This is a genomic window from Rhizobium aethiopicum (assembly GCF_900094625.1).
Classification (GTDB): Bacteria; Pseudomonadota; Alphaproteobacteria; order Rhizobiales; family Rhizobiaceae; genus Rhizobium; species Rhizobium aethiopicum.
The window spans coordinates 57,023-114,382 of sequence record NZ_FMAJ01000015.1 but is presented as its reverse complement, the minus strand read 5'-3'; the positions used below and the strand labels follow the sequence as shown (position 1 = coordinate 114,382).

Sequence of the window (57,360 nt, the reverse complement as noted above, 5' to 3'; positions counted from 1 at the left end):
GGCTTGCGCCGCCCTCGGCCGAGCATTGGCTCGGCACCGACAATTTCGGCCGCGACGTCTTTGCCCGCGTCATCTACGGCGCGCGCACGACGCTCTACATCATCATGCTGGTTACGATCATCGTCGCGCCCCTCGGCCTGCTGATCGGCACCTTCTCCGGCTATTTCGGCGGCATCGTCGACGAAATCCTGATGCGCATCACCGATATCTTCCTCTCCTTCCCCGGGCTGGTGCTGGCGCTCGGTTTTGCCGCCGCCCTCGGTCCCGGCATCACCAACGCGATCATCGCCATTTCGCTGACCGCCTGGCCGCCGATCGCGCGGCTGGCGCGCGCCGAGACGCTCAGCCTGCGCAAGGCGGATTATATCGCCGCCGTGCGCCTGCAGGGCGCGACCTCAATCGCGATCATCACCCGCCACATCCTGCCGATGTGCATTCCCTCGGTCATCGTCCGCGTCACCCTCAACATGGCCGGCATCATCATCACCGCCGCTGGTCTCGGCTTCCTCGGCCTCGGCGCGCAGCCGCCATGGCCCGAATGGGGCTCGATGGCCGCAAGCGGGCGCGAATTCATGCTCGACAGCCCGTGGGTGATCGCCGCGCCCGGCATCGCCATCGCGCTGGTCAGCCTCGCCTTCAACCTTGTCGGCGATGCCCTCCGGGACGTCCTCGATCCCAGGGGGGCGGAATGACCGAGCTGATCGATATCCGCAACCTCGAAATCGCCTATGGCGGCGGCCACATGCGCGCGGTGCGCAGCGTGAGTTTTACGCTCGGGCAGGAAAAACTCGGGATCGTCGGCGAGTCCGGGTCGGGCAAGTCCACCGTCGGCCGCGCCATCATGAAGCTCCTGCCGCCAACGGCACATGTCAGCGCCGAGCGGATGCGCTTTGGCGACCTCGACCTCCTCAAGGCGGATGAGAAAACGATGATGACGATCCGCGGGAGACGCATCGGGCTCATCCTGCAGGATCCGAAATACTCGCTCAACCCCGTCATGCGGATCGGCGAACAGATCGCCGAAACCTATAGTCTTCACCATCCAAAGGAGAGCGCCAGGAAAGCCTACAGTCAGGCGCTCGAAATGCTCGAGGCCGTCAAGATCCGCGATCCCGAACGTGTCGCCCGCCTCTATCCGCACGAGATATCGGGCGGGATGGGCCAGCGCGTGATGATCGCCATGATGCTGATAGCCGAGCCCGAAGTGCTGATCGCCGACGAACCGACCTCGGCGCTCGACGTGACGGTGAGGCTCGAAATCCTGGCTCTGCTCGACGAGCTGGTCTTGCGCCGCAATCTCGGCCTGATTTTCATCAGCCACGACCTCAACCTCATCCGCAATTTCTGCGATCGCGTCCTCATCATGTATGCCGGCCGCGTCGTGGAAGTGCTCGAGGCGTGTGATCTCGACAAGGCGAAACACCCCTATACGCAGGGGCTTCTGGCATCTCTGCCGAAGATCGAGAAACCGCCCGTCCGGCTGCCGATCCTGAAGCGCGATCCGGCCTGGCTTGACGATTTTGCAGTGGAGCCGCCGCGATGATCACGATCGACAATCTCACCATCCGCTTCGCACACGGCCAGCGGCCGGTCGTCAGAGGTGTCAATCTCGCCATCGAGAGCGGCACGGCTTTCGGCCTGGTCGGCGAATCCGGCTGCGGCAAATCCACAGTGCTTCGGGCGCTCTCAGGCCTCAATGGCAATTATGACGGGCAGATCGCGCTCAACGGCGAAACGCTGGACCGAGAGCGCAGCCGACCGTTCTTCCGCCGGGTGCAGATGGTGTTCCAGGACCCTTATGGATCGCTGCATCCGCGCAAGACCATCCGCTCGCAGCTGCAGGAGCCGCTGCGCAACCAGGGTCTGGACAGCAATTCCGTCGATGTGAATGCCGTGCTTCGATCAGTCGGCCTCGATCCGGCGCTGAGCTACCGGTTTCCGCATCAGCTCTCCGGCGGCCAGCGGCAGCGCGTGGCCATCGCCCGCGCCTTGATGCTCAATCCCGACGTCTTGCTTCTCGACGAACCGACATCGGCGCTCGATGTGTCGGTCCAGGCCGAAATCCTCAATCTGCTGCAGGACCTGCGCAAGGAGCGCGGCCTCACCTATCTCCTCGTCAGCCACGACCTCGCCGTCGTCTCCCACATGTGCAGCCGTGTGGCGATCATGGAGGCGGGCGAAATCGTCGAACAGGTCGATATCGAGGCGCTGCGAAGAGGCGCGGTCGAACATCCCTATTCGCAACGCCTGCTGCGGGCGAGCCGGATGTATGGGAGGGCTTAGCCGGAGATCGGTGCGGCCGGCACGACCAGTTTCACATCGGTCTTTACCTCTTCCATCATGCGCCTGGTGCGATCAGCCATTTACGTCCTCGACAAAATGTGCTCGGCGCCCTTCTCGGCAATCATGATCACCGGCGAGTTGGTGTTCCCCGACACGATGGTCGGCATGATAGAGGCATCGACCACCCGCAGGTTCGCCAACCCGTGAACCCGCAATTGCGGATCGACAACCGCCATCGTGTCGTTGCCCATCTTGCAGGTACCGACCGGATGAAAGATCGTCGTGGCGATGTCGCCGACGCGACGGATCAGTTCCTCGTCACTCTGGTAGTCCGTGCCCGGCAGCATCTCCTGCGGCCGGTATTTGCGAATGGCGGCGGCCTGCATCAGCCGGCGGGCATGCCTGACCGATTTCGCCGCGACCATCCGATCGCCGACGGTCGAAAGATATTTCGGGCGGATTTGCGCTGCCAGGGAAGGGTCGGGGCCGCCAACATGCACGGTTCCCCGGCTTTCCGGCCGCAGATTGCAGACGGAAACGGTGACGGCCGGATATTTGTGCAGCGGTTCGCCGAGCCGGTCGGTGCTCAACGGCTGCACGTGATATTCGAGATCGGCCGTAGCAACAGCCGGATCGCTCCTGGCAAAGATCCCGAGCTGGCTCGGCGCCATCGACAGTGGCCCGGACCGGCGCAGCATATACTCGAGCCCCATGCCCGCCCGGGCGAACAAGTTATGATAGAGCTGGTTCAGCGTCTTGGCGCCCTCGATGCGGAAGACCGTACGGATCTGCAGATGGTCCTGCAGATTTTCGCCGACACCCGGAAGTTCATGGGTGACCTCCAGTCCGGCAGCGGTCAACACCTCCGGACGGCCGACCCCGGAAAGCTCCAGGATTTTCGGGGAATTGATCGCGCCGGCGGACAGAATGACCTCGCGACCGGCGTGAGCCAGATGACTCCGCCCATTCAGCCGGAACCGCACGCCCGTCACGCTCCTGCCGTCGAATTCCAGCCGCTCGGTTTCGGCACCGGTCAGCACGCGCAGATTGGCGCGCTTCATCGCCGGGCGCAAAAACGCCTTGGTCGTATTCCAGCGCAGGCCGCCGCGCTGGTTGACCTCGAAATAGCCTGACCCCTCGTTGTCGCCGGCATTGAAATCGTCGATTTTTGGGATTCCGAGTTCCTCAGCCGCATCCCGAAAGGCATCAAGGATCGGCCAAGAGAGCCTCTGCTTTTCCACCCGCCATTCGCCGCCGGCCCCGTGCATCGGCGCCTTGCCACGATAATGATCCTCGGATTTCAGGAAATAGGGCAGCACGTCGTCCCAGCCCCAGCCGGTATTACCCGCCTGCCGCCAGCCGTCGTAATCGGCTGCCTGGCCGCGCATGTAGATCATGCCATTGATCGACGAGCAGCCGCCCAGAACTTTTCCGCGCGGATAAGGCAGCGACCTTCCGTTCAGTCCGTCTTCCACCGCCGTCTTCATCATCCAGTCGGTCCGCGGGTTGCCCATGCAGTAGAGATAGCCGATCGGCACATGCACCCAATGATATCGGTCGCTGCCGCCGGCCTCGAGCAGAAGGACGCGATTTTTCGGATCGAGCGACAGCCGGTTGGCCAGAACGCATCCCGCCGATCCCGCCCCGACGATGATGAAGTCGTAGCCTCCAGCATCGTTTACCGCATCATTCATATGCATGTTCATGCCGCCACTCCCGCAACAGCTGGCTCGGACGCCGTCAGACGCCGCCAGAACGGCGTCATCGCTTCAGCTATGTCCCGATAGAGGGCATAACGGCGCGCATAATGCGCCTCGAGCGAGACGTTCGGCCGATAATGCCGCTCGGTGGCGACCATCGCCGCAGCGCCGGCGCCAAAGTCCGCGAAGAGCCCGACGCCGGTTCCGGCCGCAATCGCAGCCCCCAGCGCACCGGTTTCATGCGAGCGGGCGACGGTGACGGGAACGCCGAGCACGTCGGCAAAGATCTGTGGCCAGATCACGCTGCGTGATCCGCCGCCGGACAGAACCGCCTCTTTGAAGACGGCGCCCGCCTTTCGTATCGTCTCGATGTGCTGGCGATGACCGAAGGCGACACCTTCGAGAAGCGCGCGAACGAGATGCCCCTTGGTGTGCCAGCCGGCGATACCGTAGAAGCCGGCGCGGGCGTGGCCGTCCTGCTGAGCGCCGTAAAGATATGGATGGTAGATCGGGTCGTTTGCCGCGGGCTCGATCGCCGCAGCCAGCGCGCAGCAGGCATCGAAGGGTGACGTGCCTTTCACAGGCTCGCCTTCGAAGAACTCCCGCACCAGCCATTCGAGATTGGTGGCCGAGGTCGCACTGTTCTCCATCGCCATATAGCGGGTGCGGTCGAAAGTCGAAGACATGAAGACCGGCCCGTCGAGGTCAGGGCCGTCGACAATGACCTGGTTGATGCTCCAGGTCCCGGCAATGATCGAGGCGCTGCCGGTTCGCGAAACGCCCGATCCGAGCGCCGAGGCAACGACGTCGAACAGGCCGCCAACCACGGGAGTCCCGGCGGCGAGACCGGTCTTCAATGCCGCCTCGTCCGTCACCGTACCGGCAATGTCCGCGCTTTCGATGAGCGGCGGCAGGAGGTCCATGCAATCGGCCAGTCCGTAGGCTTCCATCAACGCCTTGTCGTAACGGCGCGTGGCAAGATTGAGGAGCCCGGCCCCCGACATGTCAGACACCTCGCTGACGCGGCAGCCGGTCAGGCGGTTAACGACAAAATCCTTGGAGAAGAATACCGTACCGATGCAGTTGAACAGTTCCGGCCGGTGACGCTTGAGCCAGCCAAGCAGCGTCGGCGTCTGGGACGGCCACGGACGCTGTCGGGCGATAGCATAGGTCCGGTCACCAATACCGGCCTCTCGCCATTCGTCGGCCAGCCCGGCCGCCCGCGTGTCGAGCGATTGGATGCCGAGCAGCGGAGCGCCGTCGCGATCAAGTGCATAGAGACCGTTGCCATGTCCGGCGCAGCCGATCGCAACGATTTCCTCCGGCAGAATCTCTGCCTTTCCGATGCAGGCGCGGATGACTTGCCGTGTATTCGTCCAGAGTTCATCCAGCCCCCGCTCGACATGCCCTGGGTGCGGCATGCGGGTATGCCCCTCCTCGCACGCAGCCGCGATCTCGTTGCCCTGCCGGTCGAAAATCACCGCCTTGATGACGGTGTTGCCGGCATCGAGCCCCAAAAGATAGTCTTTCATGCAGAACCCCTCCCAAGGTTCGAAACGCGAAGTTCAGCCTTGGTGGTAGAGTGCTGAGGCCTGTTCACCGCTCGCGTCATCATGCACGATGGCCATCAGACCGCGCACCACCGCGCTCGGATTGGCATGCTGATAGATGTTGCGCCCGTAAACCATGCCCATTGCGCCCTGCCGCATCAAGGCCGCAGATTTGTCGAAGACTGCGCTCAGATCTTCCTTGCCGCCGCCGCGCACCAGAACCGGGCAGCGCGCTGCTTCCACCACCCTGTGAAAGTCTTCGGCGTTATCGGTAGGATCCGCCTTGACGATATCGGCGCCCATTTCGCGGGCAAGCCGCGTCAGTGTGACGATCTTGTCGGCATCGCCATCGACCATGTAGCCGCCCTTTTCGCTTACCGGCTGCATCACCAGCGGCTCGATCATCAGCGGCATGCCATATTTGTCGCAATCGGCGCGAACACGGGAAATATTCTGTACGCACTGGCGGAACAGGTCGGGCTCGTCCGGCAGCATGAACAGGTTGACGACGACACACGCCGCGTCCATCTCAATGGCGCCGATGAGCGGCTCAGTCTCGTTCTGCAGCACGGCCCACATGTCGCGGTGGCGGATCCGGTTATAGGGATTGCCCATGTCGATGCGCATCACCAGTGCCGGCTTGTCCTTGCCTTGCACGTCCTGCAGCAGGTCCGCCTGGCCGTAATTCATCTGGATGGCGTCCGGCCTGGCGCAGACCAGCGCCTTGACGACGGCCTCGATGTCCTCGAGCCCGTTGAGGAAAGACGGCTCGTTGCAGACGCCGTGATCGATCGCCACGTCGAGGCAGCGGCCGCCGCCGAACAGCCTATTCATCCGGACCTTGCTGTTGTATCGCATTTTGTGCTCCTTGGTTCGTTCCTTGCGGAAAGCATGTCTTCGTCGACGCCATGGCGTTCGCTGAGAAGGGTGAGAAAACGGTCGCGCTCGCTGGCGCGCTGCTCCATGGTCCAGCGCTTTTCCTGAGCCAGCACGTCGAGCACGGCATCCATCATGTCGAGCGAAAGCTCGCCGGAGACGGCCAACGTCGTGCGCCGCAACAGCAGATCGTCAAGATGCTCGGCTGCTTCATTCCGGATCAGGAACTGGAGCTCCCGCACGGAATAGCCGGGCTTCGGCATCGCCACGTCTGGCCCGGCCGCAATCAACACCGCGATTTTCTCGGCCTCCGTACCATAGCGGTCAAAAAGCTCGGCGGCCCGTTCGCTGGAAATTCCGGTTCTTTGGGCCAGCGTCACCGACCACCGGGCCTTGTCGGATGGATATTTCCGGCCGCCGCCGATCGGGCGCTCTGAGGTTTCGATCCGGCGCTTTCTGCCGAGCCGCCCCAGTGTCATCTCTGCGGCAAGCGCACCGAATGACCGGAATGTCGTCCACTTGCCGCCGATCATGCAGAGCACCGGCGGATCACCCTCGGCCTGCTCCAGCACCGTGCAGAAATGATCGCGCGGGATGCGTCCCGTAAAACTGTCGGTACTGGCCGGCAGCGGTCGTACGCCGGAAAACTGGAAAACGATTTGCTCCCGCTGGATGGCAATGCCAGGCAGTACGAAGGCAAGCGATTGCAGGATATAATCACGTTCATCCGCCTCACAGCGTACTGTTGCCGGATCATCGACGCGGATATCGGTGGAGCCGACGAGAACCTTGCCCAGATAAGGAAAGAGGATGCAGATCCGCCCGTCCTCGTTCTCGTAATAGATCATGTGACCGGCAAGCGCGTCGCGCAGGTCCGCATTGTCGATGATCAGATGCGAGCCTTTGGTGCCGCCGATCAGCGGTTCCGGCCGCGCTTCCGGCGAAAGCAGGGTCTGATTGGCGATGTCGATCCAGCCGCCGGTGGCATTGACGATCAGCGCCGGTTCGAGGGCAAGGGATGCGCCGCCGATCCGGTCCGCGAGGCGATACCCGCCGCCCTCCGCCCGTCGCAGTTCGGCGTAGTTCAGCGCCACCGACCCGGACTCTGTCGCAAGACCGTCCTGCAGAAGCTCGATGCCCAATCGCTCCGGATGGCTGACCCAGGCGTCGAAATAGGTGGCGGAACTTTTGATATCGGGGTTGAGCGCCGGCCACTTGCTAAGCGTCGTTCGCCGGCCGCGAAACTGGTGGCGCGGCATCAGTGCCCGCTTGCGCGTCAGGAAATCATAGATGCTGAGTCCGGCTTTGACGGCGACAGCGCCGCGGCGGCTCGGACGACGGCTAAGACCCAGGAAGCGGACGACACCGTTGGCGAGGCCGGAAAAAATATCGAACACCGGCACTGTCGTCGGCAGCGGCGCTATATAGTGGGGTGCGTTGCGCAACAGCCGATCCCGCTCGACCAGCGATTCCTGCACCAGCTTGAATTCGCCGTTTTCAAGATAGCGCAGCCCACCATGGACCATGCGCGACAGCGCCGAACTGGCACCGGAGCAATAGTCGTGCTTCTCGACGAGCAGTACTTTCAGCCCCTGCAGCGCCAGCTCCCGAAAGACGCTGATGCCGTTTATGCCGCCGCCGATAACGCACACGTCCACGTTCGGGCTCTGGCGAAGCCCGTCCAATATCTCTTCACGCTTCATGATGGCGTCCGCTACCTATCCATATCAGTCAGTCTCGCCGCTATGCCCGCCTCGATAGCGGCAAGATCGACGGCGTCCAGCCGGATGGTGCCGGCCCGGGCATTGTCGAGCGCCTGTGCCGGGTTGCGCGCCCCGCAGAGTGCAAAGGTGATGCCGGGTTGCGCCAGTGTCCAGGCAATCACGATCTGCGCGATGCTGGCGCTGTGTTTTTCGGCAACCGGCCGGATGGCGTCGGCAAAGGCCGTCGCCTTCTGGCGGTTGCCGACCGAAAATCGTGGGCTGTCCTTGCGCTGATCATCACCGGAAAACACGCGGTCCGGACCGATAGTGCCGGCCAGCAATCCCAGCGCCAGCGACGAATAGCTCAGAGTCGCGATAGAGTTGGCCTTGGTCAGCGGCAAAAGCTCCGCCTCGATCTCGCGGTCGATCATGCTGAACCGCTCCTGGATCGCATCGAGGCCACCGGCCGCGATATAGGCAGCGAGCTCGTGGCGGCTGACATTGCTCGCCCCGATCGCCCGGATCTTGCCTGATGTGCGCAGATCCTCCAGCGCCCGCATCGTTTCATCGACCGGCGTCGTCGGATCCTGCCAATGGGTGATGTAGAGATCGATATAGTCGGTTCCAAGCCGCGTCAGGCTTTCCTCGACCTCGTGCAGGATGGCATCGCGGCCGAGATAACGGTGGACCGGCTTGCCGTCCTGGTCGAAGAAATGACGGCCCTTCTGCGTATGCCAGACAAGGCCGCATTTGGTCGCGACCACAGCCTTTTCGCGGCGTCCAGCGAGTGCCTTGCCGACAATCTCCTCGGCACGTCCAAGCCCGTAGGCCGGCGCCGTGTCGATCAGCGTCACCCCGGCGTCGAGCGACGCCCGGATCGCGGCGATGGATTGCTGTTCATCGGTCCCACCCCACATCCAGCCGCCGATCGCCCAGGTGCCGAGGCCGACTGCCGAGGCGGAAACGCCGGATTTGCCGATCTCCCGTGTCAATTGCTGTCCACTCATGCCCATTTTCCTTCGCCACTTGCCAGCGCCAACACCCGCGCACCCGTCGCTTCGTCGGTCACCAGCGTATCCAGATGATTGCCGCGCAGGACGCTGAGGATCGGGCCGGCCTTGTTCGGTCCGCTCGCCACACCGATCTTGGTAGGGATCGAAGCGAATTCCGGCAGCGTCAGCGACACCAGCGAGCGGTTGAGGCTGTAGTCGCAGACTTGACCATGATCATCGAGCAGATGCGCCAGCAATTCGCAGGAAGCGCCGGACCGCTCGATCGCGGCGCGGTCGGTGCTGGAGGACGGATGCAGGTCGTAGTAGCTCGAATCGTCCGACAGGATCGAGCCTATGCCGACCATTGCCACCTTCGCCTCGCGCGCCCGTTTGAATACGTCTGCGACGGAACGCATGTTGATCAGCATCGCCCGCTGCTCGGCATCGTCGGCAAAGAGAGGCGCATGGATCTGATAGGAATGACCTCCGAGCCGGTCCGCCATCAGGGTCGAGACATGATTGACGTCGGTATAGTGCTTCCCCTGCACGCAGCCCGTCGCCGGAATGACCTGGACATCAAAACGACGCGGCGGCTGCAGCCCGGCAACAACGGCACTCACGCCCTTACCACCGGTAATGCAGATCGTATCGCCGTCAGTGATCTCTTCCAGCAGCAATCGTGCTGCGGCTTCGCCGACGGCTTGAAGCGCCGTTTGCGGATTGTCCGATACTGTCGGCACCACCACGGCGCGGCCGATGCCGCCAAGCGCCTGCAGCTGTTCTTCCATATCGACCAGCGGCTCGACCGGCGATTTGATCTTGATCTCGACCAGACCGAGCTGGCGGCCGCGCTTGATCAGGCGGTTGACGGTGGCGTGCGAGATGCCGAGCTGATCGGCAATCTGGGCCTGTGTCAGTCCCTCGAGAAAATGCAGGACCAGAGCCTGGTGCATTTGCCGGGCGACGACGATTTCCTCGCGCGGCGCGTTTGCGGGTTTGAGCTTGGCTATCGGCATATCAGGCAGCCTTCCGCTTGTGCAGGAAATGGTCGATCGAAACGGCGGTCAGCAGAATGCAGCCTTTGATCATGTCTTGCCAATAGACGGACACGTTGAGCAAGATCAACGAGCTTGTGACGACCGACAGCAGGGCGATGCCGAGGATTGCTCCGAAAATCGTTCCGGAGCCGCCGTTCAGCGACGCACCGCCAATCACCGCGGCTGCGATGATGTTGAGCTCCATGCCGACACCGAAGGTCGGCGTCGCGGCACCGAAGCGTGACATGTAGATCGTCCCGGCGACACCGGACAGCGTGGCACAGAGCACCGTCACCCAGAACTTCACCTGCCTGGTCTTTATACCGGAATAGAGCGCGGCCTTCTCGTTGCTGCCGGTGTAGAACACCTTGCGGAAGGCGGTTGCCCGGCGCAGCAGGAAATCGAACAGCATGACGACCGCAACAAAAATCAGGATCACATAGGGGACACCGTAGAACGTGCCCTGCCCGACCGCTTTGAACGAGGGCGGCAAGGTGAACAGCGACAGCGGCGTGCCCTTGGTAATGATCAGGCAGATGCCACGCACGATCACCATCGCCGCAAGCGAAGTAATGAAGTGATTGAGCCCCACGACCGTGACGAAGAAGCCCATGGCGCAGCCGATCAGGCCACTGGCGATGATCCCGATCAAAGATGCGCTCCACGGATCGAGGCCCATCAGGAACAGGGAACCCGACAGCACCATTGAGAAACAGACGACGGAACCGACCGACAGGTCGATGCCGCCGACGATCAACAGGATAGTCATGCCGACGACGACGATCCCCTCCACCGAGAACGACATCAGCATGGCCCGGAAGTTGCCGAGCGTCAGGAAATGCGGCGAGGCAAAGCTCATCGCGACGCAGAGCGCCAGGATGATAGCGATCAGTCCCGCCTCGCGCATCGTCCCCAGCCGCTTCCAGCCGGGTATGCGTGAATGAAGTGCCGTTGCCAACGTAGCGTCCGCCATGACCTTGTCTCCTGCCCCTGCTTTTTCTCTACGCGGCATGCTCTGATGCCCCTGACTTACCGTGGCGGCCGACACCCGACGCGAGCCGCATGATCGCTTCTTCCGTCATCGTCTCGCCCTCCACCTCGCCGGCAACCGTGCCTTCGTGGATGACCAGCACCCGGTCGCACAGACCGAGAAGTTCCGGCAGTTCTGACGAGATGACGACGATGCCGATGCCGGAGCGCGCCAGATCGCGCAGCAGCCGGTGGATTTCTGACTTCGCGCCGACATCGATGCCGCGGGTCGGCTCGTCCATCAGAATGACCCTGGGATTGACCGCCAACTGCTTGGCAATCGCCACCTTTTGCTGGTTTCCGCCCGACAGCGACGAAACCCGCATATCGATGCCGCCCATCCGCACGCCGAGCTGCCGGGCCAGGGTGCGGGCACGATCCGCTTCGGCCGCGGAATTTAACAGTCCAAGCGGTCCGGTCAGCGATTTCAGATCGAGAACCGCAATGTTGCGAGCAATGGAGAGATCCAGGAAAATGCCGGAGCCTTTCCGGTCTTCCGACAGGTAGACGATGCCCGCCTGTGCGGCCTGCGCATAGGAACGTGCTCGCAGCCGCTCTCCGTGCAGCTCCACCTCGCCGGCGATCACCGGCCGCAACCCGCAAATGCCTTCGGCTATCTCGGTGCGACCCGAGCCGATCAGCCCGCCGACACCAAGAATTTCACCCTTGCGCAGTTCGAAATTTACATCCTCGAAGCGGCTGCCGTCGCCGAGACCGCGGACGCTCAAAATGAGCTCGCCGGTCCGCTCCGCCGGCGCCTGCTTTTCCGGATAGAGCTGGGTAATCTCGCGTCCGACCATGCGGCGCACCACATCGTCCGGGGTCAGGCCCGCCACCTTCTCCGTCGAGACATAGCGGCCATCACGAAATACCGTGACGCGGTCGCACAGGCTGAAGATTTCGGCCATGCGGTGGCTGATATAGATGATCGAAATGCCCTGCGCCTTGAGGTCACGAACGATTCCGAAGAGGATCTGGGCTTCTGCTTCGGTCAATGCCGCCGTCGGTTCGTCGAAGATCAGAACGCGACAATCGAGCGTCAGTGCCTTGGCAATCTCGACAAGCTGCTGGCTGGATATCGGCAAGTCGCCGACTCTACGTCGCACGTCGATCGGGGCGAGACGATTCATCACTAGCTGCGCATTGCGCTCCAGCCTGCGGTAATTCATGAGAGGCGAGCGGCGGCGGTTGGTGGCGGCCATGAACATGTTCTCGGCCACAGTCGCATCAGGGCAGAGCGCGATTTCCTGGTGCACCAGCCCGATCCCAAGCGCCTGCGCCGCGGCAGGCGACGTCACCTTGACCGGCACGCCATCGACGAGAATGGCTCCCCCGCTCGGCTGCAGCACGCCGGCAATGATGTTCATCAGCGTCGATTTGCCCGCGCCGTTTTCGCCGCAAAGCGCATGAATCTCGCCTTTTTCCAGGCTGAAGCTCACATCCGTCAACGCCTTCACCGCACCGAAGTGCTTGCTGACATTGCGGATTTCCAGAACCGGCACCGACGCCATCATCCTCTCCTCCTCACGCTCACGGTAGCTGTCCGGAGTTTCCTGCCCCGGACAGCCGGCACAAAGACCTACTCCTCGATGCCTTTGGTGCCCCGCCGCTTCAGATACTTGTCCCAATAGAAGTCATCGGCATTGCTGGCCGTGACGATCGACAGTCCGTTGTCGACGAAGGGAATACTCATTGGGTTGAAGCCGACGCGCTTGGCGTCATTCATCGGATCGATCAGCTCCGGATGTTTGGCAAGCCACAGGAGCATGAAGCCCATGTAACCCTGCATGCCCTGGTTCGGATTGATCGAGCCGAACACCTCGCCTGCCTTAATCATGTCGAGAATATTGGCGTTGACGTCGGCGCACATGACGAGGATCTTGCCGCCGCTTTCCTTATTGGCCTGGGCAGCGCCGATTGCCGAATTCGCCTCCGGCATGAAGACGGCGCCAAGGTTCGGATGGGCCTGCACCAGGCTCATCAGGCCCTGATAGGCCTTGTTCGGGTCCTGGTTGGACGCCGCGCGGCCGACCAGCTTCATGTCCGGATATTTTTCCTCCATGCGGGCGATGAAGGCGGCGATACGCTTGTCGTGATTGTCCTGGCCGGGATTTTCAAGAACCGCATATTCACCCTTGCCGCCCATCTTTTCGGCAATCGCGTCGGCGGCATAGGTCCCTTCGCGGGTATTGTCCGACGTGACGAATGAGATGCGCTTGGAAAGCGGTGCGTCGGCCGCAAAGGTGACGACCGCCGTGCCCTGGTCGATAGCCCGATTGATCGGTTCGATGAACGGGTCGGAGTTCATCGGATGAACGAGGATGCCAGCCGGGTTCTGGGCCAGCGCCTGATCGAAGGTGGCGATCTGCTTGTTGACGTCATATTCCGGCGTGCCGGTATAGGCGGTCTCGCAACCGAGCTGCTGACCGGCCTGTTTGAACATTTCATAGACCGGGAACCAATATTCGACACCCGAAACCATGACATTCATGACGTATTTCTCACCCGGCTTGCAGCGGAACGGGTTTTCCGTCCCCGCGCTGGCTCCGCCGGCGAAAAGTGTCGATGCAAGGACTGCCAATGCGGTCGTGGTTAGAAATTTGCGCAAGTTTCCTCCTCGAGGCCGAAGCCCCTCCCAAATATCCGGCGGCGGCCGAGCGGCTGCCGATGATCCATTGAAGACCGGAGTTCCTCCTCGAAGTCCGGTATGGAGAGCTAATCGCAACAGCAAACATATGTCAATATAATTCATACAATGAAATATATTTCAGATCTCAAGGCGTCGCCTGGTGCGCTTGACATCGGCGGCGTTAAGACCGAAGCCGCACTTGGCCGCGCATGCGCGGCCGTTTTTTTTAAGGATGCGAGAGATGAAGACCACCACGGCCGCTGCCAATGCCGGAAACCTGATCGTGACGGGCGTTGTGCTGATGCTGCTTGGCGATCTCCTGTTTGCGCTCAACGATGCTATGGGCAAGTGGTTGATGGCGAGCTTCGCCGTCGGTCAGGTATTGGTGATCCGTTCGGTGGGCGCCTTCATCGTGCTCGGGCCGATGATCCTACGGCAAGGGCCGCTGGCCCTCTTCCGCGTCGAGCAGAAAGGCTTGCACTGCATGCGGGTCGTCATGGCGACGGCCGATGTCGCGCTTTTCTACGCCGCCGTCGCCTATCTGCCGCTCGCCGACGTCATGACCTTCTACATGGCCGGGCCGATCTACATTGCGGCGCTCTCGCATTTCTTTCTCGGGGAAAAGATCGGCTGGCGCCGTTGGCTCGCCGTTCTGGTCGGCTTCGCCGGCGTCGTCATCGCGCTGCGTCCGTCGACGGCGATGCTGTCGCTTCCGTCGCTCTTCGGCCTCGCCGGCAGCTTTTCCTTTGCGCTGTCACTGGTGATGAGCCGGTACCTGCGCTCGACCAGCGACACGACGCTGGTAACCTGGCAGACGGTCGCCGCACTCCTGACAGGCATCATACTCAGCATCGGCAACTGGCAGCCGGCAACATCCGTCGATTGGGCCGGCATGCTGCTGCTCGGCATCGTCGCCACCTGCGCGCATCTGCTGATCACCCGCTCGCTCAAGCTCGCGCCGGCATCGCTGCTGGCGCCGCTGCAATATACGCTGCTGCTCTGGGCGATCGTGCTGGGCTACATCTTCTTCAATGATATTCCCGACACCCAGATCGTGATCGGCGCCGCAATCATCGTCTTTGCCGGCCTTTTCATCTTCCACCGGAAGAACCTGAAGGACACGGTTCCGGCCGAAGCCGTCCCGCCCGACGGCCATTGAAAGCTAATCGTCAGCCGCCGCAGGCGGCTCCCAGCCGAAGACGCTGCGGCCGCCGAAATCGGCGGATTGGCGAAATTCGCCGGCGATGATCTCCTTGAGGTCGGGGCCGGTGACGTAGCGCTCCATCTGCCGGGATTGCTCGTCCAGGCGCTTCAGCGCCTGCAACTCCTCCTCACGTCCGAGCTTGCCCTTGCGCACGGCCGACTTCATCACCCCGATCGTCTCGTCATAGACCTTGAGCGGCACCGGGAACGGATGGCGGTCCTTGCCGCCGTGCGCGATGGAGAAGCGCGCCGGATCGGAAAAACGACAGGGCGCGCCGTGCACGACCTCAGCCACCATCGCCAGCGCCTTCACCGTCCGGGCGCCGACGCCGGGAACGAGCAGCAGTTCCTGGAAATCCGTCGGCCCGCGGTCAACCGCGGCAGCCAGATTTCCGTGCAGGCGGCGCATGTTCACGTCGCTCTCCCGCACATCGTGATGGGCGGGCATGATGAGATGCGGCAGCAGCGGCTGTTCGGCGGGTTCGGGCGCCGGCTCTTCGGCGCGCAGCAGTGCCGCGGCTTCTCGAACGATCCGGTCGGGGCCCAGCGTTGCCAGAAGGTCGAGCTGGCCACGCCGCGAGCGCTCGGCGCGTTTATCGGCGAGATTGACGATCTCACCCTGGCTCCTGCCTTCGATTGCCGCATGCGGCGAGTCGACGAAGCTTTCCAGCCCTTCGGAGAGCCAGTGATAGCGCCGGGCCTGCCGCCGGTCGCCGTTCATGCCCTGCTGCACCACCACCCAATGACCGTCATCGGCGACGATGAAGCCGTGGAGATAAAGGTCGAAGCCATCCTGAAGCGCGGCGCTGTCGACCTTGGCGATGAGGCGGCTCGTCGTCGCCAGCCCCTCCCCGTCGAGGCCGACGCGTTCGCCGATCGAAACGAGCTCCTGCGGGGTCTTGCGCGAATGCGTGCCTCGGCCGCCGCAGACATGCAGGCCCAGTTCGCCAGCGCGCGGCTTCAGCCCTCGCTTCAGCGCACCGAGAACGCTGGTCGTGATCCCGGAGGAATGCCAGTCCATGCCCATGACCGCGCCGAAGGACTGGAACCAGAAAGGGTGGGCGAGCCGGCGCAGGAATTCGTCGCGACCGTAGTGATGGATGATTGCCTCGGTGATCAGCGTTCCCAGCCGCGTCATCCGGTCGCCGAGCCAATGCGGCACGCGTCCCCCGTGAAGGGGAAGGTCGGCGCTGCCTGCTCGTTGTGACATCCTGTTTCCTTATATCGTGCACACAGGACGCCGGAGCGCTGATCGATCGGGAACCCTGTGAAATTCCAGGCGTTTGCTTTCAGTCAAACGGCCGAGGCAAACATGACCGCATTCGAAAGCATATCCAATCAACCGTACCTGACACGAACAAAAGCGCAACATCCAAGCGACGAAAAAGAGGGAAGCACGGCATTGCGGCTGCATGGACGCGCGGAAAAAGCCGCTTTCTTGATCAATGGCAACAAATATTTTGCAGAAGTCTCGCGGGCTTTGCGACAGGCCCGCCGCAGCGTGTGGATCGTTGGATGGGACTTCCACCCTAATATTCGGATGGAGCCTGAAAAGTCTGAAGAAACCTTGGCCGACCTGCTGCATGCGCTGGCAGCGGAAAACCCCGAGCTTGAAATACGCATCCTTATTTGGGCGCTCGGGCCGATTTATTCGGACAAATCGATTGATCTGCTTCGGAAGAAGAATTTCCCCAGGAATGCCAGGATCGATCTGCGTTTCGACCTACAGGGCGCGATCCGCGGCTGTCATCATCAAAAACTCGTCTGCATCGATGACGCGGTCGCCTTTATCGGCGGCATAGACCTGACGTCGCGGCGATGGGATACCAGGCGGCATCGCCCCAAGGACAGGCTGCGGCGCGACCCCGAGGGGACCCCCTACGATCCGCTGCACGACGTGCAGGCGATGGTGACGGGTGATGCCGCCCGGCTGATCGGTGACATTGCCAGGCGGCGCTGGGAAAACGCCACCGGCGAAAAGCATCTGCCGCTTGCCGCGAGCATGCCCTTCGCCTGGCCGGACGATCTTTCGGTCTCGCTGCGGGAGATCCCTGTCGCTTTCGCCCTGACTGAGCCAGCCACCACCTGGCGCCCCGGAATCGGCGACGGCATTGCCTCAACCCTTGACATCATCGCCCGCGCCCGGCGTCATCTCTATATCGAGGCCCAATATCTAGCCTCCTTCCGCGTCGCCGACGCCATCGCCGCTCGGTTGCAAGAGGAAGACGGACCGGAGGTCGTCGCCATCTGCACGCGCAGCTCTCACGGGCTGATCGAAAAGCTCGTCATGGGCAGCAATCGCGACCGTGTCATCCGCCGCCTCAAACGCGCCGATCGCGCCGACCGCCTGCGGGTCTACTATCCCGTCGTGCCCGGGCGAAAAAAGCCTGGGTCGCCATTGCAGGCGGACAACGAGGTCGAGGTGCTGATCCATTCCAAACTGATGATCGCCGACGACGAGCTGGTTCGCATCGGCTCTTCCAATCTTAACAATCGCTCGGAAGGGCTTGATTCAGAATGCGATCTGCTGTTCGAAGCTGAAAACGGCGAGCATCGTCACGCAATCGCCGACCTGCGCAATCGCCTGCTGGCGGAATATCTCGGAGTGGCTCCCGAGACCTTTGCCGCGGCCTATGCACAAAGCGGCTCAGTCATCGCAGCGGTCGACGCGCTGAATGACAGGCCGCGGGGTCTCAGGGAATTCGCCGTCGCGCTGTCCGGCAGCATCTCGCCGATCACCGGCACCGCGATCTTCGACCCGGCTCGGCCTTTCCTGCCCCTACACCGACTGGGCCTCGGCGCGCTCGTCCGCCTCTTCGTCCGCGCGGCGTGATCGTCGGAAGACGATTTCGCTGACAAGGAGAAGCGTCACGCCGAGTGCCAGCGGAATGAAGAAATACGCGCAGCGGAAGGCAATCAACGCCCCGATCGATGCCTGCTGCGGCACGACATAGGAAACGGTTGCCTCCAGCACACCGAGCCCCCCTGGAATATGCGTTGCGAGGATTGCCGAATTAGCGAGCACATAGGCCGTGACCGACCTGAAGAAGGCGAGGTCGCCGAAGACAGACAGCATCTGGTGCAAACAAGCGGAAACCAGCGTGAAGTTGATTGTGCCTACCCCGACTTGGGCAACCGCAAACGGAAACCGAGGCAGCTGAAACGACCAGCGCCACAGCCGCAACTTACCGCGAATGAAGAACGCGAGGCTTGCATAGACGACCGGAACGAGCAGCGCCGACAGGCCGAAGAGCCGGGTTCTGGCCGCATCGAGTTGCAGCAGCCGCGCGGCATCATCCGGATTGACGACCAGCGCAATGCCACTGAGTGTGATAAGGCCGAGCCCGACGGTGACGCCGCAAAACAGGATAATCTTCGCCACGTCCTCCGTCGTCAGCCCCCAGCGGAAATAGAAGCGATAGCGGAAGGCGCCGCTGCTCAGCCCCGCAAATCCGATATTGTGGCCGAGCGACAGGCTGATGAAAGAGGCGAGCAGGACCTTCCGGTAAGGCAAGGATTTTCCGAGAGAACGGATCGCCAGGAAGTCGAAACAGCTCAGGCACAGATAGGACGCTGCCGCAAAGAGAAGTGCGGTGCAGAAGGTTGCAAAAGGTATGCTGCGGACCGATTGGACGATCTGCTCCATGCTGTACTGGCGGAAGATCCGATAGAGAAGAAAGCCCGCGATACAAAGTGCGGCAACGAGCAGCCCATTCAGGAGTATGCGTTTCAGACTCATCGATTGTCCGTTTCCGAGGTGAGCGCCACGGCTCGATCATCTGGAACGATCAAAAGAGTTCTGTGTTCCCTCCGGGAGAACGAGTCCTGCCTCTCGAGGGGAGATCAGCTTCAGTGGGCCTATGCCGGATAAATCGATCAAACTCCTGACCTATAATGTGCATAGCTGCATCGGCACCGACCGGAAACTCGACCCCGGGCGGATCGCTTCCGTCATTGCCGAGGCTGAAGCCGATATTATCGCACTGCAGGAGGTCGACGTCCTCAGGCGTAGGACCGGCGGCGTCGACCAGGCCCATGCGATCGCCTCGCTTCTAAAGATGCAGGCTCATTTTCACCCGGCGCTCTCGATTGCCGAGGAGCAATATGGCGATGCGATTATCACCGCGTTGCCAACCGGCAGGGTCAAAGCCGGCCCGCTGCCGTCCATCGGCGAAGCCAGAGGGGCGTTGTCCGTCGAAATATTGGTTGGCGGCAGGAAGCTGCTGGTAGTTAATACACATCTGGGCCTTCGAGGGCGCGAGCGTATTCGGCAGATGACGACGCTCTTGAATTCCGGGTGGCTGCACGGCTCTTCGGACGAACCGGTTCCAAGCATTCTCTGCGGCGATTTCAACGCCATTCCGTCATCGGCGACCTACCGGCTTGCCACGCGGTCATTGACCGACGCCCAGCTCGCAGGCAATGCGACGCCGAAAGCGACATTCCCCTCCCGTTATCCACTGATGCGTCTCGACCATATCTTTGTCACCGACGACCTTATCGTCAAACGGGCGGCGGTCCTGGAAACCCGGCTGACGAGGGTCGCCTCGGACCACCTCCCTCTCATTGCAGAAATCAGTTTCTCCTGATCACTCGCCTGCGCTTGAGTGGCCATCCAGCAAGCTCCACGATCTCGCCCACCGCTCCGCGGCGGCAGAACGCTCCTGTAGCTGATCGATCCGTTCCAACTGGATGAAGCGGACGCACGCCGCATTGGCGCTGCTGAGACGGATTCCCGTCACCGTCGCAATCTCACGACGAGCGCGGATGGATCAGTGATGGCTATAGAGCGGCGGCGCCACCTCTTCGTCGGCGAGATCGGGATAGAGGTGCCTGCGCGTGCGGGCGAGTGCTTCCGCCTCCCTGCGGTTCCGCTCCAACAGCACCGCGGTAACATCCTTGTATGGTCCGCCATCCGACGAAGCGACACGAACTGTTCCGCCTTGCGAGAGGAAGTCGCAGAACGAGCGCACCGAGCGAAGACGCGCGGTAATCTCTACGTAGCGGTCGTCATGTCTGACCATGGTCGCCTCTCCTTCAAAACGATAGGATGCCACGAACACTTCGGCGAGATGATGGCGTTGGTTCCATGGTGACGAAACCGGCGTGCGATCTCAAGAACCGCACTCGCAGCTATCACCGCCGGGCGAGTTTTCGATTCATCGCAGCGACGGCCAAGGGGAGCGCCGTCGTCGCCACGGCTCCCCAAGGCAAGCGCCTGAGGCCCCTGGTGATGACGAATGCACCGGCCATCGCGCCGGCGAGCTTCAGCCAGGGTTGATCGCCGAGCTGTGCGTGGGCGCTGGAATCGGCCCACCGTACGTTTTCGGTCACGACGGTCGCGGCCTGATGTCTGATTTCATGAAGGCGAGCCCGAAGGTTTTCGACTTCCCAACGCAGTTCCTGCAACCGGCTTTCCAGAACGTGCTCCTCGGAAATCCGCACCGGCTCCTCGACACGATCTGGAGCCGAAACATCCCTATCCACCGTGGCGAAATAGGCCCGGTATTCGGCCTCGCTCGCGAACCCTTCCCGCCGAATGAGATCCGGATTGATGGTCGGCTCTTCGCCATTCGGCACTGAAGCGCCGGCATCGCCGCGGTTCTTCTCCGGGCCGAAGGCGGCGCCCTGATCCTTGAACATGATGCGTCTCCCGTTGTTTCCTTTCGGCAGAACGCCTGATGGCTCTAATTGATCCGTCGCCGGGCACTGCATCGCCACCCGATCGTCGCCGACGCGGCGGCGAGCCCATCTCACGGCCCATCGTCTCATACCCTGGCGGTTCCCCTTGCCGTTGAACGGCTGCGGGTCAGCAGGAGCCTCGCAATACGCAGCTCGGTCGCAAGGCTTGGTAATGAGCTTGGCTTCTCACCGGGATGTGATTAAAGCGGACCGGGCGATGTCTAATCGAAAAGCTCGCCGTGGCCAATCTGCTCCCGCTTGCCCGGCACGTCGCTAATGATGGGATCGTCGGCAGGATCGGGATCTTTCCTGTTGGCTTCCTTCAAAAATCGCGCCGCCTCAAGGAATGCGACCGAGATTTCCTCGGTTCCCCATCCGGCTTCATTGGCGGCGGCAATCAGCCTCTCCAAAGCCTCGCGCGCGGCAGCGCTCGCTTCTTCGAAGCGCTGAGCGGGAGCTTCGGTTTTTGGCGATGGAAAACTCATCGGCGTTCCCTCCACGGTCGGGCTTTCGAGGATGAACGCAGCTCCTCCGAAATGGATGCATCATGAAGACGATTTAACTGCGCATGCGCCGATTTTCTCGATCAGATGACCGTCTGCAGCAGAAACGGGGAACGCTCCAGCGGCCGCTGGGCGAGGATCCTCAGCATCGCCGGGCCCTGTATGCCGGTTGTCACAAGCGATCGACCGTCGTGATAGACGACCGTCATGACTTGACCGCGAATATCATAGCGTATCTTCGCGATCGTCCGGGTGTGAACCGGAAATACGAATTCATCGGGCTCAGATGTCTGCCCGGAGGTCCTCAAAGTCATCGCGCTGCCCCAACGATAATAACGCCCTGTCCCTCATTCCTCAGCGCACCCCGGCCCCGAAATCGAAAAGCGCTGAGCGACCCACTCAAGCATATATTGCTTCCATGGTCGCGTGACATCGGCGTGACACGCAGTTGCGCGCTATAAAACACTTCAGTAGCAGTTACTTAGGTAAGCCAACGACGCGGTGAAAGTCACGCAATCAGTGCAATGTGGTCTGTAAACCCTGGCCCCGAGCGGCCTGCGGCCAGTGTTGGAGCGTGCGCACGAGCGACCCGACTGCCTCATCCACTTCAAAAACGCAGCCTCAGCCGTTCGATCTCATGATCGAGTTTATATGCCTCGACCTCATCAAGGTCATCCCTGTCAAGCAGCTCTCTCGCCGCTTCGATCACGCGCTCAGCGCCCGGATGTCGACCATGCGAGCGTCGACCAGATTCGGAATGCCGACAATCGAAAAACCCAGTCAGATCCGCTCGCGCATCCTGTCGTAAAAATCCCTGATTTCTCGCAAGGCCGCTGGCCGGCGATGGCGCGGCGGGGAGACATGACGTGAGGTAAACGCGACCACAGCGAAGGCAGCAGCTACAAGGATGAACGTCGAAAGCGGATAATGTTTCGCCACAGCCTCGGTCTGGCGAACCGCCTTGCCGGCGCCGCTCTTCACCGATCGCCCCGCGCTAAGGACCTGCTGCTGCAGCGTATCAACTTGCTTCCGCAAAGCGCTCAATTCTGTGCGCAGATCATGCTCGGCCTGGCGGGGCACCCCGACAGAGGCGGTGTTTATATCGATGATGGCTCTCGGAACCGGCTCGCCGATCTTGGCTCCCTCGGTGTCGAGCGTCGTCGTCTCAGTGCTCTTGCGGCGCGGCATGATGATGTCTCCTTCCTAGTCGTCGTCCAGCGAGAAAACCGGTCGGTAATGGCGCTCGGCGATCAGCAAGCTCCGGTCGGGCCGGATAATGTAGATTTCTTCGACTTGCCGCCCCCATTGGTCTGTGAAGGTATGCGGGAAGGACGAACCGACGGGCGATTTCGTCAACTTCGTGCGCGGCTGCCCCTCATAGGTGATGCTACCTGGAACAGGCGCCAATCCCGCCGATGAGTAGCTATCTGCGCCGGTCGTGCAGCCCGTCAGCGCGATGGCGAGAACCAGCTGCAATCCCATGCTCCGCCTCATCGACTCCTCCGGCTGCTTCGGCATCCGCCTGTCGCACAAGTAACACAAGGCGACGGACATTGTTCCAGAGCTCGGTGGCGCCAGACAGGAGTTCCCCCTCCAACAGCAACAACCGCTGGTCAAACGTTCGGGGCGGCGGTTATTTCGAGGCGAAGCGGCGCTGCATCGATGCTCTTTACCGACGCGGAAGTGCCGAGCTGGCGCGCCAGCGGTTCATCCGGGCCGACATTGCCGCCGGCGTCCGGGCCTGATGGAAAGGGACCTGGCACGTCGGCCGAACGGCTGATCCGTGCGCTAACGCACCAAGGAAACAAGCGGCTTGGTATCGAACCGAGCCCCCATTATCTTGATCAAGTGAAGAGCGATGAAATTGAGCGGCAATCGTGGCGGGCGTTCATGGCGATATTCTACAGACCGATACTACCGCAGGATTTCAAATGCCTCTCGAAGGCTGTCATGAGCTGGTATCGTCATTTCGGTGTCGCCGTCAGCGAACACGACAGCCAGATCCTGTGCAGCGCCGCCATCCAGCTCTTCAATGACGGCAAGACAGATGTCGACGACCTCGCATCAGGATTGATCGAGATGTTTCCCGCTCCGGATCTGCTGAAGATCAACGCTCCGACTTCGCAGTCTATCCACTAATGTTTGTTCGTCCTTTGCTTCGGCAAAGACCAGGGGTGCCCGCAAGCTGCCAGCGATCCTGCTGTCGCGAGCTGTGCCACCGAAACTGGGAACAGGGTGCGCTTTCCTGCGTTCTCCACGCTCCAAAGGAGATGTACGATGGCCAAAACAAAGATTCCGAAGAAGATTGCGGGCTACAAGGTGCCGAAGGGCATCCGGAAGAATTCCATACTGAAAACGTTACTGGCGAGCCCGACAGGCCGCGACATCCTGGGGAAGGCGCTGATCGCCGGCGCCGGCGCTGCCGCCGCCGTGCTGGTGGAGGATCGCGACGACATTGCCGGCGCCGCAAAATCGGGAACGCGCAAGGGTGCCAAGACTCTCGAGTTGGTCGGCCAGGCGTTTCATAGCGCAACCGACGCGGCCATCGATGTCGTGCGTGACGCCGCCAGTTCGGCGCTTCCGAAGAAGGTCAGGAAACAGGCCGAAGAAAACCCTCGGAAGGGCGTCGCCGTGCATTAGATGCGACGCCGCCCAAAAAGCATTCGAAGCGAAAGCTGGAAACCCTCTTGCGCAAACGCGCGGGTAAAGGCGTATTGTCTCAGGCCAAGGCGGCGGCTGCCGCCAAGGCGCTTGGCAAGCTCGCGCGCAAGCACCCTCTCATCGCCGCTGAGCTTGCCCTGGCGGGGACAGCCAGAGGCATCGCGGTCGCGGCCGAGGAAGTAAAGCAACGCATTCTGCCGCATCATGATGTCGAGGAAATCGGAGACGAGGGTTCGGGGGAAATCGGATGAAGGAACAAGATCTGAAGGAGCTCGGCGAGGCCATCCTGAAGGAAACGCGGGCCGATATCACACCGAAGCAGCTGATCAAGGCCGTGATGAAAGCGCATCCGCAGGCTACCAAGAAAGAGATCGTTCGTGCAGCCTTCTATGCGCTTATTGCACATGCCGGCAACCAACCCGAAAGGGCCGGCATCCTTCACGACCAGCGATCACGAGCGCGCCAATGACGACGAAGAAACCATGACGGCCGAAGACATCGGCTCGTACGCATGAATGTGATCCTGGCCCGCCGTTGCGGACGCCTAAAGCTCGTCGCTTCGACGCCTTACGGCGTGTTTTACAGCCAGCAAATGTCGGCGCCGCTCGATCATATAGTCAGCATAGCCGACGCAGATATAAAGCAGCGTCGGGCCGGCGTAGATGACGATGAGAGCCAATGCAACAAGGATGAATGCGGTCGTCATTGTCTGTTTCCATCATGTTAAGCATGTGAAGCGATGGGCCTCTCGCCTGTGGCTGATCAGGCTTCACCGCTCGTCTGTCCTTCACTTCTCTCTTGCATCGTGGGTGTGGTGGCGATCATGTTCTCCACCGCCGCCGGAAACCTTGCTTCGCAGACGTCTATCCGGCTCGGCCGGCGGCTTCGGTATCTCGAGCGGCGCCTTGGCATTTTCGTGAGATGCGCCCGGACCGCCCTGGCGAATGGTTGACGGGCTCTTCTTCGAGGTGGACATTGATGCCTCCTACCTGTCCTGCTGGTAACCTTGGTGGGTGGTGTTGACTTTGGTGTTTCCTTGCTGACCCTTTTTCTCAGGGTTCTCGCTGCCGCTTGTCATCGCGGCGTCCTCTGCGTTGGTCTGCGCCGGTTTGCGGACTCCCTTGTTGCTGACGTTGTCGGCGGGGATGGGGGGTAATCTGCTGCTCATCACCTTGTCCTCATTTTGGCTTGCGATTGGCGCTGTGATCCGAACATTGCTCGGTCTGGACCGCCTTGCCGTCTAAACCGCGCTCCTTGGAATGCTGGGTCTTGTCGCGGTTCGAAAGGACCATGTTTTCGGGAAGCTGTTCCTCGTCGAGATTGGTCATCGCGCCGCTTCCGTCGCCCTTTCCCTTCGAGCCAGCGCCAATATGTTTCCGGTCGGCATGTGCCATGATTTTCTCCTTAAGTTCATCGAGTCAAACATCCCAGACCCGCGGAGGTTCCGGGCCCGAAACTCAATTCGCTTGACCGCTCGACTTACGACCTGTCCAGGTGCCGCTGCAGTTCGTCCTTGGGAATGAACTTGTCGGTTCTGCCTGGCTCATGATCGGGATGCGATACTTTCACATCGAGATCGTCAGGAAGCGACAGTGCCTGCTTGGCGTTCATGATGCCGAGCGGCACCCGTCCCTCCTCGGTCTCTACGGCGACTTCGACCAGTGGTTTTTTGGCTTTCATTTCGGCGGTCCTTATCCGTGTATATCCAAAATCCGCCTGCGTGCTGATCGTTCCCTCGCCGACTGAATTCGTGGCCTTTCTTCCCGCATCGCCGTCGTAATGCGATCCAGCAGGGAGTTCGACGCCAGGCCCTGGAGGAAGACCGACAGCTTCGGCTTCCAGTTCGGATAGCTGCTGTTCGTGCCCGGGATGTTGGTGGGCCTTTTCTCATCGGTCAGATCGGCAAGCCGGACCGCGACGAGAAGCGACGGGGTCCGGGCGATGAAGCGGTAGGCGCTGACGGTCAGCTCCCTTAAGGTCTCCCGGCTTGCCCTGGCGCTGAGCCGGGCCGGCACTTCGATGCCGGCCGCGCGGAGCGCCGCCTTGAGGTTTCGTCGTTCGCGCCGGCGGTATTCGAGATGTTTTGCGGTGAGGTCGGGCGGCACGATGCCGTGATCGCGGCGATCCTGGATGTCGGCGCTGCGCCACCAGCCGGCAAGGGTCTGGTGGTCGTGGGTCGAAATGCAGGTCAGGCCGAAGACGGGATAGGCATCCGGCGGCCTGAAGCCTTTCCCGTCCTGCTCATAGGAGAGGATGCGATACGAAAGGATCTGCGCCGCCGCCAACTCGTCAGGCAAATCCGGCGGGATCATTCCCAGCGCTTCGCCGATGACCAGGCATCGATGCTCGGCGGACGTTTCGGCCAGGATCTGCAGAAGTCGATGCTCGGGGTAGCTGACATAGGCGCCGCCATCCGGCCTGCTGCCGAGCGGCACCAGAAAGAGGCGCCGGAGCGCCGGGGCGTGATCGATGCGGATCGCACCGGCGTATCGCATGGCGGCGCTCACCATGCGCCGGAAAGGCGAGCTGTCTCCCGCAGCGATCGCAGAAGGCAGATATCCGGCAAGATGCCAGTCCTGCCCCTCTATCGCGAAGGGATCGGGAGGGCTGCCGATCGTCGCCTTCGAGATATAGACATCGGGTTCGCTCCATGTCGCCGATCCGTCGACCGCCTCGCCGACGGCGAGATCGAGATAAAGTCCAATCCGCAGGCCGGCGTGGCGCGCCCGGTCCGCCGCCCGCAGCAGCTGCCGGTGGGCGAGCCACTGCAGCCAAATATGGAAGCGGACCTCGTCCGCATGTCCATGCTCGAATTCGGCGACGGCGGCGCTGTCGAAGCGCCGGAAATCTACCGGCCATCCGTGCCAGCCGGCGCCCCTCCCACGCTCCACCATGGAAAGCGAAAGGCATTCGAAAAGCGCATGTCGCCGCAAGTTGTCGCCGCCTTGAGCGACGAAGGCATCGAAATCAACAGGATCGTAGGTTTCATCGGCGACACCCCCCTGCAGCCAGGCGCGCCAGAGATCGCGCAGGGCTCCAAGCTTGGCCCTCGCAACCCCGGCATAATCGACGAGATCGCTCCGGCGAAGTCTCTCCAATCGTCGTTCGAGCTCAGCACTACTGGCAAAACCCGGCAAACGGTCGACCGCGATATAGAGCGGGTTGAGATGCTGACGGCTCGAGGGCTCATAGGGGCTGCAGCGACCGGGATCGGCAAGAAACGGTGCGTGGAGCGGGTTGAGGCCAACGAAATCGGCCCCGAGCTTCCCGGCCAGGTCAGCCACATCGGACAGATCCTCGAAATCTCCAATGCCCCAATTTCGCGCCGACCGGAGCTCGTAAAGCTGCAGGCTGATACCCCAGACCCGTGTTTTGAAAAGAAAATCCGGCAGAAACGACTTGGGAATCGCCTTGTCCGCCAACCCAGGCTCCCGCTCCGGTCGCGGTGCAAAGCTCTCGCGATGTGCGGTTCCTGACAGCCCCACTTCCAAAGCCGAGAGTAGTTTTCGCTTGGTGTCCGCGGAAATCGCCACCTCGAGATCGTCGGGGCTGGGCCTGGTCGGGCTGATCCCGTATCGCCGGGCGAGCTTGTCGAGCTCGGCGGATCTCATCGTCCGATCGCCTTCATGCTAGGCCCTCACTTCTCGCGATGCTCCAGATCACCGTCCAGGCCGCCAATTGCCCTCCATCGCTGCCGCCGAGGCGGAAGATCGTTTCACCTTCGTCGCGCCGCCCGAGAAGCGGCGCCGCCTCGCTGGCGAGATTGGCATCGAGACAAAGGCGCCGGCCGCCAGCGAGGGTCCAGTCCACCGCGAGCGTTGCACCCGCCGAACGATAGCTCGCATTTCCGCCGCCGGCGCCTTTCAGCAGGGGCACGATCCGTTGATGCCGGAGGGCGAGAAGCACCCTGTAGAATTCAAGCATTTCCGATGAGGCGCGTTTCGACCAGTCGAGCTTGGCAGCGGCAAAGGTCGCTGGCGCCGTCGGGTCGAGAAGCTCGCCGGCATCGAAACCCGGCAGGCGCGAAAGCTCCTTACGCCTGCCCTGCCTGACCTTCTCGTTCAGCTCCTCGCCAAAATCGCAGAAAAACGGAAAAGGCTCTCGCGCACCCCATTCCTCGCCCATGAACAGCATCGGTATCTGCGGTGCCAGCAGGTAGATTGATGTGATGGCCTTGACGGCGTCGGTCGGGCTCGCAGCCATAATCCGGTCCCCCAGCGCCCGATTGCCGATCTGGTCATGGTTTTGGATAAAGGACACGAAGGCGGTGGGCGGCAGGTGGCCGCTCGGACTGCCCCGGCTTCCACCGCGATAGGGCATGTGCTCGCCCTGGAACACGAAGCCTTCCGCCAGCGCCCGGCCGAGCTTGCCGGCGTCACCGACATAGTCGGCATAGTAGCCGAAGGTTTCACCCGTGGCGGCAACATGCAGCACATGGTGAACGTCGTCGTTCCATTGAGCCGTGAACAGCCTCGCCTTGCCATCTGCGTCGCGCTTCAGCAGTTCGCTGTCATTCTCCTCGTTCTCCACGATCAGATGAACATGCCGGTCACCAGCCGCAGCCCTGACGCGGCGCGCAAGCGCGTGAAGAAGATGCTCAGCGCTGTCGTCCTTGATGGCGTGGACGGCGTCGAAGCGAAAACCGTCGAGCCTGAACTGGCTGATCCAATAGATGGCGTTCTCGATGATGAATTCGCGGATCATCTCAGAGCCGTCGCTGTCGTAGTTGATGCCGTTGCCCCAGGCCGTCTTGTGATGATCGGTAAAGAGCGGCGCATAGGAGGGCATATAGTTCCCGTCAGGCCCGAAATGATTGTAGACCGCGTCGAGGAAGACCGAGATGCCACGCTCGTGCGCCGCATCCACCAGCGCCATCAGATCTTCCGGCCGGCCGTAACTGCTGTCTGGCGCATAGGGAAGCACGCCGTCATAGCCCCAGTTGTAGCGCCCTGGGAAGTCGCTGAGCGGCATGATCTGCAGCGCCGTGACGCCCAGCTCCCGTAGATGGTCGAGACGCTCGATCGCGGCCTCGAAAGTTCCCTGCGGTGTGAAGCAGCCGACATGCAGTTCGTATATGACCATCTCCTCCCAGGGCCGGCCAGTCCATTGGCTCTCATGCCAGCGATAGGCGGCAAGGTCGACCACCTCGCTCGGACCATGCACATCCCGCGGCTGGAATCGCGAGGCAGGGTCGGGAATTTCAAGACCGTCCGGCAGGACAAAGCGATAATGCACACCGGGACCGGCGTCCGCGACCGTGCACCGATGCCAGCCATCTTCAACCGCTTGCATCGGGCGCAAATCAGAGCCTTCGATTTTCAAAAACACGTTTTCATGCAGAGGAGCCCAAAGCCGAAACAGAACGCCATCTTCGGTGAATGCGGGGCCGAACATCGTTTTGGTCAAGGGAAAGCCTTCGGTGACATGATGGGTTTGAGTAACTTTTGTCACGGCAAAAAGTTTCGCCCGGGTGGAGCGCGCCCAGCGAGCGAGACCCGATCAGCGCGCGGCTCAATATCGATGGCTACTGCCCACATTTCCGCAACGGGCACTCCGCCATGAGTTGATTCTCAGGCGTTTCGCCCGGAATAGGTGCGGGTGTAGTAAGAACCATTGCTGCTGTATTAGAGCAGACTATCCTGTTGGCATGGCCGTCGAGTAGACGCTCTCGAAAGATGCAAAACAGTCTACATTCTGAGCGGGGCCAGGGGATTTCGAAGATTCGGCTTTGGCCATAAACCCAACAGACAATAAAATTGATAGCTTTTCGTATTTTCTGATCATCTCTTGGGAGCGGACAAATAAGAGATGGAATTGATCCACTTCCAACTACTCCAGCGCCGCCGGCCGCGGCGCTTCGGTCATCACGCCGCCGCGACCTTGTCCCTCAGCGCCTCGTCCATGGCCTCCTGCAGTTGCTCCTGCGTGAACGGCTTCGTCATCCTGAGAATCCACCCGAGCCCCTGATCCTCGGTAAGCTCGACATAGCCGGAGGCGAGGATTACGGGCAGGGTGGGGAAGGCTGAACGAAGGTGACGCGCGAGCTCGGCGCCCGTCATGCCTGGCATGGCATGATCGGTGATGACGAGATCACACTCCTGTCCACCGGCGAGGAATTCCAGAGCCTGGGAAGCGGAAGCGGCCTCCTGCGGCAGGTGTCCGAGATCCTCCAGCATCGCCACGGTTCCGGTCCTGACGAGCGCATCGTCATCGACGACGAGGATGGCCAGCGATCGCGAGACGGGTTTTAAGGATTCTGCGGCCGCAGCTACGACCGCCGGCTGCGCCCCGGCAATGCTCTGCGCAACGGGCAGCCAGAGGGAGACGGTCGTGCCCTTCCCTCTTGTGCTCGAAATCTGGATCGAACCGCCCGACTGCGCTGCCAGGCCGTGCACCATCGACAGGCCGAGCCCGGTCCCCTTGCCGATCCCCTTCGTGGTGAAGAATGGCTCGGCTGCGCGCAGGACCGTCGCCTCGTCCATCCCCTCGCCATCGTCCGAGACAGATATCTTGATGTAATTCCCGCCCGCAAGACCAGCCGGTCGCGCCTCCTCCGCCGCCGCCGCAACCGTCACCGCACCGCCGCTTTCGAGCGCGTCCCGGGCATTGACGAAGAGGTTGAGGAGCGCCAGTTCCAGCTGGTTGCTGTCCACCAGCAACGGCTCCAGATCCGCCGGGATCCGCTTGCGGATCTCGACGCGCGGTCCGACCGCCTTGGCGAGCAGATCCTCGACATTTTCGAACAGCCGGAGGAAGTCGACCGCCTGCGGCTTCAGCTCCTGGCGGCGAGCAAAGGCAAGCAGGCGCTGAGTGAGCGCCGTACCGCGTTCCGCCGCCTGGATGGCGTTCGTCACCAAGCGTTCACTGCGCTCATCCGGCGGAAGCCGCTTTTTTAGCAGACTGAGGCTGCCGAGCACCGCCATCAGAAGATTGTTGAAATCGTGCGCCACGCCGCCTGTCAGGTGGCCGATCGTATCGAGCTTCTGCGCCTCGAACAGCTGCGCCAGCGCCTCCTCCCGCTCGCGCGTCCTTTGGTCAATGCGGTGTTCGAGTTCCTCGTTCAGCTGACGCAATTGCGCTGCCGAGGCCTCGAGCTCGGCGGTGCGCTGGTGCACCCTGGCCTCCAGCTCGGCATTCAGGCGCTCGAGTTCCCGTGTCTTCCGGTACAGATCCGCAAAGACCCTGACCTTTGCCCTCAGCACCTCGGGCACGATCGGCACCGAGACATAGTCGACGGCGCCGACCGCGTAGCCGCGTAGCCGGTCCGGTTCGGCCAGCATCACGGCGGAGACGAAGATGATCGGCGTGTTCTGATAGCGTGGATGCTGCCGGATCATGCCGACGAGTTCGAAACCGTCCTGCTCGGGCATGCAGACGTCGACGAGGATTACAGCGATTTCGGTGCGCAGCAGGTGTTCGAACGCTTCGCGGGCGGATTGCGCCTTGATGAGGTTTTCCTCGAGTTCTTCGAGGATGACCTCATAGCTCAGGAGCTTGGCGGGCTGGTCGTCGACGAGGAGGATGTTGACGGGGTTCATGACCGGGTCCTCAGCGGTGCAGCCACATGCGCAAAGCCGATAGGAGCTGCTCGGTGTTGACGGGCTTCGCCAGGTAATCCGAAGCGCCCGCCTCCAGGCATTTCTCCCGGTCGCCCTTCATCGCCTTGGCCGTCAGCGCCAGGATCGGCAACCTCCGGAAGCGGGGCTCAGAGCGGATCACCTGCATCGTCTCATAGCCGTCCATCCCCGGCATCATGATGTCCATCAGCACGATAGCGACGGAAGGCTCGTTGTTGATGACGTCGATCGCCTCGCTGCCGGTCGTCGCGGTCAGCACCTTCATGCCGCGGCGTTCGAGCACGCTGCTCAGCGCGAAGATGTTGCGGGCATCGTCGTCGACGAGCAGCACGGTCTCGCCGACAAGATCCTCATCCGAGCTGTGCAGTTCCTGCAGCGTAGCCTGTTTTGCTGCCGGAAGGTCGGCGACGACCCGGTGCAGGAACAGCGCCGTCTCGTCGAGCAGGCGCTCGGGCGACTCAACGCCCTTCACCACGACGCTGCGGGCCATACTGTGCAGTGTGGCGTCTTCCTCGGGCGAAAGCTCCCGGCCGGTGAAGACGACCACCGGCACCTCGGCGATTCCTTCGTCGTCGCGTATTTGCTCCAGCACTTCGAAGCCCGACATATCGGGGAGCGTGAGGTCGAGCACGACGCAATCGGCCGCGCCCTGCCTGAGAACGGTAAGCGCCTCCGATCCGGAGCCGACGCTTGTTATATCGATGTCGTCGTGCCCGAGAAGAGCGGTGACGCTCATGCGCTCGGCCTCGTTGTCCTCCACCAGCAGAAGCTGCTTGCGGCGCGGTTCGGCGTAGGCCTTAAGTCGAGACAAGGCTTTGCCGAGCCCTTCCGGCGTCGTCGGCTTGCTCATGAAGGCGAAGGCGCCGCGGGTCAGGCCATGCTGCCGGTCCTCGTCGAGGCTGATGATCTGGACCGGAATGTGCCGCGTCTGCGAATTCTGCTTGAGTTGGCTCAGCACCGTCCAGCCGAGCATGTCCGGCAGGAAAATATCGAGTGAAATCGCTGACGGCTTGTATTCCTGCGCCAGAACAAGCGCATCGCTGCCGCGCATTGCCACCAGCACCTTGAAACCATTGTCGTGGGCGAGATCGACCAGAACGCGGGCATAATGCGCATCGTCCTCGACGATGAGCAGCACGGAATCGCCTGCTTCGATCCGTTGCCGGTCATCCTGGACATGTTCGGCGGGCTTTTCGGCCCGGCGGAGGGCGGCGGCTTCCGCGAATTCCACGACATTTGCCGGTGCCTGGGTGGGCTTCGGCGCCACGGCGCCAGCGCCAACATAGGTGAGCGGCAGGTAGAGCACGAAGGTGCTGCCGACGCCCGGCGTGCTGCGCAGCTGGATTTCGCCGCCGAGCAGGTTTGCCAGTTCGCGGCTGATGGCGAGCCCCAGGCCGGTGCCGCCATATTTGCGGCTGGTAGACGCATCCGCCTGCTGGAACGCCTCGAAGATGATGCGCTGCTTATCGGGCGGTATGCCGATGCCGGTATCGACCACTTCGAAGGCGATGACGGAAGGCGCGTGCCGCAGCGAAGGATGCTCCGGCGACCAGCCGTTCGTTGCCGAGGCGACGCGCAGCGTGACGCCGCCGTGCGCGGTGAACTTGAAGGCGTTCGAGAGCAGGTTCTTGAGGATCTGCTGCAGCCGCTTCGAGTCAGTGATGATGCTCTTGGTGATTTCGGCGTCGACCTCGATCGCGAAGGAGAGGTTGCGGTTTTCCGCCTCGTGCCGGAACGGCCGGGCCATCACCTCCAACAGGTTGCTGACGAATATCTCCTCGGCGTCGACCGAGACCGTGCCGGACTCGATCTTCGAGAGGTCGAGGATGTCGCTGATCAGGTTCAGAAGATCGGTGCCGGCGCCATGGATCGTCTTTGCGAATTCGACCTGCTTGACCGAGAGGTTGCCGTCCGGGTTTTCGCCGAGCTGCTGGCCGAGAATAAGGATCGAATTCAAAGGCGTGCGCAGCTCGTGCGACATGTTGGCGAGGAATTCGGATTTGTATTTCGATGTCAGCGCCAGCTCGGTCGCCTTTTCCTCGAGAGCACGTCTGGCCTGCTCGATCTCCTGGTTCTTCGCCTCGACTTCGACGTTGCGTTCCTCGAGCTGCTGCGCCTTCTGCCCGAGCTGTTCGTTGGTCTGCTGCAGCTCCCGCTGCTGTGTTTGCAGCTCGGCGGCGAGCTGTTGGGATTGCTTGAGCAAGCCTTCGGTCTGCATCGTCGCTTCGATCGAGTTGAGCACGATGCCGATCGAAGTCGTCAGCTGGTCGAGGAAGGAGAGCTGCAGCTCGGTGAAGTCACCTGCTGAAGCAAGCTCTATCACCGCCTTCACCTGGCCCTCGAAATGCACAGGCAGGACGATCGCGCTGCGCGGCAGCGTCGTGAACACGCCCGAGCTGATCGGAATGACATTGTCGGGAAGATCGGTGACGAGGATACGGCGGGCATCGCTGGCGCATTGGCCGACGAGGCCCTGGCCGAAATCGAGCCGCAGCGGATGCGCCGCCTCGACACCCTGCGCGTAGACCGACAGCAGCGACAGGAATGGCTGCTCTTCGTCGGCATCCACCTGGTAGATGACACCCTGATGCGCGCCGACCAGCGGCGCCAGCTCCGACAGCAACATCTTGCCGACCAGCGTCAGGTCGCGTTGGCCCTGCAGCATGTTGGTGAAGCGCGCCAGATTGGTCTTCAGCCAGTCCTGCTCGGTATTGCGCTCCGTCGTCAGGCGCAGGTTGTCGATCATCGTGTTGATGTTGTCCTTGAGCTCGGCGACTTCGCCGCGCGCATCGACTTTGATCGAGCGCGTCAGGTCGCCCTTGGTGACGGCCGTGGCGACCTCGGCGATGGCGCGCACCTGGGTTGTCAGGTTGGCGGCAAGCAGGTTGACGTTGCCGGTCAGGTCCTTCCAGGTTCCCGCGGTGCCCGGAACATTCGCCTGGCCGCCGAGGCGGCCTTCGACGCCGACTTCACGCGCCACCGTGGTCACCTGATCGGCAAAGGTCGCGAGCGTGTTGGTCATGTTGTTGATGGTTTCGGCAAGGGCCGCCACCTCGCCCTTGGAGGCGACGGTGAGGTTCTGCTTGAGGTCGCCGTTCGCGACCGCCGTCACCACCTTGACGATGCCGCGCACCTGCTCGGTGAGGTTGGCGGCCATGACGTTGACGGTATCGGTCAGATCCTTCCAGGTGCCGGCGACACCGGGCACCTGCGCCTGGCCGCCGAGCTTGCCTTCGGTGCCGACTTCGCGGGCAACACGCGTCACTTCGCCGGCGAAGGCATTGAGCTGGTCCACCATCGTGTTGATGGTGTTCTTCAGTTCGAGAATTTCGCCCTTCACGTCGACGGTGATCTTGCGCGACAGGTCGCCGCGCGCCACGGCCGTCGTGACTTCGGCGATGTTGCGAACCTGGGTCGTCAGGTTGGCGGCAAGCAGGTTGACGTTGTCGGTCAGGTCCTTCCAGGTGCCGGCGACACCGGGAACGACGGCCTGGCCGCCGAGCCGGCCGTCGGTGCCGACCTCGCGGGCCACACGCGTCACTTCGCCGGCGAAGGAGCGAAGCTGATCGACCATGGTGTTCAGCGTATCCTTCAAGAGCAGGATTTCGCCGCGCACGTCGACGGTAATCTTACGCGACAGGTCGCCATTGGCGATTGCGGTCGCCACCTCGGCGATGTTGCGCACCTGCGCCGTCAGGTTGCCGGCCATCGAGTTGACGCTGTCGGTCAGGTCCTTCCAGGTGCCGGCGACACCCGAGACCTGCGCCTGGCCGCCGAGCTTGCCTTCGGTGCCGACTTCGCGGGCAACACGCGTGACTTCACCGGCGAAAGCGTTCAGCTGGTCCACCATCGTGTTGATGGTGTTCTTCAGTTCGAGGATTTCGCCCTTCACGTCGACCGTGATCTTGCGCGACAGGTCGCCGCGCGCCACCGCCGTCGTGACTTCGGCGATGTTGCGCACCTGACCAGTCAGGTTCGAGGCCATCGAGTTGACGTTTTCGGTCAAGTCCTTCCAGGTGCCGGCGACACCTGGCACCTGCGCCTGACCGCCGAGTTTGCCTTCGGTGCCGACTTCGCGGGCGACGCGCGTCACTTCCGAGGCAAAGCGGTTCAGCTGGTCCACCATCGTGTTCAGCGTTTCCTTGAGCTCGAGGATTTCGCCCGAGACCGACACCGTGATCTTTTTCGACAGGTCGCCATTGGCGATCGCGGTGGAAACTTCGGCGATGTTGCGCACCTGCGCCGTCAGGTTGCCGGCCATGGAATTGACGCTGTCGGTCAGGTCCTTCCAGGTGCCGGCGACGCCGAGCACGTTCGCCTGGCCGCCGAGCCGGCCTTCGGTGCCGACTTCGCGCGCCACGCGCGTGACTTCGCCAGCGAAACCGTTCAGCTGGTCCACCATCGTGTTGATGGTTTCCTTGAGCTCCAGAATTTCCCCGGATACGGGAACTGTGATCTTCTTGGAAAGGTCGCCCTGGGCGACGGCGGTCGCGACTTCGGCGATGTTTCTCACCTGACCGGTCAGGTTGGAAGCCATGGAGTTGACGCTATCGGTGAGGTCCTTCCAGGTGCCGGCAACGCCGCGCACGTTCGCCTGGCCGCCGAGCCGGCCTTCGGTGCCGACTTCGCGAGCCACGCGCGTCACTTCCGAGGCGAAGGCGTTGAGCTGGTCCACCATCGTGTTGATGGTTTCCTTGAGTTCGAGGATTTCGCCCTTGACGTCGACGGTGATCTTTTTCGAGAGGTCGCCGTTGGCGATCGCGGTCGAAACCTCGGCGATGTTGCGCACCTGCGCCGTCAGGTTGCCGCCCATCGAGTTGACGTTTTCCGTCAGGTCCTTCCAGGTGCCGGCCACGCCGCGCACGTTTGCCTGGCCGCCGAGCCGGCCTTCCGTGCCGACTTCGCGGGCTACACGCGTCACCTCCGAGGCAAACGCGTTCAACTGGTCGACCATCGTGTTGATGGTCTCCTTCAGCTCGAGGATTTCGCCTGACACCGTCACAGTTATCTTCTTCGACAGGTCGCCATTGGCTATGGCAGTGGAGACTTCGGCGATGTTGCGCACCTGCGCGGTCAGGTTAGAGGCCATGGAATTGACGTTGTCGGTCAGATCCTTCCAGGTGCCGGCAACGCCCGGCACCTGCGCCTGACCGCCGAGGCGGCCTTCGGTGCCGACCTCGCGGGCTACGCGCGTCACCTCACCGGCAAAGCCGTTCAGCTGATCGACCATTGTATTGATGGTTTCTTTGAGCTCCAGGATTTCCCCCGACACGTCGACGGTGATCTTGCGTGAGAGGTCGCCGCGCGCCACCGCCGTCGTCACCTGGGCGATGTTGCGCACCTGGGCGGTGAGGTTGCCGCACATGGCGTTGACGGAGTCGGTCAGGTCCTTCCAGGTGCCAGCGACACCGGGCACCAGCGCCTGTCCGCCGAGCTTGCCTTCGGTGCCGACTTCGCGAGCGACGCGCGTCACTTCGGAGGCGAAGGAGCGCAGCTGGTCGACCATGGTGTTGATCGCTTCCTTTAGCTGCAGGATTTCGCCGCGCACGTCCACTGTGATCTTCTTGGAGAGGTCGCCGTTGGCAACGGCAATCGTCACTTCCGCGATATTGCGCACCTGCGCCGTCAGGTTCGACGCCATCGAGTTGACGCTTTCGGTCAAGTCCTTCCAGACGCCGGTGACTTCAGGCACCTGCGCCTGTCCGCCGAGCTTTCCGTCGGTGCCGACTTCGCGGGCCACGCGCGTCACTTCAGAGGTGAAGACGCTGAGCTGCTTGATCATCGTGTTGACGATATCGGCCGAGCGCAGGAATTCGCCCTTGAGCGCCCGCCCGTCGACATCGAGCGGCACTGTCTGCAACAGATCGCCCTTGGCGACCGCGGTGATCGTGCGGGTGACTGCCGTCGTCGGCCACAGCAGATCGTCGATCAGCCCGTTGATAGACCCCTCCATTTCCGACCAGGATCCATCGGACAGGCCGAAGCGCACCCGCGTGCTCGTTCGCCCGTCCCGGCCGACGACCTGGCCTACATGCTCGAGCTGCTGGGCCATGCGTTGGTTGCCGGCAATAATGTCGTTTAGCGCGTCTGCGATCTTGCCGGTAACGCCGGTGAGGTCCGACCGCATCCGCACGGAGAAATCGCCGCGCCTGACCGCGACGAGGACCTCCAGGAGCGCGCTGGCGTCATCGAATGCCATTGTTTTGTGGTGGTGCCCATTGTGGTCGTCTGCCGCTGCGTTATCACGCGCGAATTCGCTGGTTTGGTTGCTCACGAAAATTCCCCTCTTCGACGACTGGTAATTTAGTGCTCAACTTGAAAAATGGTATGGGCCGTCTCCCGTACAGCTTATCATGATTTGCCGTTCAAAATGAACTTTATAGCTGCATAATAGCGAGGCTGCCGCGGCACCCCGCTAAGGTGTGATATGCAGTTTTTCGCACAGGCGGGAACCGTTCCTCGCCGGCCATCGTTTCCGTCCTGACAATGGAGAGCGACATGTCGAACGTCTCGAGGACTGGCAAGGAAGAAATCAACAACGCGACCAGCCCAACCAGCTTTGGAAAATCGGTCGAAAGCCAGGCGCAAATGCAGGATGCAGCGGCGGAAGCTTCGCCGGATGCCGGCAGCGAAACCCTTAACATCTATCGGCTTGAACCGATCGCAGCCCCCGACGATCCGAGATGGGACAATGCTCCCAATCACGGCGCCGTCGTCGTCGCCGCCCGTACGCCCGGCGATGCCAGGATCGTCGCGGCCGCACGCGAGCTCGATTTCATGGAAGTCGATGCCGCACCCGCCGAGGATGTCACGACTTCCAATGCCAGCGCCTTTCGTGACGACAAACTCTACACCGTGATCGAGATCGATCGGAACAGACGTGATATAAGGCGGGGTATTCTCGACGGCACGGTCTCGGTCGGCACGATCCGGCCGGTCGAGCCGGACTAGGAAATCTTTTCTTCACCTGGGAGTTCTCATGAATACCGCCAATCTGCAGCTCAAAGGCCTGATCATGGCGATGGCCTCGATATGCGACGCGATCGTCGAGAAGGATTTGCTTACGCGCGGCGAAATCAACGCCGCCCTCTCGAAAGCCAAAAAGGCGATCGAAGAGGATGACGACCATGAGCTCTCCGGTGCCAACCTGGCGGCGATCCTCTTTCCGATCCGCGTGCTGCAGCTTGCCGGCGAGGCCGGCAGCAAAGGCGAAGGGGCGACGTTTTCGGATTATGCCAAGCTCGTGGGAAAGCTTCGCTGACCGTGTTTGAAGGCTTTGCTTTCGATACAGTCGACGTCGGACCGGGTTCACTACGCGTCCGTCACGGCGGCACGGGACCGGCCGTTCTCCTTCTCCACGGCCATCCCAGGACACATATGACCTGGGGCAAGGTGGCGGATCTGCTGCAGCAGGATTTCACAGTTGTCTGCGCGGACCTGCCCGGCTTCGGCCGCTCCTACCAGCCGGCCGACGCTCCCAGCAGCAGCAACTCTTCGAAGCGCGCCAAGGCCGAGGCTATGGTCGCGCTGATGCGGCGACTGGGGCACGAAAACTTCGCGGTGGTCGGCCATGACCGCGGAAGCCTGACCGCCTTCCGCATGGCAATGGACCATCCCGAACGCGTGCGGAAACTCGTCATCGCCGACGGCATCCCGGTGATCGAGCACCTTGAACGAGCCGACTGGAAGTTTGCCCGGGACTGGTACCACTGGTTCTTCTTCGCTCAGCCAGAAAAGCCGGAACGGGCGATCTCGGCCGATCCCTTGTCATGGTACGACAAACTTTCACCCGAGCTGATGGGAAGACAGGCCTATGACGACCTCGTCGAGGTCATCCAAGACCCAGCCGTGATTCACGGGATGGTCGAGGATTACCGGGCCGGGCTAAGCATCGATCACCTTCACGACCGCGAAGACCGCGACGCCGGCCGGAAAGTGACCTGCCCCATGCTGTGCCTCTGGTCGCTGCGCGACGACATGGAACAGATCTACGGCGATCCCGTCACTATCTGGCGAAACTGGGCCGAGGACGTACGCGGTTTCGGCATCGACAGCGGTCATCACGTGGCAGAGGAGAACCCGCAAGCTCTCTCGCAGGCGATCCGGCACTTTCTCGGAAACGGCTAGTATCTGGAGCTAGCGCGCGCTTTGGTAGTGAGCCAACTGCGCGCAATGTCCAGCACTGTCGATTTTTGCAATAAGTTGATCCATTTGGTCTTGTTTCCTGGCACCTCCTGTGGCTATACCCCGGCCGAAATATACTCACGCATCGGGATTTCTACGTGACCAGCCTCAAATCACTCCTGGCCGCCTGCGGCCTCTCCGCCCTGATTGGTCTTGCCGCAACGCCGTCATTGGCCGGTTCGACCACCTACCCGCTGACGCTCGAGAATTGCGGCGCAGACGTGACCTTTAAGAAGGCGCCCGAGCGGGCGATCGGGCTTGGCCAGAACAGCGCAGAAATCCTGCTGCTGCTCGGCCTCCAGGACAAGATGGTAGGCACCGCCTTCTGGCCGAGCAAGGTGCTGCCGCAGCTCGCCGAAGCCAACGACAAGGTCAAGCTCCTCACCGTCGAAATGCCCACCTTCGAACCCATGCTCGCCGAAAATCCCGACTTTGTGGCGGTGGCCTTGCCGAGCCTGGTCGGCCCGAACAGCAAAATCGCAAAGCGCGATGATTTCGACAAGGTCGGTGTTTCAACCTATCTCTCGCCCAGCACCTGCCTCAGCACCAAGGACGTCAAGGACCAGTACGGCAGCCGCGGCGAACTGTGGAACATGGATCTTCTCTACAAGGAGATCGACGAGCTCTCGCAAATTTTCGACGTCGCCGATCGCGGCCAGGCGCTGATCGCCGACTTCAAGGCGCGTGAAGCCAAGCTTCGCGGGAGCGTTGCCAAGGACGGTCAGAACCTGTCCTACGTCTTCTGGTTCTCCAGCCCCAGCCCGTCGGCCGACGCCTATGTCGGCGGCAAGAACAGCGCCTCCGGCTTCATCGCCGACCTGCTTGGCGGACATAATGCGATCACCGCGGACGCCGAATGGCCGACCGTCGGCTGGGAAGGCATCATAGCCTCCAACCCCGACGTCATCGTCGTCGCCAGCCTCGACCGAAACCGCTGGGAACTCGACAAGCCCGAGGCCAAGATCAAGTTCCTCAACACCGATCCGGCCGTCAGCCAAATTCCGGCCGTCAAAAACAAGGCGCTCGTCGTGATGGACGGCCAGGCGATGAACCCGACCATCCGCACGATCTACGGCGCCGAACAGGTTGCCGAGCAGCTGAAGGCCCTCGGTCTCCTGAAGTGATCGCCGCAGGCCGTCTCTTCCGGCAGCTGGGAGCGGTCACCGCACTGCTCCTGGCGTCCCTCTGCCTCATCGCCGTCGCCATCGGCGTCAGCGTCGGGATCGGCGACCTGCCGATCCCGCTTGCGACCACCTTTTCGGCCGTTACCAACCGGCTCGGCTGGACTGCGGTCGAGCTGAACCGCATCCATGAGACTGTCATCTGGGATTATCGCCTGAGCCGCGCGCTCGTCGCCGCCTTCTGCGGCGCGGGGCTGGCGTTATCAGGCGCCATCATGCAGTCGCTGCTGCGCAACCCGCTGGCCGAACCCTATGTGCTCGGCATCTCGGCCGGCGCCTCCACCGGCGCCGTGGCAATCGTCATCTTAGGCGTCGGTGCCGGCGCGGTGTCGCTGTCGGCAGGCGCCTTTGCCGGCGCCTTTGCTGCCTTCTTCTTCGTGGCTCTGCTGTCGAACGGCACGCGCGGCGGGGCGGACCGCACCATCCTTGCTGGCGTCGCCGCATCGCAGCTCTTCAACGCCTCGACCTCCTATATCGTCACAACCTCGGCCAATGCGCAGCAGGCCCGCGACGTCATGTTCTGGCTGCTCGGCAGCTTCAGCGGCGTGCGCTGGCCGGAATTCGCGCTGGTCTCGATCGTCGTCGGCTTCGGCCTCGCCGCCTGCCTACTCTACGCCCGCGTGCTCGACGCCTTCGCTTTCGGCGACGAAGCGGCATCCTCGCTCGGCGTCAATGTCAGCCGCGCCCGAACGGCGCTCTTTGCGCTGACCGCGATGATGACGGCCACCATCGTCAGCATGGTCGGCTCGATCGGCTTCGTCGGCCTCGTCGTGCCGCATGTCGCCCGCTTCGTCGTCGGGCCGCTGCATATCCGCCTGCTGCCGGCCTGCGCTATCGCCGGAGCGATTTTCATGGTGCTCGCGGACATCGCCGCGCGCGCCCTCATTCCCAACCAGATCCTGCCGATCGGCGTCGTCACGGCGCTGGTGGGCGTGCCCTTCTTCTCGATCATCCTCTATCGGTTCCAGCGCGCGTCATGAGCATCAAGGCCGACAATCTCACCTGGAAAATTGGCAGGAAGACGATTCTGGACGGCGTTTCCATGGAGGCGCAGCCCGGCCGGATGCTCGGCCTGCTTGGCCCGAACGGCTCCGGCAAGACTTCGCTGCTGCGACTTCTCGCCGGCCTGAAGCGGCCGCATTCCGGCCGCGTTACGCTCGACCGGAGCGATATCGGCACGATCAGCCGCCGCTCGATCGCCCGGCGCATCGCCTTCGTCGAGCAGCATGCCACGACGAACGCCAATCTGAAGGTCGTCGACGTCGTCAAGCTCGGCCGCTTCCCGCATCGGTCGATGTTTTCGGGCTGGACCAGGGCCGATGAAGAGGCGGTCGAGGCAGCACTCACGCGCGCCGGCATGGCGGAAAAGCGCGACGAGCGCTGGCAGAGCCTGTCGGGCGGCGAAAAACAGCGCACCCACATCGCCAGGGCACTCGCCCAGTCGCCGCAGGAGCTGATCCTCGACGAACCCACAAATCATCTCGACATTCAACATCAGATCGGCCTGATGCGGCTCGTCTCCGGACTGCCGATCACCAGCATCGTCGCGCTGCATGATCTCAACCATGCCGCCATGTTCTGCGATGAGTTGATCATCATGCAGCAGGGCAGGATCGTCGCCTCCGGCGCGCCTGACGACGTGCTGAGCGAGACGCTGCTGCGCGAGGTCTTTTCGGTCGAAGCCCGCATCGAAGCCTCGCCCTATCATTCGCGCCCGCATATCCACTATATCAAGTGAGAACGGCCGCCCTCACGTCACGATCTGCAGCGGCAAGGCGGTCGTCTTTTTGAGCGTCTTGAGGACGATGCTCGACTTGACCGACGCCAGATTGTCGGTCACCCGGATCATTCTTTCGAGAAACTGGCTGAGATGGTCGAGGTCACGCGTCATGACCTTCATCAGAAAATCGGCGTCTCCCGTCTGCGAATAACATTCCAGGATCTCCGGCGCGGTCTCGATGAAGCGATGAAGCCGCTCGTTTCCGCCCTCGGTATGGGCTCGGAGGCTGACAAGCGTATGCGCGACGACGGTGAAACCCAGTTTGGCAGGGTTGAGGATGGCGACGACGCTCTGGATATATTGCTCCTTGCGCAGCCTTTCCAAACGGCGCGCGCATTGAGTGGCGGACAGGTTGACCCTCTGCGACAGCTCGCCCTGCGTCATCTCGCTGTTTTGCTGGAGGGCGGCGAGCAATTTGATATCGAACTGGTCGAGCATGGCCTGCCCTCTCATAGGGGAATTTCTGCGCAATATAGCCGTTGTGCGCCGATTGTCTGCATCGCTACACCCCCGAAAGGAGATAATCGCAGAAATTCGCCGCGAAACTTCCGTTAATCTCCGGCAACGACTTCAAAAACGGGAGGTGGAATTGTGTTTGAGCAACTGAAGAACCGGCCAGCCGACAGCCTGCTTGCACTCATCAAGGCGTTTCAGGGCGATGAGCGCTCCGGAAAGATCGATCTCGGGGTCGGCGTCTATCGCGACGCCATGGGACGCACGCCCGTCATGCGCGCCGTCAAGGCGGCGGAGCAGGTTCTTCTCGAAACCCAGGAAAGCAAGAAATATCTTGGCCCCGAAGGCGATCTACAATTCGTGCGCCTGCTCGAGCCGATCATCTTCGGAAACGCGCCGAAATACGCGCACCGCCTCGCCGGCATTCAGACGCCGGGCGGCAGCGGCGCGCTGCGCCTCGGCGCGGAGCTCATCCAAACGGCAACCCCATCGGCGAAGGTTCTCCTGGGGACGCCGAGCTGGCCCAATCATGCGCCGATCTTCGCCTCGGCACGCTTGGACAGAAAGGAATATGCCTTCGTCGACCTGACGTTACAGGAGATTAAATTCGACAGCGTCGTCTCCGCCTTGTCTTCTGCCGGGGAAGGCGACGTCGTGCTGCTTCACGGTTGCTGTCATAACCCGACCGGCATCGACTTCACCATGGAGCAGTGGCGAGAGATTACCGACCTCCTCGTTGCGCACAGGCTGGTGCCCTTCATCGATCTTGCCTATCAGGGGCTCGGCGACGGCCTCGAACAGGATGCCGCGCCGACACGCATGATCCTCGATGCGGTCGACGAGGCGCTCATCGCCTATTCCTGCGACAAGAACTTCGGCCTCTATCGCGAGCGCGTCGGCGCGCTCTACGTCGTGGCCCGCAATGCCGATGACGTCAGAAGGGCGGAAAGCAACATGGCGGCCCTTGCCCGGGTCAACTGGTCCATGCCGCCGGACCATGGGGCGGTCGTCGTCAGAACCATTCTCGAAAGCCCGGATATGACGGCAATGTGGCGCGCCGAACTCGAAGAGATGTGCCGGCGCGTCAACGGCAATCGCACGGCGCTGGCTGCTGCCTCTCCCGATCTCGCCTTCATCAGCCGGCAACGCGGCCTGTTTTCCAATCTCTCCATGCGTAGGGAAACGGCAGTCGCGCTCAGGGCAAACCACGGCATCTACATGGCGGATTCCGGCCGCATGAACCTTGCCGGCATGCAGCTCGCCGATGCAGACACCATCGTCGCCGCGCTCCGGGCCGTAGGCTGCCTGAAATCGTAACCGAACGCACCATTGGAGCCTCCGAATGAGCAGGAAAGAAACGACCGGCCAGGCGATCACTCGTTCGCTTGTCGCCCATGGGATCGGCACGGTCTTCGGCATCCCCGGCGCCCACATGTATGATTTCAACGACGCCCTCTACGACGCCGGCGACAAGATCCGGTTCATCCACACCAGGCATGAACAGGGCGCGGCCTACATGGCCTACGGCTATGCCAAATCCACCGGCCGGATCGGCGCCTATACCGTCGTGCCCGGCCCGGGCGTTCTCAATTCGGGCGCGGCTCTTTGCACCGCTTACGGCGCCAACGCGCCGGTGCTCTGCATCACCGGCAACATCATGTCTCATTTGATCGGCCGAGGCAGAGGGCAACTGCACGAACTGCCGGATCAGCTCGCGACGATGCGTGGGATTACCAAGACGGCCGAACGTATCAATCACCAGTCGGAAGCCGGCCCCGTCATGGCGGGGGTGATCGGCAAAATGCTCTCCGGCCGCCAGGGCCCGGGAGCGCTCGAAGCCCCTTGGGACGTGTTCGGACAAGCCGGCCCTGAAATCGACGTTCCCATAGCAACGCGAGCGCCTCATCCGGTAGTCAATCCCGATCACATTGCCGCTGCGGCGGCACTGATATCAGGCGCGGCGAATCCGATGATCATGGTCGGCGGCGGCGCGGCGGATGCCGGAGCGGAGATTGCCGCGTTAGCGGAATTGCTGCAGGCGCCCGTCACGTCGCATCGCTCCGGCAAGGGGATCGTCGCCGACGACCATCCGAACCATCTCAACTTCGTCGCCGCCTATGAATATTGGAAGAAGGTCGACGTCCTGATCGGCATCGGCAGCCGGCTCGAATTGCAGTTCATGCGCTGGAAATGGCTGCCCAAGGGGCTCAAGATCATCCGCATCGATATCGACCCCACCGAAATGGTTCGCCTCAAGCCTGATATCGGCATCGTCTCGGACGCCAGGGATGGAACGCAGGCGCTGATCAATGCGCTGGCCGGTTTCAACCGTGAGGATCGCACACGTGAATTTGCCAAACTCAATGAAGAGGCAAGGTCTCGTTTTTCTGCGGTGCAGCCGCAGCTCGCCTATCTCGATGCCATTCGCGAAGCTCTGCCGAGAGATGGCTTCTTCGTTGAGGAAGTCAGCCAGATGGGCTTTACCGCCCGCTTTGCCTTTCCAGTCTATGGGCCTCGCCAATATGTGACCTGCGGCTATCAGGACAATCTCGGCTTCGGCTTCAACACCGCTCTTGGCGTCAAAGTCGCCCATCCCGATAAAGCCGTGATCTCTGTTTCGGGCGACGGCGGCTTCATGTTCGGCGTCCAGGAACTTGCCACCGCCGTCCAGCACAAGATCGCCGTCGTCGCCATCGTCTTCAACAATTCCGCCTACGGCAACGTGCTGCGCGACCAGAAGCAGACCTACAAGGGCCGCACTCTCGGCTCGGATCTGACCAATCCCGATTTCGTCGCCCTTGGCGAGAGCTTCGGCATTCGATCCTTCAGGGCGACAAGCCCCGGCGAGTTGAGGGAGGTGCTGGAAAAAGCCCTTGCACTCGATGAGCCCATTCTCATCGAAGTTCCTGTCGAAAAGGGATCGGAGGCGAGCCCCTGGCCATTCATCCATCCGGCTCCGCACGAATGACCGGAAGGACGTGAAACCCTATCAAGGCGACTTGAGAAAGACTGTCGCCAGCGGCGGCAGCGTCAGCGAGAGCGAATGCGGCCTGCCGTGAGCGGGTGCGGGTTCGCTCGACACTGCGCCGTTGACGAGGCCGGACCCGCCGTATTCGCGCGCATCCGTCGTGACCCGCTCGACCCACACGCCGCCCTGCGGCACGCCGATCCTGTAGCCGTAACGCGGCACCGGCGTGAAGTTCGAGAGGACGAGAACCGAGGATGAACGATCAGGGGCATAACGCAGCATACCGAGAACGGAATTGACGGCGTCGTCCGCCGCCGCCCATTCGAAGCCTTGGTGATGGAAATCACCGAACTGCATTGCCGGCTCGTCCTTGTAAAAGCCGTTCAGGTCCTTGACCAGCCGCTGGATTCCCGCATGCGCGGGCAGATCCAGCACATCCCAGCTCACCGACGCGTCATGGTTCCACTCGCCGGGCTGAGCGATTTCGCCTCCCATGAACATCAGCTTCTTGCCGGGATGGCCCCACATGAAGGCGAGGTAGCTGCGCAGATTGGCGAATTTCTGCCACTCGTCGCCCGGCATTTTGCCGAGCAGCGAGCCCTTCCCGTAAACCACCTCGTCATGCGAAATCGGCAGGATGAAGCGTTCGGAATAGGCATAGATCATGCCGAAGGTCATCGTGCCGTGGTGGTAGCTCCGGTAGACGGGATCCTTCTCGATATAGCTCAGGCTGTCGTGCATCCAGCCCATGTTCCATTTGATGTCGAAGCCCAAACCGCCCTCCTCCGGCGGCTTGGTAACGCCCGGCCAGGCCGTCGACTCCTCGGCAATCGTCATCGCGTGCGGGCAGCGCTCGTGGACGATGCTGTTCAGGTGTTTGAAGAACTCCACCGCTTCCAGATTTTCGCGGCCGCCATAGCGGTTTGGGATCCATTCTCCCTCGTTGCGGCTGTAATCGCGGTAGAGCATCGAGGCGACTGCATCGACGCGCAATCCATCGATATGGTAGCGTTCGAGCCATTCCAGCGCACTGGCGATCAGGAAGCCTTTCACCTCGTTGCGGCCGAGATTGTAGATCAGCGTGTTCCAGTCGCGGTGAAAGCCTTCGCGGGGGTCCTCGTGTTCGTAGAGCGCCGTGCCGTCGAAGCGGGCGAGCCCCCAGACGTCCGTGGGGAAATGGGCCGGCACCCAATCGAGGATGACGCCGATGCCGGCGCCATGGCAGCGGTCGACGAAATAGGCAAGATCCTCAGGCGTGCCGTAGCGGCCGGTCGGGGCGAAGAGGCCGAGCGGCTGGTATCCCCAGGAGCCGCCGAAGGGGTGCTCCATGATCGGCAGCAGCTCGATATGGGTAAACCCCATCTCACGAACATAGGGAACGAGCCGCTGGCTGAGTTCGGCCCAGTCGAGCGACCGCCCGCCATTCTCGCGCAGCCAGGAACCGGCATGCACCTCGTAGACGGAGATCGGTCCCTCCAGTCTCTCCTGTCGCGACCGACCCTTCATCCAATTGTCGTCCGTCCATCGAAACCGCGTCGACGATGCGACGATCGACGCGGTGGAAGGGGCGGCTTCGCTGGCTCTCGCCACCGGATCGGCCTTCTGCGGCAAGCAGTTTCCATGCGCGTCGACGATTTCGAATTTGTATCTTTCGCCGGGCGCCAGCCGGGGTACGAACAGCTCCCAGACGCCCGCGGACTGCCTCAGCCGCATCGGGTTTCGCCGCCCGTCCCAGGCGTTGAAATCGCCGACGACCGAGACGCGGCGCGCATTCGGCGCCCAAACGGCGAAACGAACGCCGGCGACGCCGTCGACCGACATCTCCACCGCGCCGAGCGTCCGGCTCAGGCTGTAATGCGTACCCTCGGATATCAGGTGGAGATCGAGCTCTCCGAGCAGAAGCCCGAAGCTATAGGGATCCTCGGTGATCTGCTCGCCGTCCGGCCATTTGATGCGCAATCGGTAGGGCGTCCTCGAGCCTGTCGCCGCCGCAAACAACCCGGATGGGTGAGCGATGCTGAAAGGCGTCACCACCCTGCCGCTCGCCGCTTCGATAAGATCGACGCCTTCGGCACCCGGCAAATAGACGCGCACGATCGTCATGCCGCCGCTTTCGTGCGGGCCGAGGATCGAGAAAGGATCACCATGGCGCCCCTCGATCAGGGCCCAGAGCGCGTCATGTCCGACGCCTGCGAGAAGTTCCGAGCGTTCAACATTCATGCCGTTACTCCCGCTAGGCGCGATGCGATTTCGGTGAAGCCGGCAAGCGGGATCGGCAGCCACTTCGGTCTGATGCGGGCTTCATAGGCGATTTCGTAGGCGGCCTTTTCGAGAAGAAAGGCATCGAGAACCCTCCGTCGTTGTTCGGTCGGCATGGCGAGCGCCTTCGATGCGGAGGCCGCCTGCCAATAGGAATCGAGAAAGGCCTTCTCGGCATGGCGCCCGAAACGGGCAATGGCGTCTCGGCGCACTTCGCTCTCGTGTTCGGTGACCGCGTCATTGTCGAGCTGGGCGGTTGCGACGAGATAGCTGAGCGACCGGAGAAGCCCCGCGACGTCGCGCAACGGAACCGTCTTGGCCCGGCGCTCTGCGAGATTTTTAGCGGGCTCGCCTTCGAAGTCGATGATGACGGCGTCGCCCTCACTGACCAGGATTTGGCCGAGATGGAAGTCGCCATGCGTGCGCGTCATCAAGGTGCCACGGGCGCTCTCTGCCAGGCGCGCGCCAAGCTCGACCAGCTCGGAGCGGCGCTCCAGAAGCGGGCGGGCGAGCAGATCGATCGCGGGATCGGCATTTTGCTCGCGTTCGGAAAGCTTCGACATGGCATAGGCAACCTCGCCCGCCACCGCCTTCTTGATCGCCTCAACCTCATCGTCGCCGGCGACGACAGGGCTGAAAGCTTCGTCCGCGTTTTCCCCGGAGAGGACGACATGCAATTCGCCGAGCCTCATGCCGACCATGGCAACGAAGTTGATCAGCGGCTGGAAGACGTCGTCGCCGGGCTCGACCGCCGGGTCGTTCAGCACGAGCTCGTCGGCCGCGCGACGCAGATTATTCAGCATCCAGTTCCAGGCGTCGCCCTGGTTGCGGATTGCACCCTGGACGATGATCAATGTCGAGCGGCGCCCGCTGGAATCGGTGTGCGCGACCTCGCCGAGCAGCGGAGCGGTGTGGTCGTAGCCCGCACAGGTCAAAAACCGCGTCATCTCGACTTCCGGATGCACGCCCGGAAAGATGTGCCGGATCAGCTTGATCATGGCGACGTCGCCGACGATCAGCGAACTGTTCGACTGTTCGGCCGAGAGCCAGTGGACCGGCATGTCGTCGGTCACATTGAGACGGTCGAGCCGCTCGGTGCCGAGGAATTCGAGGGTGCCAGTGCGTCCGGTGATGCGCGAGCGATCGGCCAGGCCGCGCAGAATGCCGCGCGCCATCGGCTCGATCGCAAACCCATCTGTCAGGAAGCCGACCCGCCTGCCCTGGCGAACTCGCCCGAGCGCAAGCTGCTGGGTCAGAGCGGAGGGCTGCGTGTCATCCCAGGCGACCGCCAACGGCAGCTGATAGGATTCGCTGTGATCCGGCAGCTCCACTTCCAGCTCGCCAAGAACAATCCCATCGGCGTAGGGGATCGGCGTCGCGGATATCAGCCGCGCCGCCTGAAGCGGCTGGTCCTTCGCGCCGAACCACCGCCGCCTGGTTAGGTAAGCGGGCAGAATTTCGTTGCTGAGGACGCGTCCCAGCCGCGGCTCGTCTACGAGATCGAGCAGGCCGCGGCGAATGACCATCGTCACGAGATCGGGCAACTGTTCAGGCGGCGCGGTGCGCCACGCCGGCGGGTCGGCATCGGCCGCCAGCTGGAACCAGAAGAAGCCGTAGGGCGGCATGGTCAGAAGATAGGTCAGTTGGCCAATCGGCGGAAAAGGTGACATGCCCGTCAGTTCAATCGGCACGCGGCCCTCGAAAGCCGAGAGGTCGAGTTCGACCGCCTGAGGCAGTCGCGAGAGGTTTGCGACGCACATCAGGGTCTCGCCGTCATATTCCCGGAGATAGGCGAGGATCTTACGGTTCTCAGGGGAGAGGAAACGCAGCGAACCGCGCCCGAAAGCCGGATGCCTGCCGCGCAGCGCCAGCATCTTGCGCGTCCAGTTGAGCAGCGAATGCGCGTCGGTGCTCTGGGCCTCGACGTTGACGGCCTCGAAACCATAGAGCGGATCGGCGATCGGCGGCAGGACAAGCCGCGCCGGGTCCGTCCGGGAGAAGCCGCCATTGCGGTCGGGTGACCATTGCATCGGCGTGCGCACCCCGTCCCGGTCGCCGAGATAGATGTTATCGCCCATACCGATCTCATCGCCGTAATAGATGACCGGCGTCCCGGGCATCGACAGAAGAAGCGCATTCATCAGCTCGATGCGCCGCCGGTCGCGCTCCATCAGCGGCGCCAGGCGCCGCCTGATGCCGAGATTGATGCGGGCGCGTTTATCGGATGCATAGGTCTCCCAGAGATAGTCCCGCTCGGCGTCTGTGACCATCTCGAGCGTCAGCTCGTCATGATTGCGCAGGAAGATCGCCCACTGGCAATTCTCGGGGATTTCGGGCGTCTGGCGCAGGATGTCGGTGATCGGGAAGCGGTCCTCCTTGGCGATCGCCATATACATGCGCGGCATCAGCGGGAAGTGGAACGCCATGTGGCATTCGTCGCCCTCGCCGAAATACTCGCGCGTGTCCTCCGGCCATTGATTGGCTTCGGCAAGCAACATCACACCGGGATGGGTGGCGTCGAGGGCGGCGCGGATGCGCTTGAGGATCGCATGCGTCTCGGGAAGGTTTTCGTTGATCGTTCCCTCGCGCTCGACGAGGTAGGGGATAGCGTCGAGCCGGAAACCGTCAATGCCCGTTTCGAGCCAGAACCGCATCACCTTCAGCAGTTCCTCCATGACGAGAGGGCTGTCGAAATTGAGGTCGGGCTGGTGGGAATAGAAGCGGTGCCAATAATAGGCGCCGGCGACCGCATCCCACGTCCAGTTGGATTTTTCCGTATCGAGGAAGATGATGCGGGTTTCCGGGAATTTCTGATCGCTGTCCGACCAGACATAGAAATCGCGCTCCGGCGATCCCGCCGGCGCCTGGCGCGCACGTTGGAACCAGGGATGCTGGTCGGATGTGTGGTTGATGACTAGCTCGATGATGACGCGGATATTGCGCTGATGGGCAGCGTCCACGAAAGCGCGGAAATCCTCCGCGGTCCCGTAGTCCGGGCTGACATTGCCGTAATCGGCGATGTCGTAGCCGTCGTCGCGGCGCGGTGAGGGAAAGAAGGGCAAAAGCCAGATGGCGTTGACGCCGAGCGCTGCGACGTGATCGAGCTTGGCGTGCAGGCCGGCAAAATCGCCGACACCATCGCCGTTGGCGTCGTAGAACGATTTGATATGCAGCTGGTAAATGATCGCATCCTTGTACCAGAGCGGTTGGTCGGTGTTGCCGGGATTCATCGTGTCCATTCATGCCTCCGCTGCGCGAACGCGCCAGATCGCAAAGGGCAGGATCTGAGGGTTGAAGCTCACTCTCTGCCGCTTGCCGTTCCACCTGAACCGGTGCCCTGTGACCAAATCCTCGGCGTCGAGCGCGCCGCCATCGCCCATCGACCACTTCCAGAGCGGCAGCTCGACATCGCTTTCCTGGAAATTGTGGGGGTCGAGGCTGATCGCGATCAGCAGGACGTTGTCGCGAGCTTGGCTAGCCTTCTCGAAGAACAGGATGTTGTCATTCCAGGCGTTCAGCAGCGTCAGCCCGAGATGTGAATGCAGCGCAGTATTTTCGTTCCGGATGCGGTTCAGCATCCTGATTTCGGCGATGATGTTGCCCGGCCGGTCGTAATCCCAGGCGCGGATTTCGTATTTCTCGCTGTCGGCATATTCCTTGCGCTTGGCGTCAGGGCGCCCCTCGCACAGTTCGAAGCCGTTATAGACGCCCCAAAGGCCCGACAGGGTGGCGGCCAATGCCGCGCGGATCAGGAAGGCCGGGCGCGGCGCGTTCTGCAGAAAATCCGGATTGATGTCATGCGTATTGACGAAGAAATGCGGACGGAAGAATTCCTTCGGCGCCGTCTCGGTCAGCTCCCGCATATATTGCTCGAGTTCCCACTTGGTATTGCGCCAGGTGAAGTAGGTATAGGACTGGGAGAAGCCGATCTTCGCCAGCCGGTACATGACTTTCGGCTTGGTGAAAGCTTCCGAGAGAAAGACGACGTCGGGATGGCGGGCCCTGATATCGCCGATCAGCCATTCCCAGAAGGGGAAGGGCTTGGTGTGCGGATTGTCGACGCGAAACAGCTTGACGCCCTGGTCGACCCAGAGCTGGACGATATCCCTGAGCTCCACCCACAAAGACGGCAGCGCGTCTTTCGTGTAGAAATCTACGTTGACGATGTCCTCGTATTTTTTCGGCGGGTTCTCGGCATATTTGATCGTGCCGTCGGGCCGCCAGTCGAACCAGCCGGGATGTTCCGTCAGCCAGGGATGATCGGGCGAGGCCTGGATCGCAAGGTCGAGCGCGATCTCCAGCCCATGCCGGCCCGCCTCCTCGACAAGCCGGCCGAAATCCTCGAAATCACCGAGTTCGGGGTGGATGGCGTCATGACCGCCCTCTTCGGAACCGATAGCATAGGGGCTTCCCGGATCATCCGGCGCCGCCTTCAGGCTGTTGTTGCGCCCCTTCCGGTTGGTTGAACCGATCGGATGGATGGGCGGGAAGTAGAGCACGTCGAAGCCCATGTCCCGAATGGCGGATAATCTCGGTATGACGTCGTCAAAGGTGCCGTGCCGGTTCGGATCCCCGCTCTGCGAGCGCGGAAAGATCTGATACCAGCTGGCAAAGGCTGCCGACTTGCGTTCTGCATCGACGGCGCTTGCCGTGGAGCGAAGCCGGAACGGCCGCCTGTCGGCCCTGGTCATCAACTCGGATGTCTCGGGATCGAGCAGGATCGCCGTGCGTTCCGCATCCGGTGCATTTTCAAGGCTGTCGATAAGAGCCTGCAGGTCGGCGCCGAGTGCGGCCGGCGCTTCTGCCTTGGCGACGCGCACGAGGTTCAGTCCCTCCTGAAGCTCAAGCTTCAGGTCCAGCCTCGCATCGTTCTTCTTGGTCAGTTCGTAACGAAAGATCGCGAACGGGTTCTTCCAGGCCTCGACCGCGAACTCGTAGCGCCCGATGCGTTCCAGCAGGAATTCGGCGCGCCAGCGGTCGTTCTCGACCAGATGCATCTCAGTCTCGGTCCACTCCGCCATCGCCTCGTGCGGCCGCCAGAGCAGCACGGCCGCGATGGGGTCGTGGCCGTCGGCGAATATATCAGCCTCGACGGTGACGATCTCGCCGACGATGCGCTTGACGGGAAACCGCCCGTCATCGACCCGCGGCGTGATATTTTCGATGGCAAGCCGCGGCGAGGCCGTCGCCTGCTCGACGTCGAGGCCGGGTCGGGATGTGATTTGCTCCGGCGCCTTGCCTTCTATCACCCGGATCTCGCCTGCCCTCAGACGCAGGGCCGCGCCGTCGGCAGTGACGGGGAGAAATCCGGAGGCCGCTTCGCGAAGCGCCGTCACCGGCGCGGGAGCGCTTCGCCGGAGATCCCGATTCAGCAGTATAAAGCGCAGGTCCGATGTGCTGCGGAGATCCTGCGCTTCGGATTGTACAAGTGCCGCAACCGGCCCGTTGGCGTTGCGGATCAAGCGAAGCGATGGAGCACGCGCAAGGCCGGCCCTGGCAATCTCGGTATTGGCAAGGCGAATCTCGGAGGAAAGATCGAAAGCCAGGTCATGGCGCAGCTTCCGCAAGCCCGAGCCATCGCCATGCGTCGGATCAAGCGGGGTCGCGGCGCCATATTCGAAACCCATGGGAACCATGAGCCCGCCGCCGAGAGAGGCGGCTAGCCGCAATGCTCTGACGGCGCGCCGCTCGAGGATTTCGCGGCTCTCGGTCCCGTGCGCGATCCGCCTCGCGAAGGGCGGCTCGGGAAAGGCGACCTGCCAGCCGAGCGGCTCCTGGACGCGATGCTCCTCGAGGAACCATCTCTCGTCGAGGTCCCACCAAGCCATCGACGAGAAACATCCTGAAAAACCCGCATCCACGATCGCTCTTCTTACCGCAAAATCGGTGCCTGGCGTCCAGGCGAGGAAATGCGTATCAGCCTGCTCACGCACCGCGGCAATCAGCGGTCTGAAAAAATCCGGCGCTGCGCGATCGATCCCAAGCACCCGAAATCCGGTGAGCCCGCAGCCGGAGAACCGCCGCAGCCGTTCGGTCCATTCCGCCAGCAACTGCGATTGCCGTTCCGCTCCCATCATGGTCATCGGCTCCGCCGGATCGAGCGGTGAGCGCCGCGGATCGACGGGACGAAAACCCGCTTGCGGGTCTTGCGCCTTGCCGTCGAGCATCAGGTCCATCATCAAACCGAGGCCACTCTTGTCGGCGGCCTCCACAAGGCGCGACAGCCCCTCCTCGACCATGGTTCCGAGCTGCAGTTCGGAATCGAGACGATCGAAATCCCTGGAGGCAAAAATACTGCATTCGCCGCCCCGGTCGAAGAGCGGCGCCGTCAGAACATAATCAAAGCCAATATCCGCCGCATGATCGAAGACCTCGCGCCATGCATCGATGCCTTGGAGAAGTAGCGGATTGACATAATAGATCCGGGGTGGAGTGCTAAGCGCACCCTGCTTCGCAGAGAGTAACATCGGCCGCCGCCTCGAGTTGCTTTCGAGGCAAACTTCTTTTGGCGGAGGTTGTTCCACTCAAGCCGTCAATTCACGGGTGCATGGAGCATAGCCAGGCGGACGGGACACGACATCATCAGCCAGGTCGATCGCGCTCAACGAGAGAAGGAAAGTCCTCACGATTTGGCGGTAGAGATCTTGCAGCCATGCGCTAAAAGATCCTCTGATTGTTTCCGATCCGGAAATTATCGAGCGATTGAGAGCCCATCAATGCTTCGATCACTAGTCTTCTCCATCGCCTTCGCGGCCTGCGTCTCACGCCTCGCCTCCTGGAGCATCGAGACCAATCGCTCGACGCCCTAGAAGCATTGCCTCTTCGAAATCCGCGAGGAGGCCGGGCGCTTCATCGCGCAGGAGAACGCCAAAGGGCGATGGTGATCTGCTCAGCCGCTGTGCCGAATATCGTGATGAGGCGTTGGGAAGTGCCCGTACCGGTCCGGCAGAAATCGAGCAGTCTTTAAAAGGCAGGCATCCGAACGAGATTTGATGTAGTGGATGAAGTCCCCGCGAATGCAACAGAGGCAACCGGACATGAACCCACCGGTAGAATTGTGCTCCTATCCCGGACTTGACGAGCGCATCGTCATTCTCCGGGCGGGAGACGAAGTCGATGCCGTGTTTGTCCGGACCGAGAGGTTCAATGTCCTGATCGATACGCTCGGCACGCCCGAATTATGCTGGATGGCGCTCGATCTGCTTGAGGAACGGGCCGGGCGGCGTCCGCTGATCGTCGTCAATTCGCATATGGATTGGGATCACTTCTGGGGAAACGCAGCCATCGCAGGGCGTGCTCCTATCATCGCACATGCCGCGGCGCTCGACCGTCTGCTTGACGACACAACGCAGCAGATCCTGAAGGACAAGGCCAACCAGGAATCGCGGTTTCGTAATATCGAACTGATCGGCCCCGATATCACCTTCTCCGGCTCGATGGTGCTGAACGGCGGCGACCTGACGCTTGAGCTCATTCATACGCCGGGCCACACGCCCGACCATATCGCCGTCTGGATTCCAGAACTCCGCACCTGCCTTGCCGTCGATGCGGTGGAATATCCCATTCCGGAAGTCTGGAGCAGAAGTGCCGGTGATCTTCGCCTGATCCGTTCCTCGCTCACGCGGATCCGTGACCTTCATGCGAGACTGATCATCCCCGCGCACGGCAGAACATCTTCGCCTTCGGCAGTGGATGAGAACCTTGCCTATTTCGAAGCCCTCGCCCATCGTGTGAGCACTTTGAACGAGAGCCGGCTGGCGGACCCGCAACTCGGCGATATGGATGGTTTCCGGCTCGAGGATTTCGTCGCCATTCCCGACCGGATGCCTTCGGAGACGGCGGCGTTTTACCGGAACTGCCATGAGACCAATCTTGCCGCCACGGTTCAGGCCCATATCGAAAGACTGAAATCCGCGTAGGAGGCCATCGAGTGAAACAGTTGGAGGGCGGGCGGACCGGGCTGATCTGGCGCGACGGTGATAGCGTCATCCGACCATCAGGCGCATGGACGCCGACCGCGCACCGGTTCTTGCGCCATCTCAGACGCAAAGGCTTCCTGGCGGTTCCGGAGCCTATTCAAATTACCGGCGAAGGTCGGGAGGTCGTCGGCTACGTCGCCGGCCGCGTCTGCGAAGAGCTCAGCGATCCCCTCGTCGGATCGGAGCGCATGCTGATTTCCGCAGCAAGACTTCTGCGCGATTTTCACACGGCGTCTCAAGGCTTTTTGGAATCGGACGACGAGCCCCAGACATGGATGCTGCCGCCGCAGGAGCCGCAGGAGATCGTGTGCCACGGAGACTTTGCGCCCTACAACGTCGCCACTGTGAATGACGAGGCTGTCGGGATCATCGACTTCGACACCGCTCATCCTGCACCGCGCCTGTGGGATCTCGCCTATGCGGTTTATCGCTGGGCGCCTCTCTCCGATGCCGCCAACCCGACTGTGGCATTCGGCTTGGACGACCAGCTGCGGCGGGCGGAAATATTCTGCACCGCCTATGGTGCGACCAAGGAAGAACGGCGCCGGCTCCCGGAGATGATCTGCAAGCGGCTTCAAGCCCTCGTTGATTTCATGCTGGCAAGTGCCGCGAGCGGAAACGAGACCTTTGCCGAGGATGTAGCGACTGGAGACGCACGCCTCTATTTGAATGACATCGACTACGTCGGGATGCACCAAGATCGGCTGCTGAAAGCGCTGTGTTGATCAAAGCCACTTCCTCCGCCGGAAGAAGGTGAAAAGGCTGAGGCAAAGGACGCCGATGACGCCAAGCACGACGAAATAGCCGTACTGGAATTTCAGTTCCGGCATATCGTTGAAATTCATCCCATAAATGCCGGCGATCGCGGTGGGAACGGCAAGAATGGCCGCCCAGGCGGCGAGCTTGCGAGCAATCGCCGTCTGTTCCGTCTGGCCGATCATCACGCTCGCCTCGAAGGCGAAGGCAAGCACCTCGCGCAGCGCATCGATATCCTCCTGAACCCGTCGCACGTGATCGGTCACATCGCGAAACAGCGACTGCAGCGTCGGATCCATGCCCGGCAGATCGATGTGTTCGTATCGCCGGCAGACATCCACCAGCGGCACGACGGCATTGCGAAGCCTCAGGAGC

At 62.0% G+C, this 57,360-nt stretch carries 51 protein-coding genes (2 of these 51 only partly in view); 20 read left to right on the top strand and 31 right to left on the bottom strand.

From position 1 onward, the window contains the following. The 3 genes in view from GA0061105_RS25520 to GA0061105_RS25510 are tightly spaced (each overlapping or abutting the next) and all read left to right on the top strand, a layout consistent with a single transcriptional unit that may run on beyond the window. Nucleotides 1-692, top strand: the 3' portion of a protein-coding gene (locus tag GA0061105_RS25520; RefSeq protein WP_064693036.1) for an ABC transporter permease. Its footprint begins 244 nt before the window's first position; the window shows 692 of its 936 coding nt (coding positions 245-936); the start codon falls outside the window, past its left edge; it ends in the stop codon at nt 690-692. After that, the gene (locus GA0061105_RS25515) at nt 689-1,543 is read left to right on the top strand and encodes an ABC transporter ATP-binding protein (protein WP_092753716.1); all 855 of its coding nucleotides are present in this window, start codon (nt 689-691) and stop codon (nt 1,541-1,543) included. Before GA0061105_RS25520 ends, GA0061105_RS25515 begins: the two co-directional genes overlap by 4 nt. Next, nucleotides 1,540-2,283 carry an ABC transporter ATP-binding protein gene (locus GA0061105_RS25510; protein WP_092753714.1) on the top strand — a complete coding sequence of 248 codons (744 nt, stop codon included), beginning with the start codon at nt 1,540-1,542 and terminating at the stop codon, nt 2,281-2,283. The genes GA0061105_RS25515 and GA0061105_RS25510 overlap by 4 nt, the downstream gene beginning before the upstream one ends. An 80-nt stretch (nt 2,284-2,363) precedes the next feature. On the opposite strand, the gene GA0061105_RS25505 is transcribed toward GA0061105_RS25510, so the two are convergent. From GA0061105_RS25505 to GA0061105_RS25465, 9 genes are all read right to left on the bottom strand, one after another. Then, the gene (locus tag GA0061105_RS25505) at nt 2,364-3,989 is read right to left on the bottom strand and encodes a GMC family oxidoreductase (RefSeq protein ID WP_167358581.1); all 1,626 of its coding nucleotides are present in this window, start codon (nt 3,987-3,989) and stop codon (nt 2,364-2,366) included. Beyond that, a complete protein-coding gene (locus GA0061105_RS25500) occupies nt 3,986-5,515 on the bottom strand; it encodes an FGGY-family carbohydrate kinase (RefSeq protein ID WP_092753712.1) in 1,530 nt (509 codons plus the stop codon). Before GA0061105_RS25500 ends, GA0061105_RS25505 begins: the two co-directional genes overlap by 4 nt. 33 nt (nt 5,516-5,548) lie before the next feature. Beyond that, the gene (locus GA0061105_RS25495; RefSeq protein WP_064693041.1) at nt 5,549-6,391 is read right to left on the bottom strand and encodes a class I fructose-bisphosphate aldolase; all 843 of its coding nucleotides are present in this window, start codon (nt 6,389-6,391) and stop codon (nt 5,549-5,551) included. After that, entirely contained in the window at nt 6,364-8,112 is a 1,749-nt protein-coding gene (locus tag GA0061105_RS25490) for a glycerol-3-phosphate dehydrogenase/oxidase (RefSeq protein WP_092753710.1), read from the bottom strand. The genes GA0061105_RS25495 and GA0061105_RS25490 overlap by 28 nt, the downstream gene beginning before the upstream one ends. Nucleotides 8,113-8,123: 11 nt before the next feature. After that, on the bottom strand, nt 8,124-9,119 hold the full coding sequence (locus GA0061105_RS25485; RefSeq protein ID WP_092753708.1) for an aldo/keto reductase: 996 nt from the start codon (nt 9,117-9,119) through the stop codon (nt 8,124-8,126). After that, the gene (locus GA0061105_RS25480; RefSeq protein ID WP_064693044.1) at nt 9,116-10,120 is read right to left on the bottom strand and encodes a sugar-binding transcriptional regulator; all 1,005 of its coding nucleotides are present in this window, start codon (nt 10,118-10,120) and stop codon (nt 9,116-9,118) included. The genes GA0061105_RS25485 and GA0061105_RS25480 overlap by 4 nt, the downstream gene beginning before the upstream one ends. Before the next feature lies 1 nt (nt 10,121). Continuing rightward, on the bottom strand, nt 10,122-11,114 hold the full coding sequence (locus GA0061105_RS25475; RefSeq protein ID WP_092753706.1) for an ABC transporter permease: 993 nt from the start codon (nt 11,112-11,114) through the stop codon (nt 10,122-10,124). 28 nt (nt 11,115-11,142) lie between these two features. Beyond that, the gene (locus tag GA0061105_RS25470) at nt 11,143-12,681 is read right to left on the bottom strand and encodes a sugar ABC transporter ATP-binding protein (protein ID WP_092753772.1); all 1,539 of its coding nucleotides are present in this window, start codon (nt 12,679-12,681) and stop codon (nt 11,143-11,145) included. Between the two features lie 68 nt (nt 12,682-12,749). After that, nucleotides 12,750-13,778, bottom strand: a complete 1,029-nt coding sequence (locus tag GA0061105_RS25465; protein ID WP_064709575.1) for a substrate-binding domain-containing protein — start codon at nt 13,776-13,778, stop codon at nt 12,750-12,752. 262 nt (nt 13,779-14,040) lie between these two features. On the opposite strand from GA0061105_RS25465, the gene GA0061105_RS25460 reads away from it, so the two are divergent. Further along, complete coding sequence (locus GA0061105_RS25460) at nt 14,041-14,958, top strand: DMT family transporter (protein WP_092753704.1); 918 nt, start codon at nt 14,041-14,043, stop codon at nt 14,956-14,958. Between the two features lie 3 nt (nt 14,959-14,961). On the opposite strand, the gene GA0061105_RS25455 is transcribed toward GA0061105_RS25460, so the two are convergent. Then, the gene (locus GA0061105_RS25455) at nt 14,962-16,212 is read right to left on the bottom strand and encodes a DUF763 domain-containing protein (RefSeq protein WP_092753702.1); all 1,251 of its coding nucleotides are present in this window, start codon (nt 16,210-16,212) and stop codon (nt 14,962-14,964) included. Nucleotides 16,213-16,314: 102 nt separating this feature from the next. On the opposite strand from GA0061105_RS25455, the gene GA0061105_RS25450 reads away from it, so the two are divergent. Continuing rightward, a complete protein-coding gene (locus tag GA0061105_RS25450) occupies nt 16,315-17,835 on the top strand; it encodes a phospholipase D-like domain-containing protein (protein ID WP_092753770.1) in 1,521 nt (506 codons plus the stop codon). On the opposite strand, the gene GA0061105_RS25445 is transcribed toward GA0061105_RS25450, so the two are convergent. Next, on the bottom strand, nt 17,782-18,741 hold the full coding sequence (locus GA0061105_RS25445) for a lysylphosphatidylglycerol synthase domain-containing protein (RefSeq protein ID WP_092753700.1): 960 nt from the start codon (nt 18,739-18,741) through the stop codon (nt 17,782-17,784). The two genes, GA0061105_RS25450 and GA0061105_RS25445, sit on opposite strands and share 54 nt — an antisense overlap. Nucleotides 18,742-18,862: 121 nt before the next feature. Between GA0061105_RS25445 and GA0061105_RS25440 the strand changes: the two genes are divergently transcribed. Further along, the gene (locus tag GA0061105_RS25440; protein ID WP_092753698.1) at nt 18,863-19,591 is read left to right on the top strand and encodes an endonuclease/exonuclease/phosphatase family protein; all 729 of its coding nucleotides are present in this window, start codon (nt 18,863-18,865) and stop codon (nt 19,589-19,591) included. 183 nt (nt 19,592-19,774) lie between these two features. Here the strand turns inward: GA0061105_RS25440 and GA0061105_RS25435 are convergent, their stop codons facing one another. The 6 genes from GA0061105_RS25435 to GA0061105_RS25405 all read right to left on the bottom strand — a co-directional run bounded on the left by GA0061105_RS25435 (nt 19,775) and on the right by GA0061105_RS25405 (nt 22,681). Then, entirely contained in the window at nt 19,775-20,026 is a 252-nt protein-coding gene (locus GA0061105_RS25435; protein WP_064693050.1) for a hypothetical protein, read from the bottom strand. A 112-nt stretch (nt 20,027-20,138) separates the two neighbouring features. After that, entirely contained in the window at nt 20,139-20,645 is a 507-nt protein-coding gene (locus GA0061105_RS25430) for a hypothetical protein (RefSeq protein WP_092753696.1), read from the bottom strand. Nucleotides 20,646-20,905: 260 nt separating this feature from the next. Next, entirely contained in the window at nt 20,906-21,169 is a 264-nt protein-coding gene (locus tag GA0061105_RS25425) for a hypothetical protein (RefSeq protein WP_064693051.1), read from the bottom strand. 101 nt (nt 21,170-21,270) lie between these two features. After that, nucleotides 21,271-21,501 (bottom strand): hypothetical protein, encoded by a 231-nt coding sequence (locus GA0061105_RS25420; RefSeq protein ID WP_064693052.1) that lies wholly within the window; start codon nt 21,499-21,501, stop codon nt 21,271-21,273. Between the two features lie 466 nt (nt 21,502-21,967). Beyond that, nucleotides 21,968-22,375 (bottom strand): hypothetical protein, encoded by a 408-nt coding sequence (locus tag GA0061105_RS25410; RefSeq protein ID WP_092753694.1) that lies wholly within the window; start codon nt 22,373-22,375, stop codon nt 21,968-21,970. A 15-nt stretch (nt 22,376-22,390) separates the two neighbouring features. Next, nucleotides 22,391-22,681, bottom strand: coding sequence for a hypothetical protein (locus tag GA0061105_RS25405; RefSeq protein ID WP_092753768.1), 291 nt, complete (start codon nt 22,679-22,681; stop codon nt 22,391-22,393). A 456-nt stretch (nt 22,682-23,137) separates the two neighbouring features. Between GA0061105_RS25405 and GA0061105_RS25395 the strand changes: the two genes are divergently transcribed. The 4 genes from GA0061105_RS25395 to GA0061105_RS25380 all read left to right on the top strand — a co-directional run bounded on the left by GA0061105_RS25395 (nt 23,138) and on the right by GA0061105_RS25380 (nt 24,317). After that, nucleotides 23,138-23,326, top strand: a complete 189-nt coding sequence (locus GA0061105_RS25395; protein ID WP_208601703.1) for a hypothetical protein — start codon at nt 23,138-23,140, stop codon at nt 23,324-23,326. 138 nt (nt 23,327-23,464) lie between these two features. Beyond that, on the top strand, nt 23,465-23,827 hold the full coding sequence (locus GA0061105_RS25390) for a hypothetical protein (RefSeq protein WP_064693056.1): 363 nt from the start codon (nt 23,465-23,467) through the stop codon (nt 23,825-23,827). Nucleotides 23,828-23,874: 47 nt separating this feature from the next. Then, a complete protein-coding gene (locus GA0061105_RS25385) occupies nt 23,875-24,099 on the top strand; it encodes a hypothetical protein (RefSeq protein WP_141130228.1) in 225 nt (74 codons plus the stop codon). Next, nucleotides 24,096-24,317 carry a hypothetical protein gene (locus GA0061105_RS25380; RefSeq protein ID WP_092753692.1) on the top strand — a complete coding sequence of 74 codons (222 nt, stop codon included), beginning with the start codon at nt 24,096-24,098 and terminating at the stop codon, nt 24,315-24,317. The genes GA0061105_RS25385 and GA0061105_RS25380 overlap by 4 nt, the downstream gene beginning before the upstream one ends. Nucleotides 24,318-24,392: 75 nt before the next feature. On the opposite strand, the gene GA0061105_RS32960 is transcribed toward GA0061105_RS25380, so the two are convergent. From GA0061105_RS32960 to GA0061105_RS25340, 9 genes are all read right to left on the bottom strand, one after another. Further along, entirely contained in the window at nt 24,393-24,554 is a 162-nt protein-coding gene (locus GA0061105_RS32960) for a hypothetical protein (protein WP_167358580.1), read from the bottom strand. Between the two features lie 81 nt (nt 24,555-24,635). Continuing rightward, nucleotides 24,636-24,824 carry a hypothetical protein gene (locus tag GA0061105_RS25375; protein ID WP_064693059.1) on the bottom strand — a complete coding sequence of 63 codons (189 nt, stop codon included), beginning with the start codon at nt 24,822-24,824 and terminating at the stop codon, nt 24,636-24,638. A gap of 9 nt (nt 24,825-24,833) precedes the next feature. After that, nucleotides 24,834-25,016: a hypothetical protein gene (locus tag GA0061105_RS25370; protein ID WP_064693060.1), complete on the bottom strand. Its 183-nt coding sequence runs from the start codon at nt 25,014-25,016 to the stop codon at nt 24,834-24,836. Between the two features lie 10 nt (nt 25,017-25,026). Then, nucleotides 25,027-25,242 carry a hypothetical protein gene (locus tag GA0061105_RS25365; RefSeq protein WP_092753690.1) on the bottom strand — a complete coding sequence of 72 codons (216 nt, stop codon included), beginning with the start codon at nt 25,240-25,242 and terminating at the stop codon, nt 25,027-25,029. A gap of 85 nt (nt 25,243-25,327) precedes the next feature. Continuing rightward, nucleotides 25,328-25,528: a hypothetical protein gene (locus tag GA0061105_RS25360; RefSeq protein WP_092753688.1), complete on the bottom strand. Its 201-nt coding sequence runs from the start codon at nt 25,526-25,528 to the stop codon at nt 25,328-25,330. An 11-nt stretch (nt 25,529-25,539) separates the two neighbouring features. Beyond that, on the bottom strand, nt 25,540-27,459 hold the full coding sequence (malQ, locus tag GA0061105_RS25355; protein ID WP_092753686.1) for a 4-alpha-glucanotransferase: 1,920 nt from the start codon (nt 27,457-27,459) through the stop codon (nt 25,540-25,542). A 13-nt stretch (nt 27,460-27,472) separates the two neighbouring features. Then, a complete protein-coding gene (treZ, locus tag GA0061105_RS25350; RefSeq protein ID WP_092753684.1) occupies nt 27,473-29,254 on the bottom strand; it encodes a malto-oligosyltrehalose trehalohydrolase in 1,782 nt (593 codons plus the stop codon). Nucleotides 29,255-29,712: 458 nt separating this feature from the next. Further along, nucleotides 29,713-31,386: a response regulator gene (locus GA0061105_RS25345; RefSeq protein WP_092753682.1), complete on the bottom strand. Its 1,674-nt coding sequence runs from the start codon at nt 31,384-31,386 to the stop codon at nt 29,713-29,715. Between the two features lie 10 nt (nt 31,387-31,396). Beyond that, nucleotides 31,397-37,699 carry a HAMP domain-containing protein gene (locus tag GA0061105_RS25340; RefSeq protein WP_092753680.1) on the bottom strand — a complete coding sequence of 2,101 codons (6,303 nt, stop codon included), beginning with the start codon at nt 37,697-37,699 and terminating at the stop codon, nt 31,397-31,399. A 224-nt stretch (nt 37,700-37,923) separates the two neighbouring features. Here GA0061105_RS25340 and GA0061105_RS25335 point away from each other — a divergent pair, with 224 nt between their 5' ends. The 6 genes from GA0061105_RS25335 (at nt 37,924) to GA0061105_RS25310 (ending at nt 42,528) form a co-directional block, all read left to right on the top strand. Further along, nucleotides 37,924-38,376 carry a hypothetical protein gene (locus GA0061105_RS25335; protein WP_064693067.1) on the top strand — a complete coding sequence of 151 codons (453 nt, stop codon included), beginning with the start codon at nt 37,924-37,926 and terminating at the stop codon, nt 38,374-38,376. A gap of 28 nt (nt 38,377-38,404) precedes the next feature. Then, nucleotides 38,405-38,686 carry a hypothetical protein gene (locus tag GA0061105_RS25330; protein ID WP_092753678.1) on the top strand — a complete coding sequence of 94 codons (282 nt, stop codon included), beginning with the start codon at nt 38,405-38,407 and terminating at the stop codon, nt 38,684-38,686. Nucleotides 38,687-38,688: 2 nt separating this feature from the next. Next, nucleotides 38,689-39,552 carry an alpha/beta fold hydrolase gene (locus tag GA0061105_RS25325; RefSeq protein ID WP_092753676.1) on the top strand — a complete coding sequence of 288 codons (864 nt, stop codon included), beginning with the start codon at nt 38,689-38,691 and terminating at the stop codon, nt 39,550-39,552. A gap of 155 nt (nt 39,553-39,707) precedes the next feature. Then, nucleotides 39,708-40,733, top strand: a complete 1,026-nt coding sequence (locus GA0061105_RS25320; RefSeq protein ID WP_092753674.1) for an ABC transporter substrate-binding protein — start codon at nt 39,708-39,710, stop codon at nt 40,731-40,733. Further along, the gene (locus GA0061105_RS25315; protein WP_092753672.1) at nt 40,730-41,770 is read left to right on the top strand and encodes a FecCD family ABC transporter permease; all 1,041 of its coding nucleotides are present in this window, start codon (nt 40,730-40,732) and stop codon (nt 41,768-41,770) included. Before GA0061105_RS25320 ends, GA0061105_RS25315 begins: the two co-directional genes overlap by 4 nt. Then, entirely contained in the window at nt 41,767-42,528 is a 762-nt protein-coding gene (locus GA0061105_RS25310; protein ID WP_064693072.1) for an ABC transporter ATP-binding protein, read from the top strand. The genes GA0061105_RS25315 and GA0061105_RS25310 overlap by 4 nt, the downstream gene beginning before the upstream one ends. Before the next feature lie 12 nt (nt 42,529-42,540). Here the strand turns inward: GA0061105_RS25310 and GA0061105_RS25305 are convergent, their stop codons facing one another. Beyond that, nucleotides 42,541-43,008, bottom strand: a complete 468-nt coding sequence (locus GA0061105_RS25305; RefSeq protein WP_064693073.1) for an Lrp/AsnC family transcriptional regulator — start codon at nt 43,006-43,008, stop codon at nt 42,541-42,543. Between the two features lie 153 nt (nt 43,009-43,161). On the opposite strand from GA0061105_RS25305, the gene GA0061105_RS25300 reads away from it, so the two are divergent. Both GA0061105_RS25300 and GA0061105_RS25295 read left to right on the top strand, forming a co-directional pair. Continuing rightward, nucleotides 43,162-44,340, top strand: a complete 1,179-nt coding sequence (locus GA0061105_RS25300) for an amino acid aminotransferase (RefSeq protein ID WP_092753670.1) — start codon at nt 43,162-43,164, stop codon at nt 44,338-44,340. Nucleotides 44,341-44,365: 25 nt separating this feature from the next. Next, a complete protein-coding gene (locus GA0061105_RS25295; protein WP_064693075.1) occupies nt 44,366-45,991 on the top strand; it encodes a thiamine pyrophosphate-dependent enzyme in 1,626 nt (541 codons plus the stop codon). A 21-nt stretch (nt 45,992-46,012) separates the two neighbouring features. Here the strand turns inward: GA0061105_RS25295 and glgB are convergent, their stop codons facing one another. From glgB to GA0061105_RS25280, 3 genes are read right to left on the bottom strand one after another with little or no spacing between them, the layout of a single operon-like run. Continuing rightward, nucleotides 46,013-48,211: a 1,4-alpha-glucan branching protein GlgB gene (gene glgB / locus GA0061105_RS25290; RefSeq protein ID WP_092753668.1), complete on the bottom strand. Its 2,199-nt coding sequence runs from the start codon at nt 48,209-48,211 to the stop codon at nt 46,013-46,015. Then, entirely contained in the window at nt 48,208-51,489 is a 3,282-nt protein-coding gene (gene treS / locus GA0061105_RS25285; RefSeq protein ID WP_092753666.1) for a maltose alpha-D-glucosyltransferase, read from the bottom strand. The genes glgB and treS overlap by 4 nt, the downstream gene beginning before the upstream one ends. Then, a complete protein-coding gene (locus GA0061105_RS25280; protein WP_092753664.1) occupies nt 51,490-54,717 on the bottom strand; it encodes an alpha-1,4-glucan--maltose-1-phosphate maltosyltransferase in 3,228 nt (1,075 codons plus the stop codon). It lies immediately after the preceding gene. Nucleotides 54,718-55,287: 570 nt separating this feature from the next. On the opposite strand from GA0061105_RS25280, the gene GA0061105_RS25270 reads away from it, so the two are divergent. Together GA0061105_RS25270 and GA0061105_RS25265 are read left to right on the top strand one after the other, a co-directional pair. Continuing rightward, nucleotides 55,288-56,169 (top strand): MBL fold metallo-hydrolase, encoded by an 882-nt coding sequence (locus tag GA0061105_RS25270; RefSeq protein ID WP_092753662.1) that lies wholly within the window; start codon nt 55,288-55,290, stop codon nt 56,167-56,169. Nucleotides 56,170-56,180: 11 nt separating this feature from the next. After that, entirely contained in the window at nt 56,181-56,954 is a 774-nt protein-coding gene (locus tag GA0061105_RS25265; protein WP_092753660.1) for a phosphotransferase enzyme family protein, read from the top strand. On the opposite strand, the gene GA0061105_RS25260 is transcribed toward GA0061105_RS25265, so the two are convergent. After that, nucleotides 56,955-57,360: the end of a magnesium and cobalt transport protein CorA gene (locus GA0061105_RS25260; RefSeq protein WP_092753658.1), read on the bottom strand. The gene runs 638 nt beyond the window's last position; only the last 406 of its 1,044 coding nucleotides appear in the window; its start codon lies beyond the right edge, outside the window; it ends in the stop codon at nt 56,955-56,957.

Coding starts and splice junctions, on each gene's coding strand:
- GA0061105_RS25515 (WP_092753716.1), top strand. CDS start 689: ATGACCGAGCTGATCGATATCCGCAACCTCGAAATCGCCTATGGCGGC.
- GA0061105_RS25510 (WP_092753714.1), top strand. CDS start 1,540: ATGATCACGATCGACAATCTCACCATCCGCTTCGCACACGGCCAGCGG.
- GA0061105_RS25505 (WP_167358581.1), bottom strand. CDS start 3,989: ATGAACATGCATATGAATGATGCGGTAAACGATGCTGGAGGCTACGAC.
- GA0061105_RS25500 (WP_092753712.1), bottom strand. CDS start 5,515: ATGAAAGACTATCTTTTGGGGCTCGATGCCGGCAACACCGTCATCAAG.
- GA0061105_RS25495 (WP_064693041.1), bottom strand. CDS start 6,391: ATGCGATACAACAGCAAGGTCCGGATGAATAGGCTGTTCGGCGGCGGC.
- GA0061105_RS25490 (WP_092753710.1), bottom strand. CDS start 8,112: ATGAAGCGTGAAGAGATATTGGACGGGCTTCGCCAGAGCCCGAACGTG.
- GA0061105_RS25485 (WP_092753708.1), bottom strand. CDS start 9,119: ATGAGTGGACAGCAATTGACACGGGAGATCGGCAAATCCGGCGTTTCC.
- GA0061105_RS25480 (WP_064693044.1), bottom strand. CDS start 10,120: ATGCCGATAGCCAAGCTCAAACCCGCAAACGCGCCGCGCGAGGAAATC.
- GA0061105_RS25475 (WP_092753706.1), bottom strand. CDS start 11,114: ATGGCGGACGCTACGTTGGCAACGGCACTTCATTCACGCATACCCGGC.
- GA0061105_RS25470 (WP_092753772.1), bottom strand. CDS start 12,681: ATGGCGTCGGTGCCGGTTCTGGAAATCCGCAATGTCAGCAAGCACTTC.
- GA0061105_RS25460 (WP_092753704.1), top strand. CDS start 14,041: ATGAAGACCACCACGGCCGCTGCCAATGCCGGAAACCTGATCGTGACG.
- GA0061105_RS25455 (WP_092753702.1), bottom strand. CDS start 16,212: ATGTCACAACGAGCAGGCAGCGCCGACCTTCCCCTTCACGGGGGACGC.
- GA0061105_RS25450 (WP_092753770.1), top strand. CDS start 16,315: ATGACCGCATTCGAAAGCATATCCAATCAACCGTACCTGACACGAACA.
- GA0061105_RS25445 (WP_092753700.1), bottom strand. CDS start 18,741: ATGAGTCTGAAACGCATACTCCTGAATGGGCTGCTCGTTGCCGCACTT.
- GA0061105_RS25440 (WP_092753698.1), top strand. CDS start 18,863: ATGCCGGATAAATCGATCAAACTCCTGACCTATAATGTGCATAGCTGC.
- GA0061105_RS25435 (WP_064693050.1), bottom strand. CDS start 20,026: ATGGTCAGACATGACGACCGCTACGTAGAGATTACCGCGCGTCTTCGC.
- GA0061105_RS25430 (WP_092753696.1), bottom strand. CDS start 20,645: ATGTTCAAGGATCAGGGCGCCGCCTTCGGCCCGGAGAAGAACCGCGGC.
- GA0061105_RS25425 (WP_064693051.1), bottom strand. CDS start 21,169: ATGAGTTTTCCATCGCCAAAAACCGAAGCTCCCGCTCAGCGCTTCGAA.
- GA0061105_RS25420 (WP_064693052.1), bottom strand. CDS start 21,501: ATGACTTTGAGGACCTCCGGGCAGACATCTGAGCCCGATGAATTCGTA.
- GA0061105_RS25410 (WP_092753694.1), bottom strand. CDS start 22,375: ATGCCGCGCCGCAAGAGCACTGAGACGACGACGCTCGACACCGAGGGA.
- GA0061105_RS25405 (WP_092753768.1), bottom strand. CDS start 22,681: ATGAGGCGGAGCATGGGATTGCAGCTGGTTCTCGCCATCGCGCTGACG.
- GA0061105_RS25395 (WP_208601703.1), top strand. CDS start 23,138: ATGAGCTGGTATCGTCATTTCGGTGTCGCCGTCAGCGAACACGACAGC.
- GA0061105_RS25390 (WP_064693056.1), top strand. CDS start 23,465: ATGGCCAAAACAAAGATTCCGAAGAAGATTGCGGGCTACAAGGTGCCG.
- GA0061105_RS25380 (WP_092753692.1), top strand. CDS start 24,096: ATGAAGGAACAAGATCTGAAGGAGCTCGGCGAGGCCATCCTGAAGGAA.
- GA0061105_RS32960 (WP_167358580.1), bottom strand. CDS start 24,554: ATGACGACCGCATTCATCCTTGTTGCATTGGCTCTCATCGTCATCTAC.
- GA0061105_RS25375 (WP_064693059.1), bottom strand. CDS start 24,824: ATGTCCACCTCGAAGAAGAGCCCGTCAACCATTCGCCAGGGCGGTCCG.
- GA0061105_RS25370 (WP_064693060.1), bottom strand. CDS start 25,016: ATGAGCAGCAGATTACCCCCCATCCCCGCCGACAACGTCAGCAACAAG.
- GA0061105_RS25365 (WP_092753690.1), bottom strand. CDS start 25,242: ATGGCACATGCCGACCGGAAACATATTGGCGCTGGCTCGAAGGGAAAG.
- GA0061105_RS25360 (WP_092753688.1), bottom strand. CDS start 25,528: ATGAAAGCCAAAAAACCACTGGTCGAAGTCGCCGTAGAGACCGAGGAG.
- malQ (WP_092753686.1), bottom strand. CDS start 27,459: ATGAGATCCGCCGAGCTCGACAAGCTCGCCCGGCGATACGGGATCAGC.
- GA0061105_RS25345 (WP_092753682.1), bottom strand. CDS start 31,386: ATGAACCCCGTCAACATCCTCCTCGTCGACGACCAGCCCGCCAAGCTC.
- GA0061105_RS25335 (WP_064693067.1), top strand. CDS start 37,924: ATGTCGAACGTCTCGAGGACTGGCAAGGAAGAAATCAACAACGCGACC.
- GA0061105_RS25330 (WP_092753678.1), top strand. CDS start 38,405: ATGAATACCGCCAATCTGCAGCTCAAAGGCCTGATCATGGCGATGGCC.
- GA0061105_RS25310 (WP_064693072.1), top strand. CDS start 41,767: ATGAGCATCAAGGCCGACAATCTCACCTGGAAAATTGGCAGGAAGACG.
- GA0061105_RS25305 (WP_064693073.1), bottom strand. CDS start 43,008: ATGCTCGACCAGTTCGATATCAAATTGCTCGCCGCCCTCCAGCAAAAC.
- GA0061105_RS25295 (WP_064693075.1), top strand. CDS start 44,366: ATGAGCAGGAAAGAAACGACCGGCCAGGCGATCACTCGTTCGCTTGTC.
- glgB (WP_092753668.1), bottom strand. CDS start 48,211: ATGAATGTTGAACGCTCGGAACTTCTCGCAGGCGTCGGACATGACGCG.
- treS (WP_092753666.1), bottom strand. CDS start 51,489: ATGGACACGATGAATCCCGGCAACACCGACCAACCGCTCTGGTACAAG.
- GA0061105_RS25280 (WP_092753664.1), bottom strand. CDS start 54,717: ATGTTACTCTCTGCGAAGCAGGGTGCGCTTAGCACTCCACCCCGGATC.
- GA0061105_RS25270 (WP_092753662.1), top strand. CDS start 55,288: ATGAACCCACCGGTAGAATTGTGCTCCTATCCCGGACTTGACGAGCGC.